Source organism: Marivivens donghaensis, from assembly GCF_030410045.1.
Lineage (GTDB): Bacteria > Pseudomonadota > Alphaproteobacteria > Rhodobacterales > Rhodobacteraceae > Marivivens > Marivivens donghaensis.
The window spans coordinates 280,276-335,147 of sequence record NZ_JAUFRA010000006.1 but is presented as its reverse complement, the minus strand read 5'-3'; the positions used below and the strand labels follow the sequence as shown (position 1 = coordinate 335,147).

The following is a 54,872-nucleotide window of genomic DNA, read 5'->3' as shown; positions in this document are numbered from 1 at the left end:
GTGTCGCAGCGCCTATGGGCAACGGATCATTTGGGCATCTGGGCACGCGCCACGAGAGAAGGCTGCCTTGCGCCGCCTTATGTCGCGACGGCCTTTGCAGCGGCGCTAACCGTTTATACAATCATCCGCGCCGCACGGCGCATCCTTAGTCAGAGGAAATAACATGTTCAAAGGAATGGGCGGTCTTGGCGACATGGCCAAGATGATGAAAACCGCACAAGAAATGCAGACCAAGATGACCCAGATGCAGGATGACCTGAAAAACATCACGGTCACGGGCGAAGCGGGTGCAGGTCTGGTCAAAGCGACCGCAACCGCGAAGGGCGAGTTGAAGGCTCTCGACATTGATCCGTCGATCTTTTCGGCTGACGACAAGGAAATGGTCGAAGACCTGATCCTCGCAGCGGTCAAAGATGCACAGACCAAAGCGGGCGAACGCGCCCAAGAGGAAATGGCGAAGATCACCCAGGGTCTGGGCCTGCCCGCTGACTTTAAGATGCCGTTTTAAAAATTGGCTCAGGGTCCGCAGGATATCGAAGACCTGATCGGTCTTTTGTCAAAGCTACCGGGGCTTGGGCCTCGGTCGGCGCGGCGTGCTGTCCTGCACCTGATCAAAAAGCGCAAACAGCATCTGATCCCATTGGCCGACGCGATGACACGGGTCGGCCAATCGGCCAAGGAATGTTTGAACTGCGGGAACATCGATACCGCCGATATTTGCCCGATCTGTCAGGACGAACGACGCGCCAATGGCGAGATTTGCATCGTTGAGGATGTCGCGGACCTTTGGGCGATGGAACGCTCTGGCGTATTCAAGGGGCGCTATCACGTGCTGGGCGGCACGTTGTCGGCGCTCGACGCGGTCGGGCCAGAGGATTTGCGTATTCCCAAGCTCCTCGACCGCGTGACGTCCGAGGCGGTGACCGAGGTGATCCTCGCGCTTTCCGCGACGATCGACGGGCAGACCACGGCGCATTACATCGCTGACCAATTGCCCGATGTGACGGTCACGTCGCTCGCCCAAGGTGTGCCTGTGGGTGGGGAGCTGGACTACCTCGACGATGGGACGATCACGGCGGCGCTCAGGGCGCGACGGAGCCTCTAGGACACAACAAAAAAGCCCCGCAAATTGCGGGGCTTTTTGTATTCAGATCAGGCGACCTTATTTGTCGTCTTCGTCTTCGTCGTCATTGCCACCCGGCAGGTTGAAGAAGCTATCTGCATCCGAGAAGTCGGTTTCTTCGTCATCACGCGGATCGTTGCCGAGGCCGCCGTCACCAAGGGTGAAGGTTTCCAGACCAGAAATCGCGGTCGGGATTTTCGGTTCTGCTGGCATGTCGAGCGACTGTTCGGTCGACACCAGTTTACGACGCTCGTCGTCGGTCATTGCAGTGCCTTCGGCCGCGCGTTTCGCGTTTGCCTTCTGCACCATGCCGTCGAGTTCGGATTGTTTACACAGGCCAAGTGCCACCGGATCGATCGGCTGCATGTTGGCGATGTTCCAGTGGGTGCGTTCGCGGATCGCTTGGATCGTCGGCTTGGTGGTGCCAACGAGTTTCGCAATCTGAGCGTCCGACAGTTCTGGGTGGAATTTCACCAGCCAGAGGATCGAGTTCGGACGGTCCTGACGCTTCGACAGCGGGGTGTAGCGCGGGCCGCGGCGTTTTTCTTCGCCCGAAGCTGCAGGGTTGAACTTCAGCTTCAGTTTGTGAAGCGGGTTGCCCTCGGCTGCTTTGATCTCGTCTTCGGTGAGCTGGTTGTTCGACACAGGGTCGAAACCTTTTACACCAGGCGCCACATCGCCGTCAGCGATGCCCTGAATTTCCAACTCGTGCATGCCGACGAAATCGGCGATCTGTTTAAAGCTGATCGTGGTGTTGTCGATCAGCCAGACGGCGGTGGCTTTCGCCATAATTGGTTTGTCGGACATGGTTTGTCTCCTAACGCAAATCTTCCCCGCTGCCTTCTTTCGAAGGCGAGCCGGAATTTTCGGCCCAGTTCACATTGTCGGGGAACTCAAGCTGTATATAGTCGGGGCAAAAGCAATAGAAAAGACTAAATTATGCGAAAGACTGTATTGGCACTGGCCTTGGGCCTATCTCCGCTTGTTGCGCAGGCGGACGGAACGGCCGGAGATTTTGATTATTATGTGATGTCGCTGTCGTGGTCACCGAACTGGTGCGCCCTCGAAGGTGATGGTCGCGACTCGCCGCAATGTGACGAGCGCGAGGATTTCGGCTGGGTTCTGCACGGGCTCTGGCCGCAGTATGAAACGGGCTGGCCCAACTACTGCCGCACCACGATCCCTGCCCCAACCCGCCGCCAGACCGAAGCGATGGCGGACATCATGGGGACATCTGGCCTCGCATGGTATCAGTGGAACAAACACGGCGTGTGTTCAGGGCTGAATTCAACCGACTACTACGCCCTCGCCCGCGAAGCCTATGAGACGCTGACGATCCCGCAGGCGTTCCGCAAATTGGAACGACAGGTGAGCCTGCCTGCATCCTTGATCGAAGAGGCGTTCATGGATCAAAACGATGGGCTGGACGCGAACGAGATCACAGTGACCTGCATGTCGGGCTATATCCAAGAGGTCCGCATTTGCCTGACTAAGGACCTAGAGTTCAGACGCTGCGGCGCGGATGTGTCGCGCGATTGCACGCTAGACGACGCGCTGTTCGATCCGGTGAGATAGAAAAAAGGCGGCCCGTTCAGGACCGCCTTTTTAAATCTTACACCTGAGTGCAGATGTATTTCAGTTCGAGGTAGTCCTCGATCCCGTGGTGGCTGCCTTCGCGGCCAAGACCCGATTGTTTGACGCCACCGAACGGTGCCACTTCGGTCGAGATGATGCCTGTGTTCACGCCAACGATGCCGTATTCCAGCGCCTCTTGGACCTTGATCACGCGGGACAGGTCGTTGGCGTAGAAGTAGGACGCGAGGCCAAAGATCGTGTCGTTCGCCATGGCGATCACGTCATCCTCGTCCTTGAAACGGAAAAGCGGCGCGAAGGGGCCAAAGGTTTCTTCGGTCGCGACCTTCATATCGGTGGTCGCGTCGCAGACGATGGTAGGCAAGAAGAACTGACCACCCAGCGGGCCAGCCTCACCACCTGTTAGAACCTTGCCGCCCTTAGCCAGCGCATCCGCGAGGTGTTCGCGCACTTTTTCGACCGCTTTCGGTTCGATCAGCGGGCCAAGGTCGGTGCCAGTCTCAAGGCCGTCGCCAACCTTCAGTGCTTCGACCGCAGCTTTGAGTTTCGCGCTGAATTCGTCATAGACGCCGTCCTGCACGTAGATGCGGTTCGCACAAACGCAGGTCTGACCGTTGTTGCGGAATTTACAGGCGATAGCGCCTTGAACGGCTGCGTCGATGTCCGCGTCGTCAAACACGATGAACGGTGCGTTGCCGCCCAGCTCCATCGAACATTTCATAACGTTGTCCGCAGCTTGACGCAGCAGGATACGGCCCACTTGAGTCGAGCCTGTGAAGGTCAGTTTGCGCACCTTGAAGTTTTCGCAGAACTCTTTGCCGACGCCCGATGCGTCCTCGGACGGGATAACACTAAAGACGCCTTTGGGCACGCCTGCTTGTTCCGCAAGAACCGCCATGGCGAGCGCGGACAGCGGGGTTTGCGAAGCGGGACGGATGACGAACGAACAGCCCGCCGCCAGCGCCGGAGCCACCTTGCGGGCGATCATCGCGTTGGGGAAGTTCCACGGGGTGATACCAGCAGCAACGCCAATCGGCTGTTTGATCACGGTGATGCGCTTGTCGGCCATGTGACCGGGGATGGTTTCGCCGTAGATGCGTTTCGCTTCTTCGCCGAACCATTCCACAAAGGACGCACCATAAGCGACCTCGCCACGAGCCTCAGCCAGTGGTTTGCCCTGTTCGGCAGTCATGATGATGGCGAGATCCTCTTGGTTCTCCATCATCAGGTCGAACCATTTGCGCAGGATCTTTGCCCGTTCTTTACCCGTTTTCGCGGCCCATGATTTCTGAGCGTCATAAGCTGCATCAATCACCTTGGCGGTTTCTTCGCGGGAAATATCCGCGACCTTGGCAATCACGTCACCACGGGCAGGGTTTACCACGTCAAAGGTCGCACCAGATTGGGCCATGACCCATTCACCAGCCAGATAGGCTTCTTCGCGGACGAGCGCGGGGTTGGATAGCAGGGATTTCAGGTTCGTCTCGGGCATTCGGTCCTCCGGTCGAAAAATTTGATCATATGTGAACCACGGCAAATCCCAGTCGTCCAGTCCATTCACGCCGGATTGACCAATAATTCCGTCGCTCTAGTCCCGTGTGACCAACCAATGGCCCAAATAGGACAAACGCGGCGTGTCATTTAGGGAAAATGGGAAATCCCCAAAGGCATATTCAGAAACGACAACCACGGAATTGCCGTCCCCGATCCGAAGAAGAATCTCTGCCACGACATCACCGACAAAGAAGTCATCGAGCGTTTCTTTGACCCCTGCCCCAAAGCCAGTGACGACATAGGTCGTATCCACGAAGGCCCCCGCCAGATCGCGATTGAACGGAACGGGCAGCCCTTCGGCGGGTTGATCAAAGCAGTAGGACAGCAGTGCCTCTTCGTCGGGGAAGTGTCCCGCAAAGACATAAAGGCGTACTTTGCCCTCGGGCGTGGTGGGGACGGTATCGTCGTCTTGGTCGCTTTGCGCTGCGACATCGAAGAGTTCACGCCAAAAGCTCATGCGACAGACCGAATGTTAGGGTTTGGATTTCTTCTTTTGCGCGGCGTCGCCTTTGACGGCCTGCCACGCGGCATGGGACAGAACCTCGACGGTTTCATCATCAGGCATACCACCCGCCGAGAGGAATTCCCGCGCGGGGCCGTAGATGATCGCGGAGGCGAGAGGCCAAGGCATATCCTTGACCATGCCCTTGGATGCCCATTTCGCGTAGACCGCCGCGCCTGCTGCGCTCTCATCGCTTAAATCTTGGGCAAAGTCGGCGAAGTCGGGGTCATTGACCGCTCTGGCCGAAAGCTCTTCGTGGAGGCGGAACAGATCGGGGTTATTGCGACCCCAGAACAGGAACGATTGGATCATCGCGGTGATCGCTTTGCGCGGTTTATCCTTACCCGTGATGCCCTGCGCCTCAATCGTCCACGTGGACCGTGCATCCAAGAGCAACGCCCGCGCAATCGCGGCTTTGCCCTTAAAAGCATGGTAGATAGAGCCAACCGTCGATGCACTGTCACGCCCGATCTGCGCAATTGTCGCCGCAGCGTAGCCTGAGGACAAGAAGATCGCCTGAGCGGCAGTTTTGATCGCGTCTTTACGGTCGGTCATATTATACCCCGTGTTTGGTCTGTTGCGAGCAGGATACGCAGGCTTTTTTCTATTGCCCACCCTGCATTTTAAGTCACACCTCATCACAACCATGCAATTTTCCCGCGAAAAATTTGCGCTTTGCGGATGAAATGATATCAGAGCCTAAATGGATTCCGGACGATTTAGATGCTTTTGAATATTCCCTCTGCCCTGCGCGCATTTCTGGCGCTGACCGCTTTGGTCTTTATCTCGGCCTGCACCGAAGAACCTGTGCCCGAACCCGCGCCTGCGCCGACCGTTGTTCCGGGCTATGCGCTGTTGATGGACAATGGCTACGCCTTGCCGCCCGTTCCCCCGCGTCTCCTCGAAGAACCGAACCGCCGTGTGTTGGTCTATTACACAGGCGACGAAAAACCGGGCACGATCGAAGTCGACCGTTATGCAAAATTTCTCTATTGGGTCATGGATGACGGCACCGCGTGGCGTTACCCCATCGCCGTGGGCCGTCTAGGTCGGTCGATCAATGGTGACACGGTGATCAACCGCAAGGTTGAATGGCCGGGCTGGACGCCCACCGCAAACATGTTGCGCACAGAGCCCGAGATTTACGGCGATTTCGCGGGTGGCATCCCCGGTGGCCTGCGCAGCCCGTTGGGGGCGCGTGCGCTCTACCTCTATCGTGGGGGTCGCGACACCTACTACCGCATCCACGGCACCAACGACATGGAATCGATTGGCAACTCTGGCTCTGCGGGCTGCATCCGGATGTTCAACCACGACATCATCCACCTCTTTGAGATGGTCCCGAACGGCACCCGCGTTGTCATGCGCAGCGAGGCGGATTCAGAACGGATCGAAGAAGAGTATTTCAACCGCGGTGAAGAACTCCCTGCGCGGCGCGTCGACCCCGATGCCATCTATGGCGAAGAAGCCCTGATGGCCGATAGACCGCTGTCAGAGATCCTCGCCGATCAGTTGGCAGAGAAACCGACAGAGCCTGAAATGGACGCGTCGGAAATGTAATAACTGGTGGGTCGTTTTGCTGGCAGGTATCGAATTTGGGGTAACCCAGAGCTTTTCTTGTGAACGTACGACAAACCGGGAAAGCGATGGAAGTGGACCAGCGCCGCTATCTGGATATCTGGAGGGTAAAGTTTGACCGATCTTTTGATCCCTGCGCTGATCCTCGCGGCGATAGGTTGGTTCGTCCCCCGCCTCTGGGCCAAGTTCCTGCCCGAGGGGGTAAAGCCGCTGATGGTCAATGCACTGGTATCGACCCTGACGATGGGGATCGTGGGTATCGGCTATTTCATCGTGCTCTACCTGATCCAAGGCTTTCCGATCTCTGAACTGTTCGCTGGCAACATCGCCGATACCATCGCGCATTTCGGACGGCTGTCGCTGATCTCTGCGCTCTTGTGGGGGCCAGTAATGCTCTTGTCGGTGATGGGCCTTGTGAGGCGTTGGAAAAAGGCGGTCTGGTGATGCATCGGTTGATCGAAAAAGGCCTGATGTTCGGTGATGAGAGGCCGATAAGATGAAATTTTTCTATATGCTGGTGATCTGGTTTGTCATCACGACCCTGCTGTATTTCATGATCTCGGTCTATTCGCGCTCTGTTCGGCGCGAAAAACTAGAGAAACAATGGGCCGAGGATCATCAAGGGGGTGATAGCGAGGCCCGCACTACTTATATCGAAAACGGTATGGTCGAATACGAGCACGGGTTTCGCAAAAAGCTCATTGTGCTGGTCTATATTGTGCCCGTCGTTTTGGTGACGGCGATTTTATATCTGACGAATTGAGGCTGAGATGCAAAAACTGAAAACTGGCGTTCGGGTCATCGTGATTTTGTTTGCGGGCATGTTCCTGCATTACGTCCTGCCTCAACACGACATCGCCCGCATCACAGGCACCGAAGTGATCCGTCAGGACTTTAGCTCTGTGAACCGCATTTTCTTTGCGCAGGCTGACAGCGGCAACGTCGATGGTGCGACCCGCGATGTGCAGTTCATCAGCGTGATGCGCCGCCCGACCTATCTCTTTGGCCTCATCCGTGGTGCTGAAGCCAATGACGTGATGATCTACCGCAACGAAGATACGGGCTGGATCTGGCCACCTTATTTCAAATTCGACAGCCGCGACCTGCAAGGCGAGGCCCAAGAGAACACCTCGACCGCCGAAGCGCCAAAGTGGGTGAGCATCACGCACTACGGCTGGCGGAACCGTTTCTTTACCATCTTCCCGAACGCGATTTCGATCAAACGCATCGACGATCCAAACATGACCATCATCCCGTGGTTCAACATCGTATTCTTTGTCGCGCTGATGGCAGGCATCCTATTCCTACGCGCCGTCTGGCTACAATTCCGCGAACGCGCACTGGACCCGACCTTGGACAAAGTCGGCGACGAATGGGACCGCGTGGAGGCAGGGGTCGCCGAACGGCAGTCTCGTCTGAAACGCTGGTTTGGAAGCTGGCGCGGGAAGTGAGTTGGGGGGCTGCGCTCGGAGTTGGGCGGATGGCCGTTTGGAGCCTATTTTGACTGAAGCTGTATAGCGCACTACTGTCTACTCTGCCGACCCTACATATTCAGGCTCACACGCGAAATAACACGGCAGTGAGGAGCACGTTCTGGCAAATGCCATAGAACGCTGATATTATTTGGCCGTTGTGTGAGTTTGCCAATAGGAGCAAAAATGTTTGGTGCCCTGACCTTCGTTGGAAGCTTAATTCTGGCTTCAGTGGGCTTTCTTTTTGGTCGCCTCTACGCGGAATCTGCACTTATTCTGTCTGAAAAGCGAAGAAACTATTTGGAATTTCTTAGCGTCCTTCCGCCACTTTTAGACACCTACAACAACTCCACCGATGAAGAGTTTTTGACCTCTCTTCGGCCTGCAATGGAGTACTTTCCGCGCCTAATGTTTTATGCGGATCAGTCGGTCATATTGGCCTGGGGTGTTTTGCAGCAGAGGTATATTGAAGCAAATGCAACTCTAACGCCCAATAGCCCAGCACTGGCCCCAGAATACAAAGCGCTTGCGACGGCGCAAAATAACTTGGTGCTGGAAATGCGGCGCGATGCCTTTCGGTGGTCGATCTTCAACTACAGTGGAAAATCCCGCGTTCCTGAAAAGTTAGAGTTTAACAAACCTTAGAGAACTGGGTTCCATATATTCTCTGACCGATACACGTGTGCAGACATTTTCTTCGAATTTTCAGCACCTGCTCCCCCACTCACCAAACACCCCTTTCCTCTCACACCGCCCGATCACTCAGCGACCCACCTCACAAAACAGGTTGGACTGTGTTGCGTTGGCGGGTTTTGCGGAATTGGGCGGGGGTCATGCCGTGGTGGGCGAGGAAGAGTTTGTGGAAGTGGGATAGGTTGGGGATGCCGCAGTCGGCTGCGATCTCGGCCAAGCTGTCGGTTGATCCGATCAATTGCCGCCCTGCATAGTCCATGCGAATGCCGTTGACGTATTCGGACGGGCTTTGCCCCAGAAACTGACGGGCGGTGCGGCTGACGTGGGCATGGGCGCGGCCTGTGACCCGCACGAACCCAGCGGCCCCGTCGCGGAACACGTCGGGATTGCGGGCGGCGGCGCAGGCGTCAGCCAACCAGCGCGGCGCACCAGCGGCGAGCGAGACGGTCTCGTCGATCAGTTCGGACAAGAGCGGCAAGAGAAACGCCGTCGCATCGAGTGCGGTGCCATTGCGACGCTCTAACCGCACGGCAGCGCGGTTCAAGTCAGCCATCTGCTGCATGTCGCGGGTGTAGGTTTCGGGCCGCTCTGAGTTCCCCCAAAAGAACCGATCAGCGACCTGCGGATATTGCTGCCCGATCGCCTCAATCACCTTTGGATCAAAGGCAATCGACACGACCATCGCGTCCTCACCCTTGCCCTGAAGGGCATGGGCATGGGTGGGCTGCACAAAGAGGAGCGTGCCCTCTTTGTGATCGGTGTGACCCTTGGGGCCATATTCACGGATGCGGCCGTTCTGCACCCAGATCAGTTCGGGAAAATCATGGGTGTGCAGCGCCGTGGGGCGCTGGCTCGTCAGCATGGCACGTGACAACTGGCACGCCAAATCGGCGGGCAGGAACTCTTTATGGCGAAGCACGATCACATTCATACCCGCAGTTTAACACAGTCGTTGTAACAGGTCTTTGGCTATGATGCCGCGGCTGCAAAGAGGGCGTGACCTTGCGCGTTTTCCGCGCTAGAACCCTGCCCGTTGCCGCAAAAGAAAGCACTCCAATGTCGTTTGACCGCTCGATCAAGATCGCACCGTCGATTCTCTCTGCCGATTTCGCAAATTTCGGTCAGGAAATTCAGGCCATCGAAGCGCAGGGCGCTGACTGGGTTCATGTGGACGTGATGGATGGTCACTTTGTCCCGAACCTCACCTTTGGCCCGCCTGCCGTCAAAGCGTTCCGCCCGCACGTGAAAACGTTCATGGACGTGCACCTGATGATCGCGCCCGTCGATCCCTATATCGAAGCCTACGCCGAAGCGGGTGCCGATATGATCAGCGCGCACATCGAGGCTGGCCCGCATATTCACCGCACCATTCAGGCGATTAAAGCCCAAGGCGTTAAGGCTGGCGTGGCGCTGAACCCTGCGACCCCTGCTGAGGCGGTCGAATATCTGCTCGACATGGTGGACATGGTTCTTGTGATGACCGTGAACCCAGGCTTTGGCGGTCAGAAATTCATCCATTCCGGCGTCGAGAAGGTCCGCAAGGTCCGTCAGATGATCGGTGACCGCGAGATCCACATTCAGGTCGATGGCGGCGTTGATGTGAACACTGCGCCGCTGGTGGCTGCCGCGGGTGCGGATTCGCTCGTTGCTGGGTCGGCGGTGTTCAAAGGTGGTTCCGTCCACGCACCAGAGGTTTACGGCGAGAATATCCGCGCCATTCGCGCTGCGGCAAACGCCGCGCTCTGAGCCAAAAACCCACGTTGAATGACAGAGGCCGTGCCGAAAGGTGCGGCCTTACTTTTTTGTATAAATTTCGACGGAAACCCCAAGGACTGTCGTTTCATTGTGCAGATTAGAGAAATTTCCGCCTGCAGATGTTTTTCCAACCAACCGAAACGTAGCTGTCACATTAGCCATTTAAGCATCTGCATATATTTTCGACTCTTGGGGCGTCGCACTATGACTAAACATTTGAAGAACGGCTTTGCAGGCTTTCCCGCCGATCTTGTCAAAGAGGTGCTGGGCACCATCGCGACCAAAGACCAGACGCCAAAGCGCATCCAACCCGGCCAACGCTATTTTCCATCGCTTTTCATTTCGGACATGCATCTGGGGGCCCATAGCTGCCAAGCGGACGCCCTGCTGTCGTTCCTCGAATGCCACGTGGCTGATACGATCTACTTGGTTGGTGATATCTTTGATATCTGGCGGCCGATTGGGTCGAACTGGAAACCTGTCCACCATAAGATCGTGAACCTGCTGCTGGATCGTATGCGGTCTGGCGTGCGGATCGTTTACACCCCTGGCAACCACGATGAGTTTTTCCGTCACTACTTTGGTGAATACTTCGGCAATCTAACGGTCGCCGATTACGTCTATCACACCACATCGAACGGAACGAAGTTCCTCGTCATTCACGGCGATTGCGTTGACCTGTTCGAACGTAAGGCGCCTGTGTTGTCAAAGCTCGGCGCTCATGCGGAAAACCTGCTGCGTGGCGTGCAATTGCTGGTGAACCGTGGCCTGAATGCCTTTGGACGTGAGGACTGGTGCGGCGTTGATCATCTGATCGCCTTTGGGAACCGTTTGGTACGTGCCAAGGAAACCTTTCAACTCCGTCTGGCCGATCTGTCGCGGACACATGACGCCGATGGCATCATCTGTGGGCACTTCCATCAGTCGGCGCTGCACGATGACCACGGTGTAATCTACGCAAACTGCGGGGATTGGACCGAGAACTGCACGGCTCTGGCGGAAACCGCCAGCGGTCAGTTGATGATGCTCGATTGGTCAGCACACAGCGCCCTCGCTCGTAAAGAGGCGCGGGTTGCGGGACGCAATGACGCCTCGGTCACGGCACGCGCATGACCGATATTCTGACAGGACTGGCGGTCGGCCTTTTGGGCGCAACATCTGCGTTGCAACTTGCGTCCGTTGGCGCGGCGCTTTGGGCGGCTGAGCGCTCGCTCCGGAAATCCATGATCACGGGAACACCGGGGGTGACGGTTCTGCGGCCTGTGTGCGGGTTGGAAAATAACCTTGAAGACACCCTACGCACCACATTCCGGTCGAGCTATCGCGGCCCGCTTCAGATTATTTTCTGCTGCTCGGACGCCGATGATCCCGTGGTTCCGCTGGTCAATCGGTTGATCGAAGCGCATCCTGAGGTCAACGCGACACTCTTGATCGGGGATGACCGCCTGTCGGGCAATCCAAAGCTTAACAACCTCGTCAAAGGTTGGGCTGCGGCAGAGCATGATTACATCCTGATGGCCGATAGCAACGTGTTGTTGCCGCACGACTATATCCAACGCCTTTTTTCCCGCTGGACCGAAGGCACGGGCCTTGTCACCTCGCCCCCGTCTGGCATCCGCGCCACGAACATTTGGGGTGATCTGGAGGCTGCATTCCTCAACACCTATCAAGGCCGTTGGCAGCTATCGTCGGATGTGTTCGGCAATGGCTACGCACAGGGCAAAATGCTGTTCTGGCGGCGGGATATTCTGGACAATGCGGGCGGGTTGATCGCCTTGGGTCGTGACATGGCCGAAGACGTCGCATCGACCAAGGTCGTCCGCGAGGCTGGCCTCAAGGTCCGTCTCTTGGGCAACCTCCTGCCCCAACCCATCGGGTCCCGCGATTGGCAGAGCGTTTGGACCCGTCAGGTCCGCTGGGCCAAGGTGCGCCGCATGGGGTTCCCTGCCCTCTATGCCGCTGAGGTCCTGTCGGGGATCGCGGTGCCGATGTTTTTGACGCTGTTCCTGACCCTAAACGGCGCCCTGAATTGGGCGAACCTCTTGGCCCTGCCGATCCTGTGGTTCGGCCTCGAATACCTCTTGGCCCGCCGCGCAGGCTGGCCTGCGAAACCACGCGATATCGCAACGTGGATCATGCGCGACGCGATGATCCCTGCCCTGTGGGTTGCGGGATGGCGCGGAAAAGGGTTCGAATGGCGCGGTAACTCGATGTCCTCGGACGCCGTGGGCACAACGACCGAAAGCTAAGAATGGACCTCTCGACGATCCAAACGCTGGTGCAGGCGCATGGCCTATGGCTGCTCGCGCCCGTCACGGTTCTGGAAGGCCCGATTGTGACGGTGATCGCGGCCTATATGGCCTCGCTCGGGTTGCTAAATCTCTATGCGGTTTATGTGATTTGCGTGTTGGGCGATCTGGTCGGCGACGCGGGCATCTATGCGCTGGGCCGTTGGGGGCCAAAGACGCTCCCTGGTCGATGGCAGGTGCGGCTGGGATTGAACCGCAGTCGCCGAAACGGGCTCAAGGATCACTTCCGCGACACAGGTGGGCGGACGCTTTTGATCGGCAAACTCACCCATTCGGCGGGCGCTGCGGTGCTGTTCGCTGCGGGCACGGGCAAGATGCCGTTTGGTGCGTTCCTCGGCTGGAACCTCTTGGGCACTTTGCCCAAAACGCTGCTCTTCGTCGTGATCGGCTACATGTTCGGCTACGCCTATTCGACCATCGACAACTACATTTTCCGCGCCACGCTGATCCTTGCGGCCTTGATCGCCGTGGGCGTCGTCGTTTGGTATTTGCGCGGTAGATCGCAGGCCTCTCAATGACGACACTCAGCTGCATTATCCCCGCTTACAATGAGGCTAGCCGCATTGAGGCTGTCTTGCGGTCGGTCGTCGGTCATCCGCTGATCGACGAGGTTATCGTGGTTGATGACGGGTCAACGGATGGCACGGCGGAGGTGGTCAAAGGGGTCGAGGGCGTTCGCCTGATCGAACTGCCCCAGAACAAGGGCAAGACGTGGGCCGTCACCGTCGGGATTGAGGCAGCGACAGGTGACACGCTGATGTTCGTGGATGCGGATTTGCTGGGATTGGACGCCTCGCATCTGACCGCGCTGATCGCGCCCGTTCAAGAGGGTAAGGCGGATATCACGATCAGCCTGCGGGCAAATGCGCCGCGCCCGTGGCACTGGATCGGGATTGATTACATTTCGGGTGAACGGGTAATGCCGCGCGGGTTGCTGATCGATCAGATCGACGCAATGCGGGCGCTACCGAAATTCGGATTGGAGGTGTTCATGAACAGCCTCCTGATCCGCCAATCGGCCCGCATCGCAATTGTGCAGTGGCCCGAAGTGGAAAGCCCGCTCAAAGGGACAAAGTTCGGCTGGGCCGAAGGGCTAAAGCGCGACGTAAAAATGATCCGCGACATGGCGCAGACCGTCGGGCTGTTGGGGTTGGCAGCGCAGGTCTATCGCATGCGCCGCCAGAGGGTCGTTTAGGCCATACGCTCTAGCGCTCGCTGAACGGCTGGGCGGTCGTAGAACCGCTTTTCGTAGTCCACGACGTTGGTGAAATCAGACCAGCCCAGTACGTCACGCGCACCGTAGTAGTCGAGCGTGGTGAGCCACGGCGCAATCGCCATATCCGCAATCGAATAATCGCCAGCGACCCAATCGTGTTTGCTCAACTGTGTATTCAGCACGTTCAAAAGACGTTTGGATTCATTGATATAGCGGTCGCGGGCGGTGGGATCTTTCATCTTTGCGCCTGCGAATTTGTAGAAAAAGCCCAACTGCCCAAACATCGGACCCGCGCCGCCCATCTGCCACATCAGCCATTGATAGACGGTGAATTTCTCGGAGGCGGTGCTGCCCGCGAACTTGCCCGACTTCTCTGCGAGGTACTGCAGGATCGCGCCGCTCTCGAACAAACCCAATGGCGTGCCGTCAGGCCCATTCGGGTCAAGGATCGCAGGGATTTTGTTGTTCGGGCTCAGCGACAGAAATTCGGGGCTGCGCATGATGTCATCCGACAAACCACCCGTAGAGTGGTATTCATACTCGATCCCCATTTCTTCGAGGGCGATGGGCACCTTGCGACCGTTCGGGGTGCCGAATGCGTAGACCTGAAGAATGTCAGGATTTTGCGCGGGCCAGCGTTTTGTGACGAGGAAATTAGAGAGGTCGGCCATTGGAATACCCTATGGTAAATTAATTTTATCGCTCACCCCTACACTGTAAAATTAAGCATAGAAACATCCCCAAGGTGGGATATACCTGTGCGCACTCGCGCAGGAAAACAACTTATGCGTGGGCAAAACAAATGGGGGCATATCATGCTTAATGAATTCAAAGATTTTATCTCCAAGGGCAATGTCATGGACATGGCTGTTGGTATCATCGTCGGCGCCGCATTCACGGCCATCGTTTCGTCGCTTGTCGCGGACCTGATCAACCCGATCATCGGTCTAATCATCGGCGGTATCGACTTCTCTAACCTTTACGTCGTTCTCAGCGGCGATGTTCCTGCTGGATCGAGCCTTGATGCGGCACGCGAGGCAGGCGCTGCAGTCTTTGCCTACGGGTCGTTCTTGATGGCTGTGATCAACTTCCTGATCATCGCATTCGTTGTGTTCATGCTGGTCAAACAGGTGAACCGCATCAAAGACGCGACGGCGAAGAAAGAAGAAGCCGTCGAAGCGCCTGCAGCACCCGCAGGTCCGACCGAGTTGGATATTCTGATGGAAATCCGCGACAGCCTGAAAAAGTAAGCTGTCCACCCAAACAAATGAAAAGGCCCGCCAAACGGCGGGCCTTTTGCGTTACTCCTACAGGGGAGGAAGTCAGAGCAACGAAGCAGCGTCTACAGTCGGCAGGCCAAGAGCCTCGCCCACAGCAGCGTAGGTCAACTGACCAGCGTGAACGTTCAGACCGTTCAGCAGGTGTTTGTCGTCTGCGCAGGCTTTCTTCCAACCTTTGTTCGCAAGAGCGATCATGAACGGCAGGGTCGCGTTGCCCAGCGCGAGGGTCGACGTGCGCGCCACAGCACCCGGCATGTTGGCGACGCAGTAGTGCATGATGCCATCAACTTCGTAGATCGGGTCTTGGTGGGTTGTTGCGCGGGAGGTCTCGAAACAGCCGCCTTGGTCGATTGCAACGTCAACCAGAACCGCACCCGGTTTCAGCTCGGACAGTTGCGCCTTGGAGATCAGTTTCGGAGCAGCAGCACCCGGGATCAGAACAGCGCCGATGATCATGTCAGCCTGACGCGCCAGTTCGATGGTGTTCGCAGCCGATGCATATGCGGTCTTGAAAGTGCCACCGAATACGTCGTCGAGGTAACGCAGACGCGGCAGCGAACGGTCGAGAACGGTCACATCAGCGCCCATGCCCGCAGCGATTTTCGCCGCGTGGGTGCCGACGACACCGCCGCCGATAACCAGCACGCGACCGGGTGCAACGCCTGGCACGCCACCCAACAGCACCCCACGACCGCCATTCGCTTTTTGCAGCGTGTAGGCACCAACTTGCGGCGCCAGACGACCAGCAACTTCGGACATCGGGGCAAGCAGGGGAAGCCCGCCACGGTCGTCGGTTACGGTTTCATAGGCGATGCAGGTTGCGCCAGACGCAAGCAGGTCTTTGGTCTGCTCCGGATCGGGAGCGAGGTGCAGATATGTGAACAGAAGCTGGCCTTCGCGGAGCATCTTACGCTCAACCGCCTGAGGCTCTTTTACTTTTACGATCATGTCCGCAGCGGCGAAAACTTCGGCAGCGGTCGCAGCGATTTTCGCGCCAGCTGCGATGTAGTCCTCGTCGGTGAAACCAGCGCCCATACCAGCAGCGGTTTCAACAGTGACGGTGTGACCGTTTGCGACTGCCTCTTGAGCAGCTGCAGGTGTCAGACCTACGCGGAATTCTTGGGGTTTGATTTCTTTGGGGCAGCCGATGTGCATTGGGGTCTCTCCTGTTCGTTGTGATCAAGATGACGCGCCCATTACGCAATTACTTGGACATTTTGAGTGCCGATGGTATAAGTTTTCGAAGATTATTCGAATAATGACGGAAATACTGGGATGAATTCGCGCGAAGATGGATTGGATTCGATAGATCGTCGGATTCTGGAGGTTCTGCAAAAAGATGGGCGAATCTCGAACGCGGAATTGGCGGATAAGGTCCATTTGTCGGCCTCTGCCTGTCATCGGCGTGTCCAGCGGCTCGAGAAGGACAAGTTCATCAAAGGCTACGTTGCCCTCGTCGATCCACGCAAAATCAACCGCAAAACGACCGTGTTTGTTGAGATCACACTGAGCGGTCAGGCAGATGAAATCCTCAGCGGCTTTGAAAAGGCCGTGTCGCTGATCCCTGACGTGTTGGAATGTCACCTGATGGCGGGATCTGCGGACTATCTACTCAAGGTCGTGGCCGAAGACGCCGAAGATTTCGCCCGCATCCACCGTCGCCACCTAGCAGGCCTTCCGGGCGTGCAGACGTTGCAATCGTCGTTTTCGCTGAAACAGGTGCGGCAGACCACGGCCCTGCCCGTCTAAAGAAAAAGCCCCCGCAGCCAAAGCTACGGGGGCCAATTTCGCCACGGTGGTGTGCTCTTAGAGCATACCCTCGCGTTGCAGCTTTTTCCGAGCCAGCTTGCGCTGACGACGAATCGCCTCAGCCTTTTCACGGGCCTTCTGGATGGAGGGCTTCTCGAAATGTTGCTTGAGCTTCATTTCACGGAAGACGCCTTCACGCTGCAGTTTTTTCTTAAGCGCACGGAGCGCCTGTTCTACGTTGTTATCGCGAACACTAACCTGCATGTGGTTTTCACCACCTTTCTAAGTTGGATTTGCAAAAGATTGCAGGATGGCCGCGTATAGCAATGGCACTATGTTTTGTCTAGTCTGCCGCCAGAAGGAGAACGCTATGCCGATCACCCCCCTATCACCGATGCAAAACCGCCTGCTGGACGCCATTGAACCCCATGTCATTTTCGACGGGTGGAGCGAGGACGCCTTTAAGATGGCGATCGCGGAGTCTGGACTGAGCGATGCTGACGCCCGCGCCGCCTGTCCGCGCGGTGCGACCGACCTTGCCGTGGCTTATCACCAGCGGGGCGATGCGGCGATGGTCGCACAGATGAAGGCCGCCGATCTGGCGTCGATGCGCTATAGCGAACGTGTGGCGGCTGCGATCTGGTTCCGCCTAGAGGTCGTGGACCGCGATATGGTGCGTCGTGGCATGACGCTGTTTTCGATGCCCCACCTCGCGCCTGTTGGGACGCAGTTGGTTTGGGGCACGGCGGACCTGATCTGGGAAACGCTTGGCGACACTTCGGACGACATCAATTGGTATTCGAAACGCACGATCCTATCGGGCGTCTATGCGTCCTGCGTGGTCTATTGGCTTGGCGATGAAACGGGAGGCGAAGCGACCGCTGCCTTTATCGACCGCCGCATCGACAACGTTATGCAGTTCGAGAAATTCAAATCCACCGTGAAAAAGACACCCGTTCTGGGGCAATTCGCGACAGGGATGGAAAAGCTACTCTCTGGCATCAAAGCTCCGAAACGGGGCGCCGCAGAGGATCTGCCTGGACGCTGGACCCTGAACGACTAAGGAGGAAGGCCAATGGCCGATATGATGCGCGCGGTTGAAATCACCCAAGCCGGCGGACCAGAGGTTTTGCAACTGTGTTCACGTCCGATCCCCACGCCCCAAGCGGGTCAGGTGGTGATCAAAGTGGCCTATGCGGGCGTGAACCGTCCCGATGCTTTGCAGCGTGCGGGCCTCTATGCGCCTCCTCCAACGGCGAGCGACCTGCCTGGCCTAGAGGCCTCGGGCACTGTGGTAGCGGTCGGCGAAGGGGCCGAGGGCGTGAAAGTCGGCGATCAGGTTTGCGCCCTCCTCCCCGGTGGGGGCTATGCCGAATACGTGGCGACACCTGCCGCGCACTGCCTGCCCGTGCCAGATGGCCTTTCGATGAAAGAGGCCGCGTGCCTACCCGAAACATTCTACACCGTGTGGTCGAACGTGTTCATGCGCGGCGGTCTGCAAGGCGGCGAACGGTTCCTCGTCCACGGCGGATCGTCGGGGATCGGAACAACGGCGATCCAACTGGCCAAGGCGTTAGGCGCACGGGTCTTTGCGACCGCGGGATCAACTGACAAGTGTCAGGCCTGCGAGGACCTCGGTGCAGAGAAATGTTTCAACTATCGCGATGAGGATTTCGTCGCGGGGATGAAAGCGGTCGGCGGTGCGAACCTGATCCTCGATATGGTGGGCGGATCGTATATCGACAAAAACATCAAATCGCTGGCAGATGACGGGCGTCTGGTTCAGATCGCGTTCCTTCAGGGCTCCAAGGTCGAAGTGAACTGGGCGCAACTGATGATGCGCCGTTTGACCTTCACAGGCTCGACCCTGCGACCCCAGTCCGATCTGGCGAAAGCCCGCATTGCGGATGAATTGCGCGCAAAGGTCTGGCCACTGCTGGACGCGGGCAAGGTGCGCCCCGTCATGCATAGCGAATTTCCGTTAGAGGCCACCTCTGAGGCGCATGCCCTGATGGAGAGCAGCGCTCATATTGGAAAGATCGTTCTAAATGTCGGCGGTTAAGGTTTCCGCCAGACCGCACCAATGGTTGCGGACATGCCATCGTGTCCGCGACCTTCTTGGAGCTGCAGTTCGTCGATCGACAGACGCAAGAGCGTGTAATCGGCAAAGGTCTCGCGCAAGAGGGCTTCGGAATAGAGGTGCGCCAGATCGCGCGGCCCGCCTGTGTTGAACGCCAATTGTTCAGGGCGATAGCCGACAATCACCAGATAGCCGCCTGATTTCAGCGCCTTGCGCATCCCCGCCCATTTGCGCTCGCGCTCATGCGGTTTGCTAAATTGGGTGAACACCTCGGCCACCACGTCAAAGGCGGCCTCGGGATAGTCCCAATCATGAGCATCCCCGAGTTCGAGGGTGATCGGCACGTTGTGACGTTCCGCCAGCGCCTTGGCCCGCGATTGGGCCGTGGGCGATACATCGACCGACGTCACATCGAGCCCGTGACGCGCCAGCCAAACACCATTGCGCCCCTCACCATCCGCCACGGCCAACGCCGTCCCTTGGGTTGGCAAAAGGCGGGTCACATCGCGGAGGAAATAGGTCGGCTCTTCGCCGAACAAATAGCCGTCGGTATTGGCAAAGCGAGCTTCCCAGTCGAGTGTCGGAAGGGCCATTTGGGTCTCCTGAAATAGGTTGCCCCTAATTTAGTTGCTTTGCGGCTGGGATACCATGAGCGGCCTACGGTCATCGGATGCGTAAAAATCGCGCAGGGTTTTGCCAGCCTCGTCTTTGAACCGTTCGTCCTCGGTTATGTCTGCGATGCGGTCGATGCGAAACATGCGAAAGCCCGCACGCAGTTCGCACCAACAGACCATTGTCCAGACCTTCCCCCAATACCAAAGCCCCAAGGGACGCACAGTGCGGGTCGTGGCAGAGCCACTCTCATCGCGATAGGTGATCGTGAGGCGGCGTTTTTCATAAGATACCCGTTCGATTTGGTCGATCAACTGGCGCACTTCGAGCGATAGGTCATTCATATCATGGGCATTGACGCCGACCGCGTTGACCCGCTGGCGCAATCGCTCTGGCAGAACGGCTTCGATTTTGACGATTGCTTCGGTCGCGCCTTCGGCCATCGCAGCGCCGCCCCAGACCTGCATCATTCGTGCGCCCGCGACGAGGGCGACGATCTCTGCCTCGGTGAACATCAAGGGTGGGAGGTCATAGCCGTCGCGCATGATGTATCCGACGCCCGCCTCGCCCTCGATCGGGACACCCGTGGACATCAGATCGGCCACGTCGCGGTAAATCGTCCGCGGCGTGACCTCTAGTTTTTCAGCGAGTTGCGCTGCCGTCACCAAACGCCCGCCTCGCAGGAGTTGAACGATCTGGAAAAGACGGTCAGCGCGGCGCATCAGGCGGCCTCGAACAGGCCGATGCGGTTGCCATCGGGATCGCGGGTATAGGCAAAGCGGCCCTGCGGAATGTCGATGATCGGGCTATCGACCGCGCCACCATGCGCCGGCACCCGCGCAAGTGCGTTTTCCAAACCGTCGGTCACGGTCATGTGCAAAACGCCAGCGCCTTGGCCCGCAGCCGGATCAACAAAGAGGTCCGTTCCAACGCTGCCTTCGGTTGCGACAGCGGCAACACGACGACCGCCTTCTTCGCGGAAGGTGACATCAATTTTCAGGATGGCCGCGTAATAGGCAGCGGCGGCGTCCAGATCACGCACGGGGGTTTCGGTCCAGATAACAACAGGTTGGGCAGTCATTTCCAATCTCCTTTGGATTTGTGATGCCCTGTCATGACACACCCCTACTGACAGCGTACTGTCAGCGTCTTTGCACGCCTAAGCAGAAAAAGAAAAGGGCGACCCGAAGGCCGCCCACCGAGGGAGAATATGGAAGTGGGAGATTAGCCCATACGCTCCGAGACGTATGCACCCGGGGAGGCGGGGAATACGACGGTCTTGTTGCCGTTGAGGAAAACGCGGTGCTGAACGTGCGCGTGGATGGCGCGGGACAGGCACTGGCTCTCTACGTCGCGGCCGAGCGATACATAGTCAGAGGCCGACTGAGCGTGGGTGATGCGAACGATGTCCTGTTCGATGATCGGGCCTTCGTCGAGGTCAGCGGTCACATAGTGCGCAGTTGCACCGATCAGTTTAACGCCACGCTCGTAGGCTTGTTTGTAAGGGTTCGCGCCTTTGAAGGACGGCAGGAACGAGTGGTGGATGTTGATGATCTTGCCAGACATCTTTGTGCAGAGGTCATCCGAGAGAACCTGCATGTAGCGAGCCAGAACGATCAGCTCTGCTTCGGTGTCTTCGACAACCTGCATGATCGCGGCTTCTGCCTGCGGTTTGTTCTCTTTGGTCACTTTGATGCAGTGGAACGGCAGGTCGTGGTTCACGACGACCTTCTGATAGTCCATGTGGTTCGAAATCACCGCAACGATGTCGATCGGCAGCGCACCGATTTTCCAACGGTAAAGAAGGTCGTTCAGGCAGTGACCAAAGCGGGACACCATGATTACGACTTTCATTTTGACGGATTCGTCATGGAACGCGTAGTCCATGCCGAACTTCTCAGCCGTTGCGGCCATGCCAGCGTTCAGATCGGCAAGCGACATGCCCTTTTCCGAAGTGAAGCTGACGCGCATAAAGAACTGACCTGTGCCAGCGTCGTCGAACTGCGATGCGTCAGTAATGTTACAGCCAGTATCGGCCATGTAGTTTGCGACTGCTGCAACAATCCCACGGGTGGATTGGCAGGTCACTGTGAGGGCGTATTTGGACATGGGGGACTCCGCGTTGGATTTAATGCGGTGATACACCTCAAACGCGTTTCGCAAAGGTGCGCGAAACGTCATTTTCCAGCCTGAAACGTCATTTACGACACCGCTAACGGTCCAAAATTTCCTGATGTTTACGGCTGTTTATCATAAGCGACATTCGTTCTCTGAACTGCGACCTCGGCTATTCCAGCTCGGCGGCGGGGATGATTCCAAAGAAAGTCTCCATCGAGCGAACGCCGAACATATCGCCTTCGACCTCGCCTAGATCGACAAGGCGGTAAAACGACTTGCGGTCAATCAGCGCCCAAAGGTTACGGCGGATCAGCACATACGGGGACGGCTCGCCCGTCTCGGGGTCGCGCTCAACGCGGATCGGATGGTCGAGGCCAGCGGTTACAACGTCATCGACATTGGTCACAAACTCTAGCCCGTCCTCTGTCACCTCAAAATCAATCGCCACAAAGGGCGCGTCATCGACAATGATCCCGACCTTTTCGACGGGCGTGACGAGGAAATAGTTCTCACCATCCTTGCGAATGATGGAGGAGAACAGTTTGACCAGCGGCTTACGGCCAATCGGCGTGCCCAGATAGAACCACGTCCCGTCGCGCGCGATCCGCATGTCGATGTCACCGCAAAACGGTGGATTCCATTTATCAACGGGCGGCGGGCCCTTTTTTGAGGCAGCTTTCGCAGCAGAAGCGAGACTTTCCGCCGACGGGGTAACATTCTTTTGTGCAGTCATGTTTTTCCCATTGGGATCAGGGGTGATATCTGGTTCTTTAGGAACATAGTGTGACCGAGGAGCATTGTCATGGCAGCACCCGCCGATCTTGTCGTCGAAATCGAAGCATTGGGCGAAAAGCTCGTTCTGGCGCGGGATAGTATCGCCAAACAATTCATCGGACAAAAGCGGGTTGTGGACCTGACCTTGGCAGCGCTCGTCTCTGGCGGGCATGCGTTGTTGGTCGGTCTACCGGGGCTTGGCAAAACACGACTGGTGAATACGCTCGGCACTGTGATGGGGCTGGATGCGAACCGTGTGCAGTTTACGCCTGACCTGATGCCTGCAGATATCCTTGGCTCCGAGGTGTTGGAAACGGTGGCAGATGGCACACGGGCGTTTCGCTTTGTTGAGGGTCCCGTATTCTGCCAACTTCTTATGGCGGACGAGATCAACCGCGCCTCGCCGCGCACCCAATCCGCGCTCTTGCAAGCGATGCAGGAACGCGAGGTGACGATTGCGGGGCAGCATCGCCCCTTGGGGAAACCGTTCCACGTTCTGGCGACCCAGAACCCGTTGGAACAAGAGGGGACATACCCCCTCCCCGAAGCGCAGCTCGACCGTTTTCTGTTGCAGATCGACGTGCCCTACCCGACCCGCGACGTTGAACGCGAAATCCTCTTGGCAACCACAGGCGCGACCGAAGATACAGCCCACGCCGTCTTTACCGCTGATGAACTGATCGCGGCCCAAGCCTTGCTACGTCGGATGCCCGTGGGCGAAAACATCGTTGAAATGATCCTCGATCTGGTGCGGGCTTGCCGTCCTGATGCAGATGCCCCCAAATTGATCCGCCAAAACGTGGCCTGGGGTCCGGGTCCGCGTGCGGCGCAGGCGCTGATGCTCTGCGCACGGGCTGAGGCACTGATGAACGGGCGACTAGCCCCTTCGCCCGAAGATGTGCGTGCGCTCGCCGCCCCTGTTCTATCGCACCGTATGGCATTGTCCTTTGCGGCACGAGCGCGGGGTGAGAGCCTCACATCCATCATCGACACCGTTTCCGCCCAAATCACCAAGGTTGAGGCCGCCGCGTGAGTGATGCCCTTGCCTTGCGTGCTGGGGCAGAGCGTTTAGCGGCCCCGCTTCCTGCGCTTCTCGCGCAGGCAGAGCATTTGGCGACCACCGTTATTCTAGGCGATCACGGTAGGCGGCGCGCAGGTCTAGGCGACACGTTCTGGCAATACCGCCCAGCGCAGCCCCACGATGAGGCACGTCTGATTGACTGGCGTCGGTCCGCAAGATCCGACACGGCCTTTATTCAGGACAAAGAATGGCAGATCGCGCAGTCGGTGATCCTCTGGGTCGATCGCGCGGCGTCGATGTCGTTCACCTCGGGCGATGAGACCAAGGGTCACCGCGCAAGTGTACTGGCCCTGTCCCTCGCGATCCTACTGTTGCGGGGTGGCGAACGGGTGGGCCTGACGGGCCTACGGCTCCCGCCGAAACGCGGTGAAGCCCAGGCGCTCCATCTGGCAGAGCTATTGGCGGAACAATCGACCGATGATTACGGCAGCCCTGACACCGACGGGATGCTGCCCCATTCCCGCGCCCTCTTTGTCTCTGACTTTATGGGGGACATCGCGGGCGTTGAGGACGCAATGCTGCGTGCAGCGGATCGTGGCATTGGCGGCGCGATCCTTCAGGTGCTTGACCCGCAGGAAGAGGCCTTTCCCTTTGACGGGCGGACGGTGTTTCAGTCGATGGGCGGTAGCCTAACCCACGAAACGCAAAAAGCGGGCGATCTAAAGGAACGCTACCTCGAACGGCTCGCCGAACGCAAAGATCGGCTGGCGCATCTGGCACGCGTGGCGGGGTGGCAGTTTCACTCGCATCACACAGGGCAGAGCGCGGCCTCGGCCCTATTGTGGCTCTACGGCGCGATGGAGCGGAAATAACGATGTTCCAACTCGGCCCCATAGGTTTCGCAGCCCCTTGGCTTTTGATTGCGCTGGTCGCTCTGCCGATCTTGTGGATCGTGCTTCGCGCTGTGCCCCCTGCCCCGATCCGCCGCCGCTTTCCTGGTGTGGCGCTTCTCCTCGGGCTGTCTGACAATGAGGTTCAGACGGATCGCACACCGTGGTGGCTGTTGCTTTTGCGGTCTTTGGCTGTTGCGGCGATGATTAATGGCTTTGCGGGTCCAGTGTTGAACCCGCAGCAAACAGAGGGCGGCGCTGGCCCACTGTTGATCGTCACTGATGGCACTTGGGCCAGTGCGCGGGATTGGGCGACGAGGTTGGACCGCATCGACGCGATGGTGGCGACTGCAGGACGGCAAGGGCGCACGGTCGCTGTTGTTTCCCTGACCGATTTGCCTGCCGATGGCGTTACGTTTCAATCAGCAGACGCCGTTGGGCGAACGGTCGCGGGGCTGACGGCAAACCCGTGGGAACCAGCGGCAGACGACCTCAGCGCATGGATCACGGGGCTTGAGGGATCGTTCGACACCTACTGGCTGTCTGATGGGCTGGACCGCGACACGCGGACTGATCTTATCACCGCATTCCAATCTCACGGCGATCTGCGCGTATTTGAAACCACGCGCCCCGTTTACGCCCTACGCCCCGCCGAATTCGCGGATGGGAAAGTTACGCTGACCGCCCTGCGCAGCATCTCGGGAGTTGAGGTTGATCTATCGGTGGCCGCAATCGGCCTAGACCCGTCTGGGATTGAACGCCAGCTCGCCACCCAAGCAATGACCTTTGCGGCGGAGGCTATTGAGGCCTCCGTCACCTTTGAACTGCCGCCAGAGTTGCGCAATCGGGTGACGCGGTTTGAACTGATCGGCCAATCCACAGCGGGCGCGGTGACGCTGACTGACGACAGCCTGAAACGGCGCGAGGTGGCGCTGATTTCTGGCGGGGCATCGCGCGAGGGATTGGAACTCCTGTCCCCCCTTTATTATCTGCGCGAAGCGCTTGCGGAAAATGCGGACCTCCTCGAACTGCCGCTCAGCGATGTGATCCCCGCCAATCCCGACGTGATCATCCTCGCCGATGTGGCGACGTTGTCCCCGCTCGAATCCGAGGCGATCACCGCATGGGTCGAAAACGGCGGGCTATTGGTGCGGTTCGCAGGGCCACGGATGGCGGCGGCGGAGCTATCGCGGTTAGAGGACGATCCGTTGATGCCTGTGCGCCTGCGGTCAGGTGGCCGAAGTGTCGGCGGCACGATGAGCTGGGGTGCGCCCAAAACGCTCGATACTTTTTCGGGGACTTCGCCTTTCGCGGGGCTCACTGTGCCTGATGATGTGGAGGTGACATCGCAGGTGGTGGCCCAACCCGATCCCACCCTTGCAGAGCGTGTGATTGCGCAACTGACTGACGGCACGCCGCTTGTGACGCGGGCGGAACTGGGTGCGGGACAGATCGTTCTGTTCCACGTCACCGCAAATGCGGAATGGTCGAACCTGCCACTCTCTGGCCTCTTTGTTCAGATGCTCGAACGGCTGGCGGTATCGACGCGCCCATCGCAACCGACATTGGACGACCTCGCAGGCACCACATGGATGCCAGAGCGGGTTCTGGACGCTGCGGGCACGTTGCGAGACGCGGGAACGCTTGCGGGTGTGAGCGGCGAACGCATTGCCGAAGGCACCGTTGGCGCCGACCTTCACCCCGGTTTGTATAGCGGCGAGGATCGCGCATTGGCCGTGAACGTGTTGACCACGGACAGCACGCTTACTCCCGCAACATGGCCCGCTGGCATCACGGTTGAGGGCGCACGCGACGCGACGACGACCCCGCTCAAGGGGGCATTGCTCTTTGCCGCTTTGCTCGTTTTGATGGCGGATATTATCGCGTCATTGTCCGTCTCGGGCCGCCTGCGCGGCGCACGGGCGGTAATGGCCGGGCTGATCGCGCTGGGCCTGATGCCACGGGACGGCATGGCGCAGGACGACAGCTTTGCCATCGCGGCGACCTCGGACGTGGTGCTCGCCTATGTCATAACGGGTGATCAGGCGATTGATGATATCTCTTACGCGGGGCTCTATGGGTTGTCGGATACGCTCTATCGGCGGACGTCCATTGAACCCGCAAACCCGATCGGCGTGAATATCGAGATGGATGAACTGTCGTTCTTTCCGCTGCTCTACTGGCCGATCACCCCCAATCAACCGATGCCCAGCCGCGAAGCCTATGCGAAGCTGAACCGCTATTTACGCAGCGGCGGGATGATCCTCTTTGACACGCGTGATGGCGATGTGGCGCAATATGGCACCTCCACCCCTGAGGCGCGCAAACTGCAGGCGATTGCGGCAGGGCTCGACATTCCGCCTATTGAACCGATCCCCGAAGACCACGTTCTGACGCGGACCTTCTACCTGCTCCAAGATTTCCCCGGTCGCTACAATTCGCCCGAGGTCTGGGTCGAAGCCTCACCGCCTGACGCGGAACAGATCGACGGGATGCCGTTCCGCAACCTCAACGATGGGGTGACGCCTGTGGTGATCGGTGGCAACGATTGGGCCTCGGCTTGGGCGATGGATGAGGCGGGTCGCCGCCTGCTCCCTGTTGGGCGCGGTATGGCGGGCGAACGCCAACGCGAGATCGCATATCGGTTCGGCGTAAACCTCGTCATGCATGTACTGACGGGCAATTATAAATCGGATCAGGTCCACGTGCCTGCGCTACTCGATAGGTTGGGGCAATGACGGGTGTTGTGTTTGATCCGCTGATCGGCTGGCCGTTCATCTGGGCGATTGCAGCGCTCAGCGCGGCGGTGATCGGTCTGTCGCTCTGGCGCGGATTGCGGGGCTGGTGGCTGCGTGGTTTCGCGGCGGTGGCGTTGCTGGTCGCTTTGGCAAACCCTGCCCTGCAACGCGAAAACCGCGAGGCTCTTTCTGACATCGTGATCGCGGTGATCGACGACAGTGCGAGCCAATCCGTCAGCGATCGCCCCAGCCAAACGGCCGATGCGCTGGCGAACTTGCGGCGCGAGGTCGCGGGCTTTGCCAATACCGAACTGCGTGAAATCACCGTGCCTGACGGGACAGGTGATACGGGCACTCGTGCCATGACCGCCCTGACCGAAGCGTTGGCCGAGGAACCATCGGGGCGGATCGCGGGCGTTGTGTTGCTGTCTGATGGACGTATCCACGACATGGACCGTATGCCCACCGTGCCTGCGCCTGTGCACCTTTTGCAATCGGGCAAAGCCACCGATTGGGACCGCCGCCTGATCGTGCGCAACGCGCCTGCCTTTGCCATCATCGGCGAAGCCGTTTCGCTCACCCTACGGATCGAGGATCAGGGCAACGCGCCAACGAACGGCGGCCTCGCCCCACTGACCATCGCGATTGATGGCGGCGTACCGATGCGGTTTGACGTGCCCTTGGGCCAAGATATCGACCTGCCGATCACCCTGCCGCATGGCGGAATGAACGTTCTACAATTCGCGACCACGGCCGATCCGACCGAACTGACCGACCGCAACAACGCCGCCGTTGTGCAAATCAACGGCGTGCGTGATCGGCTGCGAGTTTTGCTGGTCTCTGGCGAACCTCATGCGGGCGAACGGACATGGCGCAACCTGTTGAAGTCCGACCGCGCCGTGGATCTGGTCCATTTCACCATTCTGCGTCCGCCCGAAAAACAAGACGGCGTGCCCGTGGACGAGCTATCGCTGATCGCCTTCCCGACCCGCGAGTTGTTCCTCGAAAAGATCAACGATTTCGACCTGATCATCTTTGACCGCTATCGGCGGCGCGGGATCCTGCCGAACGCCTACTATGAAAACATCGCGAATTACGTGGAACAGGGCGGCGCGCTTTTGGTGTCCTCTGGGCCAGAGTTCGGGACGGCGGATAGCATTTACCGCAGCGCCTTGGGCGATGTGATCCCCGGCGCACCAACCGCCCGCGTGATCGAAGAGGGCTTTGTTCCCACCGTATCCGACCTCGGCCAACGGCACCCTGTGACCGAAGGGCTAGAGGATTACACCGACCGCCGCGAGGATGGATCGGCGGGTTGGGGCCGTTGGTTTAGATTGATGGACGTCGTGCCCACGCCCGACGCCGAGGTTGTCATGACAGGCCCCGATGATCGCCCGCTCTTGGTGTTGAACCGTGTGGGCGATGGGCGTGTTGCCTTGCTGACGTCGGATCAATCGTGGCTCTGGGATCGCGGTGTTGAGGGCGGTGGTCCGCAGCTCGAGCTACTGCGCCGTCTGGCACACTGGATGATGAAGGAACCCGAGCTCGAAGAAGAAGCTCTCTGGGCTGAGGTCACAGGTCAATCGATCCGCATCATTCGGCGCACATTGGGCGATACGGTTGGCAGTGCGACAGTTATCGCGCCTGATGGAACAGAGGTTCAGATGGTCCTCACCCAGACGGCCCCTGGTCGGTTTGAAACCAGCTTTGATGCGATCGACATGGGGCTCTATCGCATCCGCGAGGGCGATCAGGAAACGGTCATTGCCGCTGGACCTGCCGCCCCCAAAGAGTTCGAAGAAACCATCGCGACCAACACCGTTATCGCCCCCTTGATCGAGGCCACAGGCGGCGGCACCCTGCGGATGGAGGATGGCACATTCGACGTTCGCCCTGTGCGGGCGGGTCGCGTGGCGGCGGGCAACGGTTGGATCGGAATCACCCCACGCGGGGCCTATCGCACGGCTGAGGTTGCGGTCTTCCCACTCGTCCCAGCGTGGTTGTTCCTGATCCTGGCCGCGGCTCTGATCCTTGCCGCGTGGCTGCGTGAAGGGCGGCGTTAATCGCCCTTCTTATCCAGCAGAATTTCACGCGGAGCTGAGCTAAATTCACGGCTCCATAGCAAATAAGTGATGCCGACCGTGGTCACCGCCAAGGCAATCGGCCCCACCAGCCAGCCCAAAGCCCCCAGCGCGAAATACATCGCCCGCAGCCCACGGGTGAAATTCACGGACGCGCGGATGTTCAACTCTCCCGCTTGTTTCCAAAGCCTCGTGCCGCGCTCTTCGCCAGCGCGACCAACGGCCCCCATGACAACGGCGCAATATCCAAACAAACGGTGGGCCCAGACGAATTTTAGGAACGCAAAGGTCAAAAAGAACCCGACAAGCACGAGTTTAAGCTGCCAGATGAATTCGGGCGCATCCGCATTGGCGAACTCTTGCGCCACGCCGCGCAATTGATCCGTATTCCCAATCAGCGCCAAGACACCACCGATCGCAAGGATCGAGGTCGAGGCAAAGAACGACGTGCCCTGCCGCAACGTGCCCATGATCTGTGCGTCAAAGATACGATTGTCGCGGGCCTCGAAGGCCTGCATCCAATCCATGCGGTAGGACACCATCAAGGTGGACACCGACGGACGGCCTGCAGGCGGATGTTCGATCACCCACCCCACAACAGCCCAAGCCAGTAGGATAAAGGCAGCGGCAAGCCCGTCGCCCAGCGTCAGCAAAGTCAAGTGATCAATCAAAGTCATGAGTGCAGACTATGCGCGCCTGTGATTTCTTGCCAGAGGCTACAACATAGAGATAGCTGCCATAATGCTGCCGCATGGCTCTGGCAAAAGGGCCGCGAACTAGGGAACTACAATGCGTTTGATCGTCTTACTCATCGCTCTGATGCTGGGCGCGACTTCGGTCGCTGCGCAGGACGGTCGGCTTGTGACCCTCTCGACCTCGAACGATGGCCGTGGATGGGAAGCCGTAGGTCGCCTCGACATCGCGGGCAAAGGGTTCTGCACAGCTGCCCTGATCCGTGATGACCTCATCCTCACCGCCGCCCATTGTGTCTATGACCGCGATGGCCGCCCGATTGAGGCTGGTCGTTTCAGCTTTGGCGCGGGACTGCGCGAAGGTCGGGCCGAAGCCTACCGCAACGTCCGCCGCGTCGTCGCCCACCCCAACTACCGCTTTGGCGTCGGCACAACAGGCGAAGAAGTGGCCCGCGATCTGGCTCTCTTGGAACTTGACCAACCGATCCGAACCACCCGCATTTTCCCCTACCCCATCGCCGCCACGCCACGCGCAGGCGATCAAGTTGGCGTCGTGTCCTATGCCCGTGGACGTGAGGATGCCCCCTCGCTCCAAGAAATCTGCGATGTTCTAGGCCGCCAGAACGGCGTTGTCGTTATGACCTGCGACGTGAACTTTGGCGCATCAGGGTCGCCCGTGTTCAGGGTTAGAAATGGCGTGGCCGAAATCGTATCGGTGGTTTCTGCGATGACCAATCTGGACGGAACACCTGTGTCACTCGGCGCGTCGCTCGACCAACCTCTGTCCGAACTGATGGCCTATTACGATATGGGCGCGCAATCGATCCTGCCCCGCGCGATCATGCCCGGACAACGCGGCGATACGGGCGCGAAATTCATCCGCCCCTAACGGGCTTGAAATCGTAAAATCGCATCCCCAAATCAAATGAACAGGACGCCACAATGGGTCCTGTTTCACGGCCTGTCCCCCATGGGAAGGCGCAATTTTGGTATCGCTCAATGGAGGATAAACCATGCGTAGTTTTGACCTAGCCCCCCTGTATCGTGCCACCGTCGGTTTCGACCAAATCGCTGATCTGATGGATCGCGTCATGTCGACCGAGGCAACACAAACCAGCTACCCCCCATACAATATCGAAAAAACTGGCGAACAAGCATGGCGCATCTCGCTCGCTGTTGCTGGATTTTCCGACGAAGATTTGACGGTAGAACTGCGTGAAAACGCCCTTCTCGTATCGGGCCGCAAACCTGAAGAAGAAGGTGAACGCGCCTACCTGCACCGTGGCATCGCCACCCGCGCCTTTGACCGCCGCTTCCACCTCGCCGACCATGTCCGTGTGACGGGTGCGAGCCATGAGAACGGCATGCTCCACGTCGACCTCGTGCGCGAAGTGCCTGAAGCGCTCAAACCGCGCCGCATCGAAATCAGTAAATCGCCTGCGTATGAGGCCGATGTCATTGAAACGAAGGCTGTGAATTAAACCAAGGTAAAGGGAGGGGGCAGTCTGCCCCCTCTTGTCCCCTTTGGGGCCAATTCACCCCCGAGGATATTTGCGGCACAAAGGCATTGTTAACTTTTTCCTGTCAGAGTGAGCCTGCGGTACAGGCGGGGACGCCGATGACCGTGCACGAAGGCGCAAGCCGAAGCCCGACCAGAGACATCCTCTCGTCGGGCTTTTTCGTGCCTTTGTGCCTGAAATATCCCGGGGGAGCGCGGAACGCGCGGGGGCAGAGCCCCCTTAGTGCGCCTCGGCCCAATTCGCGCCAACGCCCGCATCGACGCTGAGTTTAACGTCGAGCTTAACTGCAGGATCGGCCGCGTTTTCCATCACCTCGCGGGCCCGTTCGATCAGAGCCTCTTCAGACCCTTTTTCGACTTCAAAGATGAGTTCGTCGTGGACCTGAAGGAGCATCTTTGCTGGTAGATCAGCGATCGCATCATCCATCCGCACCATAGCGCGGCGGATCACATCGGCGGCGGTACCTTGGATCGGAGCGTTGATGGCGGCACGTTTCGCAAAGCCCGCGGTCGGGCCTTTGGCGTTGATCTCTGGCGTGTGGATTTTACGACCAAAGAGCGTCTCAACATAGCTGTGCTCTTTGGCAAAGGCGACGGTGTCATCCATATAGGCGCGGATGCCGGGGAAGCGTTCAAAATAGCGGTCGATGAACCCCTGCGCCTCGGCCCGCGGGATGCGCAGGTTACGCGCGAGGCCAAAGCCCGAGATGCCGTAGATCACACCAAAGTTGATCGCCTTGGCCTGACGGCGAATATCCGAGGTCATCTGGTCCAGCGGCACATCAAACATTTCGGACGCTGTCATCGCGTGAATATCATGGCCATCGCGGAAGGCTTGTTTCAGGGTTTCGATCCCCGCCACATGCGCCAGAATGCGCAGTTCGATCTGGCTATAGTCGAGCGAAACGATGACCTTGCCCTCTTCGGCGACAAAGGCTTCGCGGATGCGGCGGCCTTCTTCGCTGCGAACAGGGATGTTTTGCAGGTTCGGATCGGTCGAGGCCAGACGGCCCGTGTTCGCACCCGTTTGCAGGTAGGATGTGTGCACGCGCCCTGTGTCTGCGTTGATGTGGTTTTGCAGTGCGTCCGTATAGGTCGATTTCAGTTTCGACAATTGCCGCCAGTCGAGTACCAACCGCGGCAATTCGTGTTCGGTGGCGAGGTCTTCGAGGATGTCCGCACCCGTTGCATAGGCGCCCGTTTTACCCTTTTTCCCACCCGGAAGGCCAAGGTGATCAAAGAGCACTTCGCCCAATTGTTTGGGAGAGCCGACGTTAAACTCCATGCCCGCTGTGGTCTTAATCTCGTCCTCTAGCGCTGCCATTTTCTGGGCAAAGGCGTTGGACATGCGCGACAGTGTATCGCGATCAACCTTTACGCCAGCCTGTTCCATCCGTGCGAGGACGGGGACCAGTGGGCGCTCTAACGTCTCGTAGACGGTTGTGACTTTTTTCTGTGTCAGTTGCGGTTTGAACAATTGCCAGAGGCGCAGGGTGATATCGGCGTCCTCGGCTGCGTATTTCACCGCGTCATCGACGGGCACCCGATCAAAGGTGATCATGGATTTGCCCGAGCCTAAGAGCGATTTGATTTCGATCGGGTTGTGCGACAAGTAGCGTTCAGACAGGGCATCCATCCCGTGACCGTGAAGGCCAGCGTTCAGCGCATAAGACATCAGCATCGTGTCGTCGATGGGCGCGACCTGCACACCGTAGCGGCTCAGGATTTTGGCGTCGTATTTGATGTTCTGACCGATTTTGAGGATCGACGGGTCCTCTAGCATCGGTTTGAGGATCGCGATGGCCTCGTCCAAATTCATCTGACCCGTGGCGAGTTCGGCACCGCCAAAGAGGTCATCCGCCACAGAGGATTTATGAGTGAGAGGAATATAACAGGCCTCGCCCGCCGTGACACAGAGCGACACACCAACGAGGTCCACAACCATCTCATCGAGGCCCGTTGTCTCTGTATCAAAGGCGATGTAGCCGCGATCATAGGCGCGGGCGACCCACGCCTTGAGCGCATCCGCGTCGCGAACACATTCATATTTCTCATGATCAAAGGGGAGCTGCGCGGGCATATCTGCCGCGATTGGGTCCGCGCCCTCGGGTGTGGTGTCGGGGATCACGGGGCTGTCGACGCCCATCTTATCCGCGATCCGCTTTGACACGGTGCGGAACTCCATCGCGGAGAGGAAGGCCAAGAGTTTATCAGCCTCGGGATCGCGGATTTCCAGATCATCGATGCTGAAATCCAAGGGCGTGTTGCAGTCCAACTGCACCAATTGTTTGGACAGTTCGATCTGCGCGCGGTTGTCGATCAGGGTCTCGCGGCGTTTCGGCTGTTTGATCTCGCCCGCGCGGTCCAAAAGGGTCTCCAGATCACCAAATTCGTTGATCAAAAGGGCTGCGGTTTTCAGACCGATCCCCGGTGCACCCGGCACGTTATCAACGCTATCGCCCGCGAGCGCCTGCACATCGACGACGCGCTCTGGGCCGACGCCGAATTTCTCGACCACGCCGTCGCTATCAATGCGTTTGTTTTTCATCGGGTCGAGCATTTCGACGCCGCCGCCGACCAACTGCATGAGGTCCTTGTCCGAGGACACAATGGTGACGCGGCCACCCAGCTCACGCGCCTGACAGGACAGCGTGGCGATGATATCGTCGGCCTCGTAGCCTTCGATTTCGTGGCAGGCGATGTTGAACGCACGCGTCGCTTCGCGGGTCAGGGGGAACTGCGGGATCAGGTCTTCGGGCGCGGGCGGACGGTTGGCCTTGTATTTGTCGTAGAGATCATTGCGGAAGGTTTTTCCAGAATAGTCAAAGATTACGGCGACGTGGGTGGCTGCATCAGGGCCAGAATTCCCCTCGACATAGCGTTGGAGCATGTTCACAAATCCACTGACGGCACCAACAGGAAGGCCGTCCGATTTGCGGGTTAAGGGGGGCAGCGCATGGTACGCGCGAAAGATAAACGCCGATCCATCAATAAGATGGAGGTGACAGCCTTTTCCGAACCCGCTCATGCATTTTTCCCTTCGCTTTTCAGTTACCAAAGGTTTTGACATGTTCCGCGTCCTGCTTCCAGTCGCCATTCTCTGTGCCAGCACAGTAAACGCTCAATCCAACACATCCTGTTCGATGACCGATGACGCGGAGAACTGTAACCGCGTGGTGGCTTGTGTGGGGTCTGAGGGGCTTTGGTTCAATGGACGCGCGTTTGGGCGCGGCGAAGGGACCTTTGTCGGGAAATTATCGGACGGGACACTGTGTGATGGCACATGGATGTCGCGCAATTTGCTTGGCCTTGGGCAAGCGGACGTCACCTGCGAAGACGGACGTTCGGGGCGCGTCTACTATACCTATCAGGACAGCTACACGGGCACCGCGATTGGCAACGGCCTAATGAACACAGGCGAAGGCATAAAGATTTGGTCCGGCAACAATGTGCTGGCCTATCTGCGCGGTGACACAGGGGAACGGATCGCCATGCTGCCGTGTAACGGTGCGGCGATCCCGATTAGCTAAGGATCAGTGGTGATCTTTAGCGTTTGCGCTGACTTCATAGCGGCAGTCGCAATAGGGGCATTCCACGTATTTCGTGTCATGCGGAATGGTCAGCCAAACGCGCGGATGGCCCAGAGCCCCCTCACCGCCATCACAGGCGACTTTCCATTGATCGACGATCTTGGTTTCGGGTGCAGGAATGGTCATCACTTGGCCTATCTGGTTGTCGCGGGACTTCGTCCGCTTTAGATCGGGTTGTAAGTTATATCAACCCCACGCACGGGCAAGCGGGAAAGCAAGATGACCGAAAATGCGATTGAAATCGAAGGTCTGCGGAAAACCTACGCGGCGACAGGCCGATCTGCGGCTAAAGAAGCGTTAAAAGGCATTGACCTAAACATCCCCCGTGGTTCGATTTTTGGCCTCTTGGGGCCGAATGGCGCGGGGAAATCGACGATCATAAATATTCTGGCGGGTCTGGTGAACAAATCCGCTGGTCGGGTGAACATCTGGGGATTCGATCAGGACAAAAACCCACGCCAATCCCGTGCGGCCATCGGCATCATGCCGCAGGAACCGAACCTCGATCCGTTTTTTACCCCACGGGGGAGCCTTGAGGTTCAGGCGGGCCTTTATGGCGTTCCAAAATCGCAGCGTCGCACGGATGAGATTCTCGAACTGATTGGCCTGACCGATAAGGCCGAAGCCTATGCGCGGTCGCTGTCTGGCGGGATGCGGCGGCGGTTCTTGCTGGGCAAGGCGCTGGTGCATAGCCCGCAGATCCTCGTCCTTGATGAACCGACGGCGGGTGTGGATATCGAACTGCGCAACATGCTCTGGGCGAACGTCCGTCGCCTGAACGAAGAGTTGGGCATGACGATCATCCTGACCACGCACTACCTCGAAGAAGCGCAGGAAATGTGTGACGAGATCGCGATCATCAACCATGGTGAGCTGATTACGCGCGACACCACGGCGAACCTTTTGGGCCGTTTGGACAGCAAAACGATGGTGATCACCCCTGCGGAGCCCATCGCGCAACCTGACGTGCCTGAAGGCATCACCGTTGCAGCGCGCAAAGATGGATCGCTGGCCTTTACCTACAAACCCCGCGAAACCTCGGCTGAGGCGGTATTGGCTGCGGTTCACGCTGCGGGCATCCGTATCGCGGACGTGAAAACCGAAGAGGCAGACCTAGAGGATGTATTCCTCGCGCTGACGTCGAACCGTTAATTCAGGACGGCGAACCCCTGCGCCTCGAACAAGGCGCGGGCGGTGGGGCCCGAGAGATAGTCGAGGAACGCGTTTTCTGCCTCGCTGTCGCGCCCTGTGATATCGGCCACGGGATAGACGATGGCGGGATAGCTGTCGGTCGGGAACTCTGCGACCACATGGACCGAAGGATCGGCCAAAGCATCCGTCGCATAGACGATCCCGAACGGCGCCTCCCCCAACGCGACGAGCGCCAGTGCCGACCGCACGTTATCCATTTGGGCGACCTGCGGCTGGATGTCGGCCCAAAGGCCCAAGGTTTCCAACGCGGCCTTCCCGTAAATCCCCGCAGGCACCGAATCGACCATGCCCATCGCGATCCGTTCGTTTCCGAGGGCTTTGGGGAAGTCGGCAAAATCGACCGATGCCGCGCTCTCTGCGCTGCCGATCAGGACGAGCGTATTGCCCAGCAGATCGCGGCGGGTTCCGTCCTCGATCAGACCCTCGGCCTCGACCACGTCCATCCATTCGGTGTTGGCCGAGATAAAGATATCCGCAGGCGCGCCTTGGGTGATCTGACGGGCAAGCGCAGATGATCCTGCGAAGGACAGAACCACATCGTTGCCCGTCGTCTGCGTGAACTCTGCCGCGATCTGGTCGAGCGCGGTTTTGGTGCTGGCGGCAGCAAAGACCACGACCGTATCCGCAGCAGCCGTTTGGGCTGCCAGTACGGTGCAGAGGCTCAGCGTGCGCCACATGGCATCAAACCTTTGGCAACATCCGGCCCAGAACACGGCCACCCAAGATGTGCAGGTGGAAATGCGGAACGTCCTGAACGCCTGCTTCACGGGTGTTGGCGATGGCACGGAAGCCGTCCTCCACGCCTGCAATTTTGCAGACCTCAGCGACCGCCTGCATAAAGCCGACCTGTTCCTCGGCAGAGGCTGCCATCGCGAAATGGTCCAGCGACATATACGGACCCTTGGGGATGATCAGGATATGGACAGGCGCTTGCGGTGCGATGTCTTCGAACGCGAGGGCATGATCGTTTTCATAGACAGTCTTATTCGGGATTTCACCGCGCAAGATTTTCGCAAAGATGTTCTGCGGATCGTAGTTAAAGTCCATGAGGGGCCTCAGTCGACGTAAAGATAAGGGGTCTGTGCGATCGTTCGCGCCACATCATCGGACACAGACAAGAAAGACGCAATGGCCGCCGCGTTGTCTTCGGGCGGGACCAATTCGCGGATGCGGTAGTAGTGTTCAAAGCCACCGTCACGGATGCGATCGCTCTCGTGGGCAAAGTCGTTGCGCACCGTCGGCAAGAGCCGCGCCACGGTATCAGGCGGGGTTTGGTGGCCCATAAGGCCAACGCGGCTGGAGTGACCGATCAGGTATTCGTCCGAAAACTCGCACTGGATTTCGAGGATTTTCGTCGTCGCACGGTCAGAGGCAAAATCCTGCATCAGATCCAGGTTCGCCGTATCCATACAGATCACCATTTTGTCGGTCTGGTGATAGTCGAATAGCATCCGCATCATCGCCCGTCTGTGACGATGTCGTTTGCCCAAGGTCGCCTGAATACCCCCCAGATCAGGGAGCGGCGTGGCCTCTTCGTTAAAGAGATAAGCGACGGTCGGGATGTTGGCGTTTTGGTTTATGGCGTCGATCAAACGCTTGGCCACGTGCCATTTCTTACAGGCGACGATCAGCAGTTCGCGTTCGCGGCCAAGGCTGGCTTCGGCCTCCCAGAAACGGGGGGCAAAGCGGCGCCCTTCGCGACCACGGCCAGACAGGAACTTGAACAGGTTCCGACCTTCGTTCGAGATTTTGAAATCGTCTTGGTCCGAGGCATAAAGCCGACCGAGCCGTTTTTTTAGGTCCACCGCTTCGGGGCTGATCTTGCGAGCAAAGAGCGAATCCTGCGCCAACAGCATGTCGAAGTGATCGTTGTAGAACGTCACAGGCATCCCGTAGTCGGTAAACATCAGGAAGGTCAGCGTGCGAGTGTCGATCTCTTTGGCGGGGATCAGGTGCCGCACGAGGGTCTGGAAAAACGTCTCGTCGGGAATCCACGTGGTCGAAAAGAACTTCATCACGTCTTTGCGCTGACGGGCGAAATCGAGAATCCACTCGATTGTGCGGCGACGCAGGCACCACCACTGACTACCGATCTGGACCTGAATATCGTCGGGGATCGCACGTTTCAGACCTGCCCAACGCTGGAACCAGAAGGACCAGTAGAACAGGCGTTTGTGCACACGTTCATTGAACCAATGGCGGTAGATGAGGCGTTCCTCTTTCATCCCCGTTTTGATCCAATCGCTTTCGAAGAAATCAAAACTTTCGATGTAGTCGACATCACGGCCGTCGAGGAATTCTTTTGCGTATTTCGCTGATTTGATCGCCATGCAATCACCAGACACCATGTAAAAATGGGTCGCACGCGGGAAGGCATCGACTGCGGATTCAATGGCGTAGAGCGTCGCTTGAACGAGGCTCCATTCACCCCAGCCGCATTTGATCCGCTTTTTCGCGAAGGTGACATTTGGGTTGTCGGCCAAGGCCTCGCGGATCAGCTGATAGTCGTCTTTGGACGCGCTGGCATCAAAGTGGATCGAAATGTAATCCCCAACCGCGGTGAGCTGTTGGGCTTGCTGCACAATCGCCTCGGGGTTCTTGTGGCACAGGAGAATGAAGGCGATTTTTGCCATATTGGAAACAAAACCCTGCGGTCGAACTGATCAGTTTCCCCCTTGATAACCCGAAGACCCGTTGAATAAACAGCGTTTCTTTGATTTTTATGGTGGATAATGTCCCGCACGATCTGGCAACAAGGGACAAAGGGTAACAAGGGGCGACGAGTATGGGCTTTCCTGGAACGTGGATGACTGAGAGCGAAAGCATGGTGTATCGGGTAGTGCCGAAATGCGCCTGCTCCTCAATCGGTCAGATTATGTATTACTCCGACCACGGAGAGTTCTTTGACGGCGACATCCACGATGCAACTGACCGTATGCACAAATGGGCGTTTGAGGCCAGCCAACCGCTGATCACCGACAACGTCAAAGCGCACAAAAGCTATGCCTTCACTTGCGTGCGGAACCCTTACACTCGCATCCTGTCATCGTTCTTTGACAAAATCTGCGGGATTCAGCGCAACGGGAAACGCTACCGCGGGAACCTTGTGCCGCAACTGGCGCAGAAATATGGGATCGAAGTCGGCTCGCCCGAGGATGATTTCGATTTCGACCAGATCAAATCGTTCCGTCGGTTCCTCTTGTTCGCACGCGACACCATCCGTTGGAAACGCCCGATGGAGCCCGACATTCACTGGTCGGCCATGTCTGGCCATATCGCGACTTTCATTGCGAACGGTGGCAGCTACGACCACATCTTCTTTAACGAGAAATTCAACGAGGGCATGCAGGTCGTCCTCGACAACTGCGAAACCGCGCATCCGATCGACCTGAAAACCATCCCCCGCTTTAACGAAAGCGAAGGGCACGGGCCGAAGCGGGCGCATCCTGTTGAAGATTACTTTGACGATCTGTCGATGCACCTCGTCTATGAAATCTACAAAAAGGATTTCAATCTGTTCAAATACGACTTTGAAAATCCGGGGAACAAGATGCCAATCGGCGAGATCGATCTGGCAGAGGTTCACGCCAAACTCGGCGACTAGAACCGTCGTAATACATTAGGATTTTGCTGCATTGTCCTATGGGTAAGCCTGACGTAACGTCTGGGCAACAATGACTCATGGGAGGATGCAATGACACAAGACCTCGGTTTTGAAACGCTACAAATTCACGCTGGAACAGAGCCGGATCCAGCCACTGGCGCACGCCAGGTGCCGATCTATCAGACTACCGCTTACGTGTTCAAAGACGCCGACCACGCCGCGCGTTTGTTCAACCTCCAAGAGGTCGGCTACATCTATTCGCGCCTGACCAACCCGACCGTTGGTGCGCTTCAGAACCGTATCGCGGCGCTTGAGGGCGGTGCGGGCGCTGTTTGCTGTTCTTCGGGTCACGCGGCGCAGATCATGGCGCTCTTCCCGCTGATGGGGCCTGGTCTGAATATCGTCGCATCGACCCGTCTATATGGCGGCACGATCACCCAGTTCAGCCAGACGATCAAACGGTTCGGCTGGTCGGCCAAGTTCGTTGATTTCGACGATCTAGACGCAGTGAAGGCGGCGATTGACGACAACACCCGCGCAGTGTTCTGCGAAACCATCGCAAACCCCGGCGGCTATATCACCGACCTCGACGCGATTGCTGCGATTGCTGATGCGGCGGGCATTCCGATGATCGTAGATAATACCACGGCGACCCCGTATCTCTGCCGTCCGATCGAACATGGCGCGACGCTCGTTGTGCATTCGATGACCAAATACATGACTGGCAACGGCACCGTGACAGGTGGTGTGGTCGTAGATTCGGGCAAGTTCGATTGGTCCGCATCGGACAAGTTCCCGTCGCTCTCGGCGCCCGAACCTGCCTACCACGGCCTGAAATTCCACGAAGCGTTGGGTCCGATGGCCTTTACCTTCCACGGCATCGCCATCGGTCTGCGCGACCTCGGGATGACGCTGAACCCGCAGGCGGCACATTACACGCTGATGGGTCTGGAAACGCTTTCGCTGCGCATGGACAAACACGTGGCAAACGCAAAGCAGGTCGCTGACTGGCTCGAAGCGGATCCGCGCGTGGATTACGTGACCTATGCGGGTCTGGACTCCAGCCCCTACAAGCACCGCGCCGAGCGTCTGGTGCCAAAAGGCGCAGGCGCGTTGTTCACCGTTGCGGTTAAGGGCGGCTATGACGCTTGCGTGAAACTGGTGGATAGCCTGCAACTGTTCAGCCACGTAGCGAACCTCGGTGATGCACGGTCGTTGATCATTCACCCTGCCTCCACCACGCACCGCCAGCTGTCCGAGGATCAGCAGCGCGCAGCAGGTGCAGCACCCGAAGTCGTACGGATTTCAATCGGGATCGAAGACCCGAAGGATATCATCGCCGATCTCGATCAGGCGCTGGCAAAGGCAACCGCCTAATTCCAAAACCAAAGGCCGCCCACTGGGCGGCCTTTTCGTTACTCAGTTGCGATTCCGTAGACGATACTGACCTGCGCCGATACCGTGATGTCCCCTGCGACCAAGGGCACATCCATTTTCGGCGCACCGCTGTCAAAGGAACGGGCGGACATCGCCTCCATCACGACAGGGGCATAGCCGCCGTAGCTGTTTTCGCTCAGCGTGAGAACTCCGCCCAAATCAACGCCAGCCGCCATCGCATAAACCTCTGCTCGGTGACGCGCGTCCTCGACCGCTTTCGCGCGGGCCTCGTCCATAAGGGCGGAGTCATCGTCGATCCCAAAGGACACACCGTTCACCGTATTTGCCCCACCCGCGACCACGTCGGACAGCAATCCGCCCAGCGTTGTCAGGTCATGGGTGGTCACGGAAAGCGTGGTAGACGCGGTGTATCCTTCGATCTGGGTGTAATCAGGTGCCCCCAGAACGGTCCGCCCGTAGCGCGGGATCAGTGACACGCGGCCTGTTTGAATGTCACCCTGCGGAATCGCAGCGGCCTCTAGCACGGCGAGGATACCTGTAGTTGCCATGCTGATCGCATCCAACACCTCGCCCGTCGTTTTGCCCTCGTGCATAACGCCGACTGTGACCACGGCCATATCAGCGGGCGCGGTGACAATCCCCTCACCCGAAACGGAAATTGACGGCACAACGCGGTCCTGCGCCATCACACCAAGGGGCGCGGCCATGAGGCCAGAGATCAGCGCTACACGCATAAAGGTCATCATCGTTTGATCCTTTCACTGGGAACGATTCTTAATCAACCTTCAGGCGATCACAGCCAGCGGTAGAACACGAGTAAATTTTCCGAGTGGGCGGGAAGTTGCTGTAGCTTAAATCATTGAGCGCCGTTACATTTCCGCTCCAAAGAAATCATGTTAGTCCCAATTTTATGACACCAAATTTTGCACTTTCACTGTCGTTCGAAGGGATCCGTTTATTGCAACGGAGTTCCGACGGCTGGCTTTTGGTGGACGAGGTCGCGCTGGATGACGCCGATCTAGGCGCTGCCCTTGCACGGATGAAGGATCGGGCGGCACAACTCGACCCATCGCCGCTGCGGACCAAGCTTCTTATTCCAAACGATCAGATTCGGTATCTTGCGCTGGATAATCCCCGTGCCGATGAAGACGATATTCGCGCGTCTCTCGACGGGGCGACGCCATATGCACTTGATGATCTGGTGTTCGACTATTCGCGTGGCGGAGGTCGGACCTATGTAGCCGCAATTGCACGCGAAACGCTGGACGAGGCCGAAGGCTTTGCTGCGGGATACGGGTTTAACCCTGTCAGTTTCGCGGCTGTGCCTGATGCCTTCACCTTTGTCGGCGAGGCGTTCTTTGGCCGAACGAGCGCGGCAGCAACTCTGCTGACCGACGGTCAGACCATCGAACGTGATGTGGATGCCGTGGTGGTCGTGGGTCGCGTTGCCGAACCAGACCCTGAACTTGAACCGGAGGTGGTCGAAGAGCCGCCGGTGGCAGAGCCAGAGGTTGTTGAAGAGGCAACGGTCGAACCTGTCAAACCTGTCGAACCTACAGAAGAGGCGCAGACTGAGGACGAACAAGTAGAGCTAGAGTTTGACATCGACCTCGATATCGACCTGTCCGCCATCGAAGAGGCCCCTGCCCCCGTTGAGGTAGAACCAGAAGCTGCGCCAGAACCGACGGACGAGCCCGAAGAGACTACGGAACCCGTTGTGTTCTCGAGCCGCGCGCGGACGTCTGATGCCACGACACCGACGTTGACCACGGGGGACAAACCGACGTCCACGATCCAGCCACGGATCACGCCGACAATCACCCCCACGGTCGGCATTCCACCCGCGCCCAGCGATCTGGACGCCGCTCCTATTTTCGCAGCAACGCCACGCACCGTCCCAACGGAAGCCAAGCAAGAAGACAAGACCTCGCCGCTTGCGCCCGTCATAGCGGCAGCGACCTCTGCAAAGACGGCACTCGGCAATGGCCTCACGGCGCTGAATGACCGCCGCAAATCGCGCCGCGCGGAAAAGGATGCGGAACGCGATGCTGCTGCCTTGGCCAAGTTGGAGGCCAAAGCGCAAGAGGTGGTGGCCGAACTCGACGGCGATGCCGAACCCGCCGACGAAAAAGTGCGGCTGACCATTTTCGGTGCCCGCCGCAAAGCCCAAGCCAAAGCGATCAAACGGCCCAAATACGTCTTTACGGTTTTAATGGCGCTTTTGCTGGCCTTCCTTCTAGCGGTCGCGATCTGGTCGTCGACTTTAGAAAACGGGATCGCGGGATTGTTCGGCGGCAATGACGTGACGGTTGCCACGCTCGACGCCGACAACCCTGCCCCCGAAGACGAGGCCGCAGCCGACCTCGGCGATGCGATGTCGGACGTGGATATCGCGATTGAAAACCTGACCCAAGACGGGGCGCTATTGCCCCCGACTGACTTGCCTCTTGGTCAAGTGCTTAGCCCCGCAGAGGCACAGCGCCTCTACGCCGCGACGGGTGTTTGGCAGCGTGCGCCGACCTTCCCCTACACGCCCAAGATCGAGACGACAGACGGCGTCACCATCGCGGCCATCGACCCTGTAACGTTCGGGACAGATGCGGTTGCATTGCCTTCTATTACGGCAATGCAACCCGATCTGTCCGTTGTTTCCCCTCTCGCACCACCCGCTGCGGGAACCGAATTTGACCGTGACGCGAACGGCAATATCCGCGCGACCGAGGCAGGCACCGTTTTGCCAACGGGGGTCACCGTCTTTGCAGCAACCGCCACGACGACCCGCCCGATTGCGCGTCCCGAGGGGATTGCGCCAAATCCAGAGGCCGCGCCTACCACCAATCCTGACCTTGTGACCGCTGGTGGTGTGTCACTGGCCAGCCTCCGCCCACGCAGCCGTCCTGATAACCTCGCTGAGAACATCGAACGGGATACACTGGGCGGATATATTGCGTCAGAGTTGGCCGCGCTGCGGCCGCGTGAACGTCCTGACAATTTGGTCATCGTCGCGCCAGAGCCCGCACCGCTACCAATCCCCGAAGCGGACGTTGACGCCATCGCCGCAGCGATCGCTGCTGCCGCTCCGCCAGATTTGACCGCTGGGGCATCTCAATACGCGGTCGCGTCATCGCCGCTACCGATCCAGCGTCCGCGCAACTTTGATCGGATCGTCACGGCGACCGCTGCCTCGCTCCAATCAGAGCCTGAGGCAAGCGCACCAACGGATGTATCGGCAACCATGCGGCCTACGGGCCCTGTCCCAGGTGGCGTGGCCCGCGCCGCGACCGAAAACAACGTTTTAACCATGCGCGACATTGCCCTGATCGGTATCGCAGGCAGCAGTTCTAGTCGGATCGCATTGGTGCGGATGGGCAACGGGCGGATTGTATCGGTTCGGGTGGGTGATACTCTCGACGGAGGTCGGGTCACCGCGATTGGCGAATCCGTTTTGAACTACGAAAAACGGGGTCGCGTGGTGTCGTTGGAAATGCCGAGGGGCTGATCCCTAGCAATTTCTTCAGTCAGCCCCAAGTGTACAAGGCGACATTACCAGCGCCATCGAATTTTAGTTAATAAGACGGACACCGATGGAAAGTTTTCTCTTTCAGGCAACCATTTACCTAGGCGCAGCAGTGATTGCGGTGCCTTTGGCAGCACGTTTGGGACTTGGGTCCGTGCTGGGGTATTTGCTGGCAGGGATCGTCATCGGGCCCGTGTTCGGATTGGTCGGGTCGGAATCCAAAGACATCCAGCACTTTGCCGAATTTGGCGTCGTTGTGATGCTGTTCCTGATCGGGCTAGAGCTCGAGCCGCGCGTCCTCTGGCGGATGCGGGCCAAGCTCTTGGGACTGGGCGGGCTGCAGGTCATCCTGACCGTCGCGGCCCTGTCTGGGCTGGCCTATCTGATGAACGAAACCGCACTGGATTCCATCGCCATCGGGATGATCCTCGCGTTGTCCTCAACCGCGATCGTTCTACAAACCCTATCGGAAAAGGGGCTAGTGCAGACAGCGGGCGGGCGCAACGTGTTCTCTGTTCTGCTGACGCAGGATATCGCCGTGATCCCCATGCTGGCGCTCATGCCGCTGTTGGCTGTTGCCGCGCCAATAATGATTTCGCCCGATGGATCGATCCAACGCGCCGCCGACGACACGCACCACGGCACCTTCTCGCTCGTTGAAGGATTGCCGGGATGGGGCGTCACATTGGTCACTGTAGGTGCAATCGCGGTGATTATCCTCGCGGGTGTGTTCCTTACACGGCCCGTGTTCCGCTACATCCATCAGGCCCGCATCCGCGAGATGTATACGGCGCTCGCCCTTCTGATGGTCGTGGCGATTGCGGTGTTGATGCAGATGGTCGGCCTATCGCCCGCGCTAGGGACGTTCCTTGCGGGCGTGGTGCTGGCGAACTCTGAATTCAAACACGAGCTAGAGACCGACCTTGAGCCGTTCAAGGGGCTGCTGCTCGGTCTGTTTTTCATCACCGTTGGCGCAGGTTTCGATTTCCAAGCGTTCTTTAGCGACCCCGTGCGGATCGTGCTACTGACGTTCCTACTGATCGCGGTCAAAGGCGGCATCCTATATGGCCTTGCGCGAATTTGGCGGTTGAAACCTCACGACCGTTGGCTATTTACCCTCAGCCTCGGTCAGGCGGGTGAGTTTGGCTTTGTCCTGATCAGCTTTGCCTTGGGGATCGGCGCGCTGTCCCCCGCCCTCGCGCAAAAGCTGCTTTTGATGATCGCACTGTCGATGCTGATCACGCCGCTGTTGTTCATCCTCTACGAATATCGCACCCGCAAAATGGCGAGCGAGGATGAACACCAAGATGCCGACGATATCGATGAAACGGGCACGGTGATTATCGCGGGGATCGGGCGGTTTGGGCAGATCGTGAACCGACTGGTGCAGTCGGCTGGATTTTCGACCGTGGTTTTGGACGCCGATCTGGAAACCGTTCAGACTATGCGCAAGTTCGGGTTCAAGGGCTTCTTTGGCGATCCGACACGGCCTGACCTACTGAAAGCGGCGGGAATTGCAGAGGCAAAGGTTCTGGTCGTGGCCGTCGATGGACGGGACAAGGCAACGGCGCTGGTGCGCTATGCCCGTCAGATGCGCGACGACATCCACATCGTCGCCCGCGCGCGGGATCGGCAGCATGTCTATGAACTCTACGCGGCAGGTGCGAATGACATCGTGCGCGAGCTGTTCGACAGTTCGCTGCGTGCGGGGCGCTATGCGCTCGAAAACCTCGGGCTGTCGGAATACGAGGCGGCCGAGGCAGAAACCATGTTCTACCACCATGATCGCGGCATGATGAAGGAATTGGCGACGCTCTGGAAACCCGATGTGCCGACGTCCAAAAACACGGCCTATCTTAAGCGGGCAAAAGAATTGAATTCCGATCTGGAACTGTCGCTTGCGTCCAACGAAGAGGCCGAAGCCGAGGCGGAAACCAAGGGTGGGATCGGGCGCCGCCGTAGCGACAGCGCCCTGTTACCGAAGGATCAAGGGGACGCTTAGGCGTCCGATACCCCTGCTTCTGCAAAGGTGAGCATGCCAGAATGACACGCAATCGCGCCCTTGAGGACGCCGATTGCCAGCGCCGCGCCAGAACCTTCGCCCAGACGCAGGCCGAGGTTCAGAAGCGGTGCTTTGTTCAAATGCGCCAGCAGTTTCGCGTGTGCACCTTCGGCGCTGACGTGGCCCGCAACAGTGTGATCGAGCGACCCCGCGACTGCGCATTCCAGCGCAGCAGCAGAGGCGGTGCAGATGAACCCGTCGAGGATCACTGGGATGCGCAGGTTCCGCGCCCGTGCAATCGCACCCGCCATCGCCGCCAGTTCACGACCACCGAGGCACCGCAGCGCCTCAAGCGGATCAGCGATCACATCGGCATGAAGCGCAAGGCCATCGGCAACGGCAGCGGTTTTGCGGTTCAGACCGTCATCATCGACGCCCGTTCCGCGCCCCGTCCAATCGGCAGCGTCGCCACCAAACAGGGCCGCCGCAACGGCCGCCGCAGCGGTGGTGTTCCCGATGCCCATTTCGCCAACGACCAGCAGGTCGCTTGTGTCTTTAACGGCGGTCCAGCCGGCGACGAGCGCGTCGACCACTTCATCCTCGGACATTGCGGGTGCCGTGGTGAAATCAGCGGTAGGCGTGTCGAGCGACAGGGACACGACCGACATGTCAGCGCCGAACGCCTTGGACAATTGGTTAATTGCCGCGCCACCGTGTTCAAAGTTCGCAACCATCTGAACGGTGACTTCAGGCGGGAAAGCCGAGACGCCACGCGCACAAACGCCGTGGTTGCCCGCAAAGATGATCACTTGGGGGTTCTCAATCGATGGACGCGGATTGGCGCGCCATGACGCATACCAGATCGACAACTCTTCGAGCCGACCCAGAGCCCCCGGAGGTTTCGTCAACTGACCGTTGCGGTCCTCTGCACCAGCCTTCGCTTCGATATCGAGCGAAGGAGCAGCAGACAGAAGAGCGCGAAATTCGGCGAGACTAGAAAATGGGCGGGTCATGACGGTCCTCGTTGCACTTTTTGTGCGCCTTGAATAACCCTCGTGGCACAGAATGAAAGGTCAGAAAGGGTCGCACCTATGTCCAACTCCGACATTCGCAAATTTCAACCCGCCGATGTGCTGGCTGCGCTGGGTCTTTTGACCCGCCTTCCCGTAAAGATCGACCACGAAGCCGCAGGCGCGCGCGCGGCCAAGGCCGTCTGGGCCTACCCGCTGGCGGGTCTAGCGGTCGGGGTGATTGCCGCGTGTGTCGGCAGCGTTTGGCAGTGGTTCGGTGTGTCCGACGGTCTGGTTGCTGCCGCCGTGCTGGCCGTCATGGTGATCATCACTGGAGCGATGCACGAAGATGGTCTGGCCGATAGCGCCGATGGGCTATGGGGCGGCTGGGATCCAGATCGTCGGCTTGAGATCATGAAAGACAGCCGCATCGGGTCCTATGGGGTGATCGCGCTCTGTCTGTCGCTCTTAGCGCGCTGGATTGCGATTGAGGCCCTGATCAGCGCGGGTTGGATGTGGTGCGCCTTGCCCATCGTTGCCACCCTCAGTCGCGTTCCGATGGTCGCCCTCATGCACCTGATGGAGCCCGCACGGGCGGGCGGATTGTCCCGTTCTGTCGGGCGTCCTGATAAGGCCCCTGTTGGCGTCGCTCTGCTGATCGGACTGGCAGTTGCGGCAGCTTTGGGCGGGTGGACGGTGTTCCCGCTCTTTATTTTTGTCACCCTCGCCACGGTTAAGGTCGCGCTGATCGCGCAGGCAAAGATCGGCGGGCAAACGGGCGATATCCTCGGCGCGGCGCAGCAGATCGCAGAGATCACAGCGCTTGGCGTGTTGGCCTCAATCGCAGGCTAAAGCAGCGGTGAGGCTATCGGGGCCAGTGTAGGGACCAACATCACGGGTGGTGTAGCCCGTTCCGTCATAAGACGTGACTATAATTCGGGTCCAATCGGCGCTGGCGGTGATGACCTCTGGCTGACCGCAATCGCGCAATCCGCCTTCGATCACCGCAGAACCCAGATGGTGATTGGTCAGCCCCTCAACCGCGCCATCGGGCGTCAGGGTCCAAGCACCGTCAGCTTGCGTCACCTCTAGGAACCGCAGCGTTTTGGCGAGGTGCGGGCGGTCGACATAGGCAATCTCTGCCGCGCCATCCCCGTCGAAATCCGCGATACCTGCAATTGCGTACCACCGATTGGGTTGCCCAAACGGTGCACCAAGGGCGATGGGTGCGATTACGTTGGACGATACGCCAAAGATCGCGATCCGTGCCCCATCGTTAAATCCGCTGAGGACCGTGACGACCTCAGCCGTGCCATCCCCGTTCAAGTCAAAAAGACGCGGGTTCGTATCTTCGAACACCGCATCTTTGTATTGAAATGTATGGCTCTGCCCCTGCCACGTGACCTCAAGCCCCGCGTATTCGCCATTAGCGACCGCCCCGTGCCCATAGGCATCGGTAGGGTCCACGTAACGGGCCGTCAGAGGTTCAGCTCCCGCCGCATATGGCCAAAGAGCCAAGAGCGGCCATAGGCGCATTAGATTTGACGCTCGGGCAGGTTCACAACCAAACCGTCCAACGCATCGGTCACTTTCAGCTGGCAGGACAGACGCGAACGGTCGGGGTCAACTTCATAAGCGAAGTCGAGCATGTCTTCTTCCATCGCTTCCATGCCCGGAACTTTGTCTTTCCACTCAGCAGGTACATAAACGTGGCAGGTCGAACAGGCGCAAGCGCCACCGCAGTCGGCCTCAATACCCGGAATGCCATTATCACGGGCACCTTCCATTACGGTCATACCGTTTTTCACCTCAACGCTGTGTTCGGTGCCGTTGTGTTCGATATAGGTGATTTTGGCCATGATCTGCTCTCGTTCCTGTAAAGTCGCTGTAGATTTAATGCGTTGTAGGTGGCTGTTCCAGCCTTCTGTCGCAGTTTAACCGACACGGATCATAAAATTTGCGCCATTGGTCGAAAAATGCCATAGAGTTTTTATAAAAGGGAGGCAGAGCAGCCCCAGATGAAACGTATCACCCACTCCGCAGCCCTATTTGGGCTGGCGCTGTCCGCTTGTTCGGATGGTGGGGTGCCGCCGTATTCCAACCCGCCTGCCTTTACCGAAGCGGGGATCGAAACCGATTATTACGGCAAGTGTTTTGGCCGCGATGTGACGCCCGCGCAGACCCATACGGTCACGGATCAAGAACTGGTCAAAGAAGAAGTCCTCGCGCCTGATGGCAGCGTTTTGGAGCCTGCCGTTTACCAGACTGTCACCAATCAACAGATCATCCGCGAACGGCGTGAAGTGCTGTTCGAGGTCGTCTGCCCCTCTGAGATGAACAGCGGTTTCATCGCATCGGTTCAGCGGGCGCTGGCAGCGCGCGGGTTTTATCAGGCCCCTATCACGGGTGTGATGGATGAGACAACGACTGCAGCGGTGCGGCTCTATCAGCGGCAACAGACAGGCATGGACAGTCCGTTGTTGTCTGTTGATGCGGCCAAGGTTCTAGGGCTGGTCGCGCTCACGCCAACCGATCTAGGCATGTAAAAAGGCGCCCGAAGGCGCCTTTTTGTGTCAGGTTACTCACCCGATCATTCCACGATACGAAGCGCCATAAAGCGGGTCATGCCGTCACGGTTCACGAGGATCAGCAAGGATTTGCGACCTGCGTCCCGCGCTTCTCTCACGCGGTCCTCAAAATCAGCGACCGATGTAACGGGCTGCTGACCAGCTTCAGAGATCAGATCGCCAGCCTGTAGACCGTTCGACGCCGCATCAGAGGTCGGATCGACGGCCGTGATCACCAGACCCAAAGCATTCGGAGCGAGGCCAAACTGGCTGATCGTCTCTTTGTTGACCTCGGACAGCGTCAGGCCGAGCATTTCAGTCTGCGTCGGCGCCGCGTCTTCCATCGGGGCCTCAGAGCCAGGCATGTTGGCTTCAGCCGTTTCGCGACGACCCAGAGTGACCGTCAGTTCAACCGTTTCACCGTTGCGAAGGACGTTCACGAGGACCTCTTGACCCACGGGGGCATCCGCAACGATACGAACGAGTTCGCGGGTGTCGGTGATTTCTTTGCCGTCAAAGGTCAGGATCACGTCGCCAGCCTCGATCCCTGCGTCCATCGCAGGACCCGGAGGGACGGAACTGACCAAAGCGCCAGCCGCATGATCAAGGCCAGCGATACCTTCGACCATATCGGGGGTGACGTCTTGGATACGAACGCCGAGCCAGCCACGACGGGTTTCACCGAACTCTTTCAGTTGGGCCACGACGTTTTTCACAACGTTCGACGCCATCGAGAACCCGATACCGATCGAGCCACCGTTGGGCGACAGGATCGCGGTGTTCACACCGACGACATCGCCGTCCATGTTAAACAGCGGACCGCCAGAGTTACCACGGTTAATCGCGGCGTCGGTTTGGATGTAGTCGTCATAGGTGCCCGAGAGTTCGCGGTTCCGTGCAGAGACGATACCAGCCGAGACAGAGAACCCCTGCCCGAGCGGGTTACCCATCGCCATGACCCAGTCGCCAACGCGAGCCGTGTCGCTGTCACCGAAGTTCACGAACGGCAGGTCGGTCGCGTCCACTTTCAGAAGCGCGATGTCGGTGTTCGGGTCGGTGCCGACCAAGGTCGCCGCAAGCGGTTCGGTCCCACCGGGGAAGAACTCGATCAGGATTTCATCCGCGCCTTCGATGACGTGGTTGTTGGTCACGATGTAACCGTCAGACGAGATCACAAAGCCAGACCCCAGAGCCGACGACCGACGCGGGCCTTGGTTCTGGAAGTCCTTAAAGAAGTCCTCGAACGGGGATCCGTCAGGCACGATGCCCTGTGGACCCGCGTTGGTGGACACAACAGTCGTCGTCGTGATGTTCACAACGGCGGGGCTAAATTTCTCGGCCAAATCGGCGAAACTGTCGGGTCGCGACTGTGCGAAACCTGCAACGGTTTGAGCCAAGAGGAATACAAAAGACAGCAAGATTGCCACAGCATAGGACAGACGGGTCTGTTCTGTGTGGCGGGAAACAGTGAGTGCTTGAGACGTCACGGTGCCTCTCCTTTTTGCGGTTGCGGGGCGTCACACCCCGATGGCAATCCAAACTCTATGCATGGCGCGAGGTAACTCAAGACATGCTACAGCCACCTCAACCACCTGTGAATTTCAGTGTAGGCCGCGTGCGCAAAAATGCACAAGTAGAACGCCGATAAAAACCGCGACCAACCCGACCATGCGCCGCTGTGGGTGCGTCAGTTCGGCCAATGCATCGAGCATTTTTTCAACGAAAGAAGGGGCCAGCGCGTAGGCCAGCCCCTCGATCACGAACACCAGCCCGAGGGCGATGCCAATCATCCAGATCATCAGTTGCCTTCCGAGGACTTCATATACTTGAAGAACTCGCTGTTCGGCGACAGCACCATCGATGTGTTGCCGTTTTCGAGCGCGGTCGCATAGGCGTTCATCGACCGATAGAATTCAAAGAACTCTGGATCAGCGCCGTAAGCTTCCGCAAAGACGCGGTTGCGCGTTGCGTCGGCTTCACCGCGGATGATCTCGCCCTGACGTTCTGCGTCAGACACAAGTTCGGTCACGGTGCGGTCAGCTTGCGCACGGATCCGCTGTGCAGCTTCGTTACCACGGGCGATTTCGTCAGCCGCTTCGCGTTCACGCTCTGCCGTCATACGATCATAGGTCGCAGCAAGGTTTTCTGGCGGCAGGTCGGTGCGTTTCAAACGCACGTCGATGATTTGCAGACCCAGCGCCTGCGCCTCGTCGATTGCACCGTTGCGGATGCGCTGCATAAGCGCGGCACGGTCAGTCGACAGAATGTCGTTCGAGGTCACGCTACCCAGAACCTGACGGGTTTCAGCCCGCAGGATGGAGTCCAGACGTGATGCCGCAGCCCGCTCAGCGCCCACACCCACCGCACGACGGAATGTTTCCACATCGGTGATACGGTAGCGCGCAAAGGCGTCAACGACGATACGACGACCGTCTGAGGCGGTGACTTCCAACTCTTCCATGTCACGGCTCAGGATGCGGTCGTCATAGGTGACCACTTCTTGAATGAATGGAATTTTATAGCCGAGGCCCGGTTGTTCTTGGACGCGGACAATCTGACCGAACTGAAGCACGAGCGCCTTTTCACGTTCATCAACGATGAACAGCGACGACAGAGCTACAGCGCCAGCAACGACCACAGCGGGGATGAGAAACGCGGTCTTACGCATTAGTTCGACCCTCCTTCGGTGGTGCTTCGGCGGATTTCATTGAGCGGCAGATAAGGCACAACACCAGTGCCATCGCCGTTGTTATCGTCCAAGAGCATCAGATCAACGCTACCCAGAACCTTTTCCATGGTTTCCAGATACATACGCTGACGGGTCACATCAGGCGCCATCTGGTATTCGGTCAAGATCGAGCTAAAGCGGCTCGCCTCACCTTCGGCGGCGTTGACGACCTGTGCGCGGTAGGCTTCGGCTTCTTCGAGAAGCTGCGCTGCCTGACCACGGGCCTCTGCCACAACGCGGTTCGCGTAGGCATCAGCCAGCGATTGCAGACGGTCACGTTCCTGTTCGGCGTCCTGCACCTTGCGGAAGGATGCGATAACAGGCTGCGGCGGGTCGGCCTTGTCAAAGTTGATACGAACGATGTTCACACCACTGTCGTAGCTGTCGAGTGTGGACTGCACGAGGTCGGTCAACTGCTGCGCAATCGAGGCACGGTTCACGTTGAGGATCGGTGCCAGTTCCGACTGAGCGATAATTTCGCGCATCGCCGATTCAGACACAGCAGCGATGGTCGCGGCGGGATCAGCAAGGTTGAACAGGAAACGCTGTGGATCGCGGATGTTCCAAACAACTTGGAAGTCGATATCGACGATGTTTTCGTCGCCCGTCAGCATCAGACCTGCATCATTGCCGACGTTCGAGGTGCCGATTTCAATGGTGCGTTCGGTCGAAACAGCCAGAACTTCACGTGTGACCAGTGGCCAAGGGGCAAAGTTCAAACCTGGGTTTCCGACCTGATGGAATTCGCCGAGGAAGAGTTCGACCGACTGTTCTTCGGGCTTCACAGTGTAGAACGACGCCATGCCCCAAACGACTACAGCCGCAGCAGCGGCAAGGCCGATTGTGCCACGGGTGAACGCAGGGCCAGAAGGCGCACCGCCGCCAGAACGATTGCCGCCACCATTGCCGCCGCCCATCAGGACACGGAACTGTTCGCGTCCCTTGTTCAACAGCTCGTCGAGTTCGGGAATCTGGTCCCCGCCCGCCGGACGCCGCGGACCGTTGTTTCGGTTATTATCGTCGTCTCCGCCAGAGCCGCCTTTATTTCCGCCGCCGCCCCATGGGCCACCATTATTCCCAGCCATGAACCTCTTTATATCCCTATGCAATGCCCCGACGTTCGGGGCCTTTAATCAGATTTGGGGACTCAGCCCCGAATTTCAAGCCGTTCGCGTCGGCGTTTTCATCGTGACCAGCTCTTCGGCCATGGTCGGGTGAACAGCGCAAACGCGGTCGAAATCTTCTTTGGTTGCACCCATTTTAACGGCGATGCCAACCATCTGGATCATTTCACCCGCTTGCGGCGCGACGATATGCACGCCGAGCACCTTGCGTGTCGCCTGCGAAACGATGAGTTTCATCAACACGCGATCTTCGCGCCCAGCAAAGAGGGTCTGCATCGGACGGAAGGACGAGGTGTAAACCTCAATCGGTTCCTGATCGCGGGCTTGTTCTTCGGTCAGGCCAACAGCGCCGTATTCGGGCTGGGTAAAGACCGCAGAGGGGATCAATTCGTGATCGACAGGTGTTGGGTTGCCTTTGAAAACCGTCTCAACAAAGGCCATCGCCTCGCGGATCGCGACGGGGGTCAGTTGAACGCGGTCGGTTACATCGCCAACGGCGTAGATCGACGGAACGTTGGTCTGGTTATACTCATCAACGATGATCTCACCTCGGCGACCGACATTCACACCGACGTTTTCGAGGCCAAGGCCTTCGACGTTCGGGATGCGGCCTGTGGCGAACATGACCTGTTCAAAGGTTGCTTCGGTTCCATTGGTCGCTTTGGTCCAGATTTTCCCGTCGCGACGCTCCATCTCTAGGATGTTGGTGCCGCAATGCAGGTTCACGCCCTTATCACGCATCTGGTCCGCGATCAGGCCACGTGCTTCATC

The 54,872-nt window shown here is 58.4% G+C and carries 60 protein-coding genes (2 of these 60 only partly in view); 32 read left to right on the top strand and 28 right to left on the bottom strand.

Annotated elements, in window-relative coordinates; genetic code table 11:
* The 3 genes in view from QWY83_RS11250 to recR are tightly spaced (at most 3 nt apart) and all read left to right on the top strand, a layout consistent with a single transcriptional unit that may run on beyond the window.
* Nucleotides 1–162, top strand: partial view of a hypothetical protein gene (locus tag QWY83_RS11250; RefSeq protein ID WP_249945819.1) — the end only. 246 nt of this gene lie to the left of the window's left edge; 162 of the gene's 408 nt are visible here — the last part of the coding sequence; its start codon lies beyond the left edge, outside the window; it ends in the stop codon at nt 160–162.
* 1 nt (nt 163) lies between these two features.
* Nucleotides 164–508 (top strand): YbaB/EbfC family nucleoid-associated protein, encoded by a 345-nt coding sequence (locus QWY83_RS11245; protein ID WP_067549847.1) that lies wholly within the window; start codon nt 164–166, stop codon nt 506–508.
* 3 nt (nt 509–511) lie between these two features.
* Complete coding sequence (gene recR / locus QWY83_RS11240) at nt 512–1,105, top strand: recombination mediator RecR (protein WP_067549850.1); 594 nt, start codon at nt 512–514, stop codon at nt 1,103–1,105.
* Between the two features lie 57 nt (nt 1,106–1,162).
* Here recR and QWY83_RS11235 read toward each other — a convergent pair whose 3' ends face one another.
* Nucleotides 1,163–1,930, bottom strand: a complete 768-nt coding sequence (locus tag QWY83_RS11235; RefSeq protein ID WP_105235667.1) for a DUF1013 domain-containing protein — start codon at nt 1,928–1,930, stop codon at nt 1,163–1,165.
* Nucleotides 1,931–2,062: 132 nt separating this feature from the next.
* Between QWY83_RS11235 and QWY83_RS11230 the strand changes: the two genes are divergently transcribed.
* Nucleotides 2,063–2,698 (top strand): ribonuclease T2 family protein, encoded by a 636-nt coding sequence (locus QWY83_RS11230; RefSeq protein WP_249945820.1) that lies wholly within the window; start codon nt 2,063–2,065, stop codon nt 2,696–2,698.
* A gap of 37 nt (nt 2,699–2,735) precedes the next feature.
* Here QWY83_RS11230 and QWY83_RS11225 read toward each other — a convergent pair whose 3' ends face one another.
* From QWY83_RS11225 to QWY83_RS11215, 3 genes are all read right to left on the bottom strand, one after another.
* Nucleotides 2,736–4,208 (bottom strand): NAD-dependent succinate-semialdehyde dehydrogenase, encoded by a 1,473-nt coding sequence (locus tag QWY83_RS11225; protein WP_249945821.1) that lies wholly within the window; start codon nt 4,206–4,208, stop codon nt 2,736–2,738.
* Between the two features lie 96 nt (nt 4,209–4,304).
* Nucleotides 4,305–4,727: a hypothetical protein gene (locus QWY83_RS11220; protein ID WP_105235670.1), complete on the bottom strand. Its 423-nt coding sequence runs from the start codon at nt 4,725–4,727 to the stop codon at nt 4,305–4,307.
* 15 nt (nt 4,728–4,742) lie between these two features.
* Nucleotides 4,743–5,327, bottom strand: a complete 585-nt coding sequence (locus QWY83_RS11215; RefSeq protein ID WP_249945822.1) for a TetR/AcrR family transcriptional regulator — start codon at nt 5,325–5,327, stop codon at nt 4,743–4,745.
* A gap of 168 nt (nt 5,328–5,495) precedes the next feature.
* On the opposite strand from QWY83_RS11215, the gene QWY83_RS11210 reads away from it, so the two are divergent.
* The 5 genes from QWY83_RS11210 (at nt 5,496) to QWY83_RS11190 (ending at nt 8,467) form a co-directional block, all read left to right on the top strand.
* Complete coding sequence (locus QWY83_RS11210) at nt 5,496–6,332, top strand: L,D-transpeptidase (RefSeq protein WP_249945823.1); 837 nt, start codon at nt 5,496–5,498, stop codon at nt 6,330–6,332.
* 132 nt (nt 6,333–6,464) lie between these two features.
* On the top strand, nt 6,465–6,794 hold the full coding sequence (locus QWY83_RS11205; RefSeq protein WP_249945824.1) for a hypothetical protein: 330 nt from the start codon (nt 6,465–6,467) through the stop codon (nt 6,792–6,794).
* Nucleotides 6,795–6,846: 52 nt separating this feature from the next.
* Nucleotides 6,847–7,113 carry a hypothetical protein gene (locus QWY83_RS11200; RefSeq protein ID WP_249945825.1) on the top strand — a complete coding sequence of 89 codons (267 nt, stop codon included), beginning with the start codon at nt 6,847–6,849 and terminating at the stop codon, nt 7,111–7,113.
* A 7-nt stretch (nt 7,114–7,120) separates the two neighbouring features.
* Nucleotides 7,121–7,801 (top strand): DUF1523 family protein, encoded by a 681-nt coding sequence (locus QWY83_RS11195; protein WP_249945826.1) that lies wholly within the window; start codon nt 7,121–7,123, stop codon nt 7,799–7,801.
* Nucleotides 7,802–8,008: 207 nt separating this feature from the next.
* Nucleotides 8,009–8,467, top strand: a complete 459-nt coding sequence (locus QWY83_RS11190; protein WP_249945827.1) for a hypothetical protein — start codon at nt 8,009–8,011, stop codon at nt 8,465–8,467.
* 130 nt (nt 8,468–8,597) lie between these two features.
* Here QWY83_RS11190 and QWY83_RS11185 read toward each other — a convergent pair whose 3' ends face one another.
* Nucleotides 8,598–9,434: an AraC family transcriptional regulator gene (locus tag QWY83_RS11185; protein ID WP_290245963.1), complete on the bottom strand. Its 837-nt coding sequence runs from the start codon at nt 9,432–9,434 to the stop codon at nt 8,598–8,600.
* A gap of 137 nt (nt 9,435–9,571) precedes the next feature.
* On the opposite strand from QWY83_RS11185, the gene rpe reads away from it, so the two are divergent.
* The 5 genes from rpe to QWY83_RS11160 all read left to right on the top strand — a co-directional run bounded on the left by rpe (nt 9,572) and on the right by QWY83_RS11160 (nt 13,774).
* Nucleotides 9,572–10,261: a ribulose-phosphate 3-epimerase gene (rpe, locus tag QWY83_RS11180; RefSeq protein ID WP_249945829.1), complete on the top strand. Its 690-nt coding sequence runs from the start codon at nt 9,572–9,574 to the stop codon at nt 10,259–10,261.
* Between the two features lie 213 nt (nt 10,262–10,474).
* A complete protein-coding gene (locus tag QWY83_RS11175; protein WP_249945830.1) occupies nt 10,475–11,383 on the top strand; it encodes a UDP-2,3-diacylglucosamine diphosphatase in 909 nt (302 codons plus the stop codon).
* Nucleotides 11,380–12,519 (top strand): ceramide glucosyltransferase, encoded by a 1,140-nt coding sequence (locus QWY83_RS11170; protein ID WP_249945831.1) that lies wholly within the window; start codon nt 11,380–11,382, stop codon nt 12,517–12,519. Before QWY83_RS11175 ends, QWY83_RS11170 begins: the two co-directional genes overlap by 4 nt.
* A gap of 2 nt (nt 12,520–12,521) precedes the next feature.
* Nucleotides 12,522–13,097, top strand: coding sequence for a DedA family protein (locus tag QWY83_RS11165; RefSeq protein ID WP_249945832.1), 576 nt, complete (start codon nt 12,522–12,524; stop codon nt 13,095–13,097).
* The gene (locus QWY83_RS11160) at nt 13,094–13,774 is read left to right on the top strand and encodes a glycosyltransferase family 2 protein (RefSeq protein WP_249945833.1); all 681 of its coding nucleotides are present in this window, start codon (nt 13,094–13,096) and stop codon (nt 13,772–13,774) included. The genes QWY83_RS11165 and QWY83_RS11160 overlap by 4 nt, the downstream gene beginning before the upstream one ends.
* Here QWY83_RS11160 and QWY83_RS11155 read toward each other — a convergent pair.
* The gene (locus tag QWY83_RS11155) at nt 13,771–14,466 is read right to left on the bottom strand and encodes a glutathione S-transferase N-terminal domain-containing protein (protein ID WP_249945834.1); all 696 of its coding nucleotides are present in this window, start codon (nt 14,464–14,466) and stop codon (nt 13,771–13,773) included. The two genes, QWY83_RS11160 and QWY83_RS11155, sit on opposite strands and share 4 nt — an antisense overlap.
* A 144-nt stretch (nt 14,467–14,610) precedes the next feature.
* Here QWY83_RS11155 and mscL point away from each other — a divergent pair, with 144 nt between their 5' ends.
* A complete protein-coding gene (gene mscL, locus QWY83_RS11150) occupies nt 14,611–15,045 on the top strand; it encodes a large conductance mechanosensitive channel protein MscL (RefSeq protein ID WP_249945835.1) in 435 nt (144 codons plus the stop codon).
* A 72-nt stretch (nt 15,046–15,117) separates the two neighbouring features.
* Here the strand turns inward: mscL and ald are convergent, their stop codons facing one another.
* Complete coding sequence (gene ald, locus QWY83_RS11145; protein ID WP_067549894.1) at nt 15,118–16,230, bottom strand: alanine dehydrogenase; 1,113 nt, start codon at nt 16,228–16,230, stop codon at nt 15,118–15,120.
* Nucleotides 16,231–16,350: 120 nt separating this feature from the next.
* Here ald and QWY83_RS11140 point away from each other — a divergent pair, with 120 nt between their 5' ends.
* Nucleotides 16,351–16,824 carry an Lrp/AsnC family transcriptional regulator gene (locus QWY83_RS11140; RefSeq protein ID WP_067549896.1) on the top strand — a complete coding sequence of 158 codons (474 nt, stop codon included), beginning with the start codon at nt 16,351–16,353 and terminating at the stop codon, nt 16,822–16,824.
* 57 nt (nt 16,825–16,881) lie between these two features.
* Here QWY83_RS11140 and rpsU read toward each other — a convergent pair whose 3' ends face one another.
* Nucleotides 16,882–17,088, bottom strand: coding sequence for a 30S ribosomal protein S21 (rpsU, locus tag QWY83_RS11135; protein ID WP_067549898.1), 207 nt, complete (start codon nt 17,086–17,088; stop codon nt 16,882–16,884).
* 106 nt (nt 17,089–17,194) lie between these two features.
* Between rpsU and QWY83_RS11130 the strand changes: the two genes are divergently transcribed.
* Together QWY83_RS11130 and QWY83_RS11125 are read left to right on the top strand one after the other, a co-directional pair.
* A complete protein-coding gene (locus tag QWY83_RS11130) occupies nt 17,195–17,887 on the top strand; it encodes a COQ9 family protein (protein WP_249945836.1) in 693 nt (230 codons plus the stop codon).
* Between the two features lie 12 nt (nt 17,888–17,899).
* Complete coding sequence (locus QWY83_RS11125) at nt 17,900–18,886, top strand: NAD(P)H-quinone oxidoreductase (protein ID WP_249945837.1); 987 nt, start codon at nt 17,900–17,902, stop codon at nt 18,884–18,886.
* On the opposite strand, the gene QWY83_RS11120 is transcribed toward QWY83_RS11125, so the two are convergent.
* The 5 genes from QWY83_RS11120 to QWY83_RS11100 all read right to left on the bottom strand — a co-directional run bounded on the left by QWY83_RS11120 (nt 18,883) and on the right by QWY83_RS11100 (nt 22,367).
* On the bottom strand, nt 18,883–19,497 hold the full coding sequence (locus tag QWY83_RS11120; RefSeq protein WP_249945838.1) for a class I SAM-dependent methyltransferase: 615 nt from the start codon (nt 19,495–19,497) through the stop codon (nt 18,883–18,885). The two genes, QWY83_RS11125 and QWY83_RS11120, sit on opposite strands and share 4 nt — an antisense overlap.
* 30 nt (nt 19,498–19,527) lie before the next feature.
* The gene (locus QWY83_RS11115) at nt 19,528–20,238 is read right to left on the bottom strand and encodes a helix-turn-helix transcriptional regulator (protein ID WP_249945839.1); all 711 of its coding nucleotides are present in this window, start codon (nt 20,236–20,238) and stop codon (nt 19,528–19,530) included.
* Nucleotides 20,238–20,597, bottom strand: a complete 360-nt coding sequence (locus QWY83_RS11110; protein WP_249945840.1) for a VOC family protein — start codon at nt 20,595–20,597, stop codon at nt 20,238–20,240. Before QWY83_RS11110 ends, QWY83_RS11115 begins: the two co-directional genes overlap by 1 nt.
* Nucleotides 20,598–20,740: 143 nt before the next feature.
* A complete protein-coding gene (purU, locus tag QWY83_RS11105; RefSeq protein ID WP_067550526.1) occupies nt 20,741–21,625 on the bottom strand; it encodes a formyltetrahydrofolate deformylase in 885 nt (294 codons plus the stop codon).
* A gap of 178 nt (nt 21,626–21,803) precedes the next feature.
* Entirely contained in the window at nt 21,804–22,367 is a 564-nt protein-coding gene (locus tag QWY83_RS11100) for a DUF1285 domain-containing protein (RefSeq protein ID WP_249945841.1), read from the bottom strand.
* Between the two features lie 69 nt (nt 22,368–22,436).
* On the opposite strand from QWY83_RS11100, the gene QWY83_RS11095 reads away from it, so the two are divergent.
* The 4 genes from QWY83_RS11095 to QWY83_RS11080 are packed head-to-tail and all read left to right on the top strand — an operon-like array spanning nt 22,437 to nt 29,120.
* Nucleotides 22,437–23,441, top strand: coding sequence for an AAA family ATPase (locus QWY83_RS11095; RefSeq protein WP_249945842.1), 1,005 nt, complete (start codon nt 22,437–22,439; stop codon nt 23,439–23,441).
* Nucleotides 23,438–24,301 carry a DUF58 domain-containing protein gene (locus QWY83_RS11090; RefSeq protein WP_249945843.1) on the top strand — a complete coding sequence of 288 codons (864 nt, stop codon included), beginning with the start codon at nt 23,438–23,440 and terminating at the stop codon, nt 24,299–24,301. Before QWY83_RS11095 ends, QWY83_RS11090 begins: the two co-directional genes overlap by 4 nt.
* Nucleotides 24,302–24,303: 2 nt before the next feature.
* Entirely contained in the window at nt 24,304–27,057 is a 2,754-nt protein-coding gene (locus QWY83_RS11085; protein ID WP_249945844.1) for a DUF4159 domain-containing protein, read from the top strand.
* Nucleotides 27,054–29,120: a hypothetical protein gene (locus QWY83_RS11080; RefSeq protein ID WP_249945845.1), complete on the top strand. Its 2,067-nt coding sequence runs from the start codon at nt 27,054–27,056 to the stop codon at nt 29,118–29,120. The genes QWY83_RS11085 and QWY83_RS11080 overlap by 4 nt, the downstream gene beginning before the upstream one ends.
* Here the strand turns inward: QWY83_RS11080 and QWY83_RS11075 are convergent.
* Complete coding sequence (locus QWY83_RS11075; protein WP_249945846.1) at nt 29,117–29,815, bottom strand: DUF599 domain-containing protein; 699 nt, start codon at nt 29,813–29,815, stop codon at nt 29,117–29,119. The two genes, QWY83_RS11080 and QWY83_RS11075, sit on opposite strands and share 4 nt — an antisense overlap.
* 112 nt (nt 29,816–29,927) lie before the next feature.
* Between QWY83_RS11075 and QWY83_RS11070 the strand changes: the two genes are divergently transcribed.
* Nucleotides 29,928–30,719, top strand: a complete 792-nt coding sequence (locus QWY83_RS11070; RefSeq protein ID WP_249945847.1) for a trypsin-like serine peptidase — start codon at nt 29,928–29,930, stop codon at nt 30,717–30,719.
* A gap of 124 nt (nt 30,720–30,843) precedes the next feature.
* Nucleotides 30,844–31,311: an Hsp20 family protein gene (locus QWY83_RS11065; RefSeq protein ID WP_105235698.1), complete on the top strand. Its 468-nt coding sequence runs from the start codon at nt 30,844–30,846 to the stop codon at nt 31,309–31,311.
* Between the two features lie 258 nt (nt 31,312–31,569).
* On the opposite strand, the gene polA is transcribed toward QWY83_RS11065, so the two are convergent.
* Complete coding sequence (gene polA / locus QWY83_RS11060; protein ID WP_249945848.1) at nt 31,570–34,377, bottom strand: DNA polymerase I; 2,808 nt, start codon at nt 34,375–34,377, stop codon at nt 31,570–31,572.
* 40 nt (nt 34,378–34,417) lie between these two features.
* Here polA and QWY83_RS11055 point away from each other — a divergent pair, with 40 nt between their 5' ends.
* Nucleotides 34,418–34,879, top strand: a complete 462-nt coding sequence (locus tag QWY83_RS11055) for a hypothetical protein (protein ID WP_249945849.1) — start codon at nt 34,418–34,420, stop codon at nt 34,877–34,879.
* Nucleotides 34,880–34,882: 3 nt separating this feature from the next.
* On the opposite strand, the gene QWY83_RS11050 is transcribed toward QWY83_RS11055, so the two are convergent.
* A complete protein-coding gene (locus QWY83_RS11050; RefSeq protein WP_067549931.1) occupies nt 34,883–35,065 on the bottom strand; it encodes a zinc-finger domain-containing protein in 183 nt (60 codons plus the stop codon).
* 93 nt (nt 35,066–35,158) lie between these two features.
* On the opposite strand from QWY83_RS11050, the gene QWY83_RS11045 reads away from it, so the two are divergent.
* Complete coding sequence (locus QWY83_RS11045; protein ID WP_105235701.1) at nt 35,159–36,091, top strand: ABC transporter ATP-binding protein; 933 nt, start codon at nt 35,159–35,161, stop codon at nt 36,089–36,091.
* Here QWY83_RS11045 and modA read toward each other — a convergent pair.
* Genes modA through QWY83_RS11030 form a run of 3 tightly spaced genes read right to left on the bottom strand, consistent with a single transcriptional unit; the run spans nt 36,088 to nt 38,784 of the window.
* A complete protein-coding gene (modA, locus tag QWY83_RS11040; RefSeq protein ID WP_249945850.1) occupies nt 36,088–36,828 on the bottom strand; it encodes a molybdate ABC transporter substrate-binding protein in 741 nt (246 codons plus the stop codon). The genes QWY83_RS11045 and modA overlap by 4 nt on opposite strands.
* Nucleotides 36,829–36,832: 4 nt before the next feature.
* A complete protein-coding gene (locus tag QWY83_RS11035; RefSeq protein ID WP_249945851.1) occupies nt 36,833–37,198 on the bottom strand; it encodes an HIT domain-containing protein in 366 nt (121 codons plus the stop codon).
* A gap of 8 nt (nt 37,199–37,206) precedes the next feature.
* Nucleotides 37,207–38,784 carry a DUF5928 domain-containing protein gene (locus QWY83_RS11030; protein ID WP_249945852.1) on the bottom strand — a complete coding sequence of 526 codons (1,578 nt, stop codon included), beginning with the start codon at nt 38,782–38,784 and terminating at the stop codon, nt 37,207–37,209.
* 152 nt (nt 38,785–38,936) lie between these two features.
* Between QWY83_RS11030 and QWY83_RS11025 the strand changes: the two genes are divergently transcribed.
* Nucleotides 38,937–39,755 carry a sulfotransferase family protein gene (locus QWY83_RS11025; protein WP_249945853.1) on the top strand — a complete coding sequence of 273 codons (819 nt, stop codon included), beginning with the start codon at nt 38,937–38,939 and terminating at the stop codon, nt 39,753–39,755.
* Between the two features lie 90 nt (nt 39,756–39,845).
* Nucleotides 39,846–41,132, top strand: a complete 1,287-nt coding sequence (locus QWY83_RS11020; protein WP_249945854.1) for an O-acetylhomoserine aminocarboxypropyltransferase/cysteine synthase family protein — start codon at nt 39,846–39,848, stop codon at nt 41,130–41,132.
* A gap of 38 nt (nt 41,133–41,170) precedes the next feature.
* Here the strand turns inward: QWY83_RS11020 and QWY83_RS11015 are convergent, their stop codons facing one another.
* Nucleotides 41,171–41,899: an SIMPL domain-containing protein gene (locus tag QWY83_RS11015; protein ID WP_249945855.1), complete on the bottom strand. Its 729-nt coding sequence runs from the start codon at nt 41,897–41,899 to the stop codon at nt 41,171–41,173.
* Nucleotides 41,900–42,111: 212 nt separating this feature from the next.
* Between QWY83_RS11015 and QWY83_RS11010 the strand changes: the two genes are divergently transcribed.
* Both QWY83_RS11010 and QWY83_RS11005 read left to right on the top strand, forming a co-directional pair.
* On the top strand, nt 42,112–44,652 hold the full coding sequence (locus QWY83_RS11010) for a hypothetical protein (RefSeq protein ID WP_290245958.1): 2,541 nt from the start codon (nt 42,112–42,114) through the stop codon (nt 44,650–44,652).
* Between the two features lie 85 nt (nt 44,653–44,737).
* Nucleotides 44,738–46,672, top strand: a complete 1,935-nt coding sequence (locus QWY83_RS11005) for a cation:proton antiporter domain-containing protein (protein ID WP_249945857.1) — start codon at nt 44,738–44,740, stop codon at nt 46,670–46,672.
* On the opposite strand, the gene cobT is transcribed toward QWY83_RS11005, so the two are convergent.
* Nucleotides 46,669–47,685, bottom strand: coding sequence for a nicotinate-nucleotide--dimethylbenzimidazole phosphoribosyltransferase (gene cobT / locus QWY83_RS11000; RefSeq protein ID WP_249945858.1), 1,017 nt, complete (start codon nt 47,683–47,685; stop codon nt 46,669–46,671). The two genes, QWY83_RS11005 and cobT, sit on opposite strands and share 4 nt — an antisense overlap.
* A 78-nt stretch (nt 47,686–47,763) precedes the next feature.
* Here cobT and cobS point away from each other — a divergent pair, with 78 nt between their 5' ends.
* Complete coding sequence (gene cobS, locus QWY83_RS10995) at nt 47,764–48,534, top strand: adenosylcobinamide-GDP ribazoletransferase (protein WP_249945859.1); 771 nt, start codon at nt 47,764–47,766, stop codon at nt 48,532–48,534.
* Here the strand turns inward: cobS and QWY83_RS10990 are convergent.
* On the bottom strand, nt 48,520–49,218 hold the full coding sequence (locus tag QWY83_RS10990) for a VCBS repeat-containing protein (RefSeq protein ID WP_249945860.1): 699 nt from the start codon (nt 49,216–49,218) through the stop codon (nt 48,520–48,522). The genes cobS and QWY83_RS10990 overlap by 15 nt on opposite strands.
* Nucleotides 49,218–49,541: a 2Fe-2S iron-sulfur cluster-binding protein gene (locus QWY83_RS10985; RefSeq protein WP_105235712.1), complete on the bottom strand. Its 324-nt coding sequence runs from the start codon at nt 49,539–49,541 to the stop codon at nt 49,218–49,220. The genes QWY83_RS10990 and QWY83_RS10985 overlap by 1 nt, the downstream gene beginning before the upstream one ends.
* Before the next feature lie 159 nt (nt 49,542–49,700).
* Between QWY83_RS10985 and QWY83_RS10980 the strand changes: the two genes are divergently transcribed.
* Entirely contained in the window at nt 49,701–50,228 is a 528-nt protein-coding gene (locus QWY83_RS10980; RefSeq protein ID WP_249945861.1) for a peptidoglycan-binding domain-containing protein, read from the top strand.
* 44 nt (nt 50,229–50,272) lie between these two features.
* Here QWY83_RS10980 and QWY83_RS10975 read toward each other — a convergent pair whose 3' ends face one another.
* From QWY83_RS10975 to gor, 5 genes are all read right to left on the bottom strand, one after another.
* Nucleotides 50,273–51,736 carry a Do family serine endopeptidase gene (locus QWY83_RS10975; RefSeq protein ID WP_435404521.1) on the bottom strand — a complete coding sequence of 488 codons (1,464 nt, stop codon included), beginning with the start codon at nt 51,734–51,736 and terminating at the stop codon, nt 50,273–50,275.
* Nucleotides 51,737–51,850: 114 nt separating this feature from the next.
* Entirely contained in the window at nt 51,851–52,048 is a 198-nt protein-coding gene (locus QWY83_RS10970) for a DUF2065 domain-containing protein (protein ID WP_249945862.1), read from the bottom strand.
* A complete protein-coding gene (hflC, locus tag QWY83_RS10965) occupies nt 52,048–52,917 on the bottom strand; it encodes a protease modulator HflC (protein WP_249945863.1) in 870 nt (289 codons plus the stop codon). The genes QWY83_RS10970 and hflC overlap by 1 nt, the downstream gene beginning before the upstream one ends.
* On the bottom strand, nt 52,917–54,062 hold the full coding sequence (hflK, locus tag QWY83_RS10960; protein WP_105235716.1) for an FtsH protease activity modulator HflK: 1,146 nt from the start codon (nt 54,060–54,062) through the stop codon (nt 52,917–52,919). Before hflK ends, hflC begins: the two co-directional genes overlap by 1 nt.
* A 75-nt stretch (nt 54,063–54,137) precedes the next feature.
* Nucleotides 54,138–54,872: the 3' portion of a glutathione-disulfide reductase gene (gene gor, locus QWY83_RS10955; RefSeq protein ID WP_249945864.1), read on the bottom strand. It continues 621 nt past the right edge of the window; only the last 735 of its 1,356 coding nucleotides appear in the window; its start codon lies off the right edge, out of view; it ends in the stop codon at nt 54,138–54,140.

Excerpts from the sequence above, each read along its gene's own strand:
- QWY83_RS11215 (WP_249945822.1), bottom strand. The coding sequence starts at position 5,327 with ATGACCGACCGTAAAGACGCGATCAAAACTGCCGCTCAGGCGATCTTC.
- QWY83_RS11045 (WP_105235701.1), top strand. The coding sequence starts at position 35,159 with ATGACCGAAAATGCGATTGAAATCGAAGGTCTGCGGAAAACCTACGCG.
- QWY83_RS11200 (WP_249945825.1), top strand. The coding sequence starts at position 6,847 with ATGAAATTTTTCTATATGCTGGTGATCTGGTTTGTCATCACGACCCTG.
- purU (WP_067550526.1), bottom strand. The coding sequence starts at position 21,625 with ATGTCCAAATACGCCCTCACAGTGACCTGCCAATCCACCCGTGGGATT.
- mscL (WP_249945835.1), top strand. The coding sequence starts at position 14,611 with ATGCTTAATGAATTCAAAGATTTTATCTCCAAGGGCAATGTCATGGAC.
- QWY83_RS11225 (WP_249945821.1), bottom strand. The coding sequence starts at position 4,208 with ATGCCCGAGACGAACCTGAAATCCCTGCTATCCAACCCCGCGCTCGTC.
- QWY83_RS11085 (WP_249945844.1), top strand. The coding sequence starts at position 24,304 with ATGTTCCAACTCGGCCCCATAGGTTTCGCAGCCCCTTGGCTTTTGATT.
- QWY83_RS11070 (WP_249945847.1), top strand. The coding sequence starts at position 29,928 with ATGCGTTTGATCGTCTTACTCATCGCTCTGATGCTGGGCGCGACTTCG.
- QWY83_RS11065 (WP_105235698.1), top strand. The coding sequence starts at position 30,844 with ATGCGTAGTTTTGACCTAGCCCCCCTGTATCGTGCCACCGTCGGTTTC.
- QWY83_RS11155 (WP_249945834.1), bottom strand. The coding sequence starts at position 14,466 with ATGGCCGACCTCTCTAATTTCCTCGTCACAAAACGCTGGCCCGCGCAA.
- QWY83_RS11025 (WP_249945853.1), top strand. The coding sequence starts at position 38,937 with ATGGGCTTTCCTGGAACGTGGATGACTGAGAGCGAAAGCATGGTGTAT.
- ald (WP_067549894.1), bottom strand. The coding sequence starts at position 16,230 with ATGCACATCGGCTGCCCCAAAGAAATCAAACCCCAAGAATTCCGCGTA.
- QWY83_RS11020 (WP_249945854.1), top strand. The coding sequence starts at position 39,846 with ATGACACAAGACCTCGGTTTTGAAACGCTACAAATTCACGCTGGAACA.
- QWY83_RS11190 (WP_249945827.1), top strand. The coding sequence starts at position 8,009 with ATGTTTGGTGCCCTGACCTTCGTTGGAAGCTTAATTCTGGCTTCAGTG.
- modA (WP_249945850.1), bottom strand. The coding sequence starts at position 36,828 with ATGTGGCGCACGCTGAGCCTCTGCACCGTACTGGCAGCCCAAACGGCT.
- QWY83_RS11095 (WP_249945842.1), top strand. The coding sequence starts at position 22,437 with ATGGCAGCACCCGCCGATCTTGTCGTCGAAATCGAAGCATTGGGCGAA.
- QWY83_RS11035 (WP_249945851.1), bottom strand. The coding sequence starts at position 37,198 with ATGGACTTTAACTACGATCCGCAGAACATCTTTGCGAAAATCTTGCGC.
- QWY83_RS11005 (WP_249945857.1), top strand. The coding sequence starts at position 44,738 with ATGGAAAGTTTTCTCTTTCAGGCAACCATTTACCTAGGCGCAGCAGTG.
- hflC (WP_249945863.1), bottom strand. The coding sequence starts at position 52,917 with ATGCGTAAGACCGCGTTTCTCATCCCCGCTGTGGTCGTTGCTGGCGCT.
- QWY83_RS11030 (WP_249945852.1), bottom strand. The coding sequence starts at position 38,784 with ATGGCAAAAATCGCCTTCATTCTCCTGTGCCACAAGAACCCCGAGGCG.
- QWY83_RS10980 (WP_249945861.1), top strand. The coding sequence starts at position 49,701 with ATGAAACGTATCACCCACTCCGCAGCCCTATTTGGGCTGGCGCTGTCC.
- QWY83_RS11120 (WP_249945838.1), bottom strand. The coding sequence starts at position 19,497 with ATGGCCCTTCCGACACTCGACTGGGAAGCTCGCTTTGCCAATACCGAC.
- QWY83_RS11115 (WP_249945839.1), bottom strand. The coding sequence starts at position 20,238 with ATGCGCCGCGCTGACCGTCTTTTCCAGATCGTTCAACTCCTGCGAGGC.
- QWY83_RS11110 (WP_249945840.1), bottom strand. The coding sequence starts at position 20,597 with ATGACTGCCCAACCTGTTGTTATCTGGACCGAAACCCCCGTGCGTGAT.
- QWY83_RS11160 (WP_249945833.1), top strand. The coding sequence starts at position 13,094 with ATGACGACACTCAGCTGCATTATCCCCGCTTACAATGAGGCTAGCCGC.
- rpe (WP_249945829.1), top strand. The coding sequence starts at position 9,572 with ATGTCGTTTGACCGCTCGATCAAGATCGCACCGTCGATTCTCTCTGCC.
- QWY83_RS11195 (WP_249945826.1), top strand. The coding sequence starts at position 7,121 with ATGCAAAAACTGAAAACTGGCGTTCGGGTCATCGTGATTTTGTTTGCG.
- QWY83_RS11050 (WP_067549931.1), bottom strand. The coding sequence starts at position 35,065 with ATGACCATTCCTGCACCCGAAACCAAGATCGTCGATCAATGGAAAGTC.
- QWY83_RS11220 (WP_105235670.1), bottom strand. The coding sequence starts at position 4,727 with ATGAGCTTTTGGCGTGAACTCTTCGATGTCGCAGCGCAAAGCGACCAA.
- QWY83_RS11100 (WP_249945841.1), bottom strand. The coding sequence starts at position 22,367 with ATGACTGCACAAAAGAATGTTACCCCGTCGGCGGAAAGTCTCGCTTCT.
- rpsU (WP_067549898.1), bottom strand. The coding sequence starts at position 17,088 with ATGCAGGTTAGTGTTCGCGATAACAACGTAGAACAGGCGCTCCGTGCG.
- polA (WP_249945848.1), bottom strand. The coding sequence starts at position 34,377 with ATGAGCGGGTTCGGAAAAGGCTGTCACCTCCATCTTATTGATGGATCG.
- cobS (WP_249945859.1), top strand. The coding sequence starts at position 47,764 with ATGTCCAACTCCGACATTCGCAAATTTCAACCCGCCGATGTGCTGGCT.
- QWY83_RS11170 (WP_249945831.1), top strand. The coding sequence starts at position 11,380 with ATGACCGATATTCTGACAGGACTGGCGGTCGGCCTTTTGGGCGCAACA.
- QWY83_RS11165 (WP_249945832.1), top strand. The coding sequence starts at position 12,522 with ATGGACCTCTCGACGATCCAAACGCTGGTGCAGGCGCATGGCCTATGG.
- QWY83_RS11125 (WP_249945837.1), top strand. The coding sequence starts at position 17,900 with ATGGCCGATATGATGCGCGCGGTTGAAATCACCCAAGCCGGCGGACCA.
- QWY83_RS10990 (WP_249945860.1), bottom strand. The coding sequence starts at position 49,218 with ATGCGCCTATGGCCGCTCTTGGCTCTTTGGCCATATGCGGCGGGAGCT.
- QWY83_RS11230 (WP_249945820.1), top strand. The coding sequence starts at position 2,063 with ATGCGAAAGACTGTATTGGCACTGGCCTTGGGCCTATCTCCGCTTGTT.
- QWY83_RS11245 (WP_067549847.1), top strand. The coding sequence starts at position 164 with ATGTTCAAAGGAATGGGCGGTCTTGGCGACATGGCCAAGATGATGAAA.
- QWY83_RS11055 (WP_249945849.1), top strand. The coding sequence starts at position 34,418 with ATGTTCCGCGTCCTGCTTCCAGTCGCCATTCTCTGTGCCAGCACAGTA.
- cobT (WP_249945858.1), bottom strand. The coding sequence starts at position 47,685 with ATGACCCGCCCATTTTCTAGTCTCGCCGAATTTCGCGCTCTTCTGTCT.
- QWY83_RS11175 (WP_249945830.1), top strand. The coding sequence starts at position 10,475 with ATGACTAAACATTTGAAGAACGGCTTTGCAGGCTTTCCCGCCGATCTT.
- hflK (WP_105235716.1), bottom strand. The coding sequence starts at position 54,062 with ATGGCTGGGAATAATGGTGGCCCATGGGGCGGCGGCGGAAATAAAGGC.
- QWY83_RS11140 (WP_067549896.1), top strand. The coding sequence starts at position 16,351 with ATGAATTCGCGCGAAGATGGATTGGATTCGATAGATCGTCGGATTCTG.
- QWY83_RS11075 (WP_249945846.1), bottom strand. The coding sequence starts at position 29,815 with ATGACTTTGATTGATCACTTGACTTTGCTGACGCTGGGCGACGGGCTT.
- QWY83_RS10970 (WP_249945862.1), bottom strand. The coding sequence starts at position 52,048 with ATGATCTGGATGATTGGCATCGCCCTCGGGCTGGTGTTCGTGATCGAG.
- QWY83_RS11235 (WP_105235667.1), bottom strand. The coding sequence starts at position 1,930 with ATGTCCGACAAACCAATTATGGCGAAAGCCACCGCCGTCTGGCTGATC.
- QWY83_RS11130 (WP_249945836.1), top strand. The coding sequence starts at position 17,195 with ATGCCGATCACCCCCCTATCACCGATGCAAAACCGCCTGCTGGACGCC.
- QWY83_RS10985 (WP_105235712.1), bottom strand. The coding sequence starts at position 49,541 with ATGGCCAAAATCACCTATATCGAACACAACGGCACCGAACACAGCGTT.
- QWY83_RS11015 (WP_249945855.1), bottom strand. The coding sequence starts at position 41,899 with ATGATGACCTTTATGCGTGTAGCGCTGATCTCTGGCCTCATGGCCGCG.
- QWY83_RS11080 (WP_249945845.1), top strand. The coding sequence starts at position 27,054 with ATGACGGGTGTTGTGTTTGATCCGCTGATCGGCTGGCCGTTCATCTGG.
- QWY83_RS11210 (WP_249945823.1), top strand. The coding sequence starts at position 5,496 with ATGCTTTTGAATATTCCCTCTGCCCTGCGCGCATTTCTGGCGCTGACC.